Raw genomic sequence first — 54,481 nt, forward strand, 5'->3', positions numbered from 1 at the left:
GAAGTGGCTGTACGACAACAACGTGCGCGGTCTCGGCGTGCTGCTCACGCTGGGCATCCTGCTGGGCGTGGGCGCCACTGCGAGCAATTTCGTGGGCAAGCGCCTGCTCGGCTGGGGCGACGCGGTGGTGCGGCGCATTCCGGTCGTCCGTTCGATCTATTCGAGCGTCAAGCAGGTGTCCGACACGCTCTTTTCCGAGAATGGCAATGCCTTCCGGACGGCCGTGCTGGTGCAGTGGCCGCGCGAGGGGGTTTGGACCATCGCCTTTGTTACCGGCACGCCCGGCGGTGACGTGGTCGAGCACCTGGGCGGCGGCGACTACCTCAGCGTCTACGTACCGACCACGCCCAATCCCACGGGCGGATATTTCGTGATGCTCAAGCGCAGCGACTGCATCGAACTCAAGATGAGCGTGGACGAAGCGCTCAAGTACATCGTCTCGATGGGGGTGGTCGTTCCCGGCGGCCCTTCTTCCCTCGCGAACAAGTAGAAAACGCGCCTTCGCGGCGCTGGAATCCAAGATATGGCCATGCGTACTCACTATTGCGGTCTTGTGACCGAAGCCCTGATGGGCCAAACCGTCACCCTGTGCGGCTGGGTCAACCGCCGCCGCGACCATGGCGGCGTGATCTTCGTCGACGTGCGCGACCGCGAAGGCTACGTGCAGGTGGTGTGCGACCCCGATCGCGCCTCCACCTTCGCCGTGGCCGAGAACCTGCGAAATGAGTTCTGCGTGCAGATCACGGGCCTGGTGCGTTCGCGCCCCGAAGGCACGACCAACGACCAGCTCAAGAGCGGCAAGATCGAAGTGCTGTGCCACGAGCTCAAGGTGCTTAACCCGTCGGTCACGCCGCCGTTCCTGCTGGACGACGACAACCTGTCGGAAACCACCCGCCTCACGCACCGCGTGCTCGACCTGCGCCGCCCCGCCATGCAGCGCAACATGATGCTGCGCTACAAGGTGACGATGGAGACGCGCAAGTTCCTCGATGCCAACGGCTTCATCGACATCGAGACCCCGATGCTCGGCAAGTCCACGCCCGAAGGCGCGCGCGACTACCTCGTGCCCAGCCGCGTGCACGACGGCAGCTTCTTTGCGCTGCCGCAGTCGCCCCAGCTCTTCAAGCAGCTCCTGATGGTGGCCGGCTACGACCGCTACTACCAGATCGTGAAGTGCTTCCGCGACGAAGACCTGCGCGCCGACCGCCAGCCCGAGTTCACGCAGATCGACATCGAGACCTCGTTCCTCGCCGAAGAAGAAATCCGCGAGATGTTCGAGGGCATGATCCGCACCGTGTTCCGCAATGCCGCGAGCATCGACCTGCCTGTGTTCCCGACCATGAGCTATGCCGACGCCATGTTCAAGTACGGCTCCGACAAGCCCGACCTGCGCGTGAAGCTCGAATTCACCGAGCTCACCGAGCTCATGAAGCGCGTCGAGTTCAAGGTGTTCTCGAATGCCGCCACCATGAAGGGCGGCCGCGTGGTCGCGCTGCGCGTGCCAGGCGGCGGCGCCGAGGGCGGCCTCTCGCGCGGCGAGATCGACGCGTATCAAGAGTTCGTCAAGATCTACGGCGCCAAGGGCCTGGCCTACATCAAGGTCAATGACGCGCAAGCCGGCCGCGAAGGCCTGCAGAGCCCGATCGTCAAGAACCTCGACGACGCGGCGCTGGCCGAGATCATCGCCCGCACGGGTGCCCGCAACGGCGACATCCTGTTCTTCGGCGCCGACAAGGAAAAGGTCGTCAACGACGCCATCGGCGCACTGCGCGTGAAGATCGGCCACAGCGCCTTCGGCAAGAAGAGCGGCCTGTTCGACGACCGCTGGGCGCCTCTCTGGGTCGTCGACTTCCCGATGTTCGAGTTCGACGAGGAAGGCCAGCGCTGGTCGGCCGTGCACCATCCGTTCACCGCACCCAAGGACGGCCATGAAGACCTCATGGACACCGCGCCCGAGAAGTGCATTGCCAAGGCCTATGACATGGTGCTGAACGGCATCGAGATGGGCGGCGGCTCGGTGCGTATCCACCGCGAGGAAGTGCAGAGCAAGGTCTTCCGCGCGCTCAAGATCAACGCAGAGGACGCGCAGCTCAAGTTCGGCTTCCTGCTCGACGCGCTGCAGTACGGCGCACCGCCGCACGGCGGCATCGCCATCGGCCTCGATCGCCTGGTCATGCTCATGACCGGTGCCGAGTCAATCCGCGACGTGATTGCCTTCCCCAAGACCCAGCGCGCGCAAGACCTGCTCACGCAGGCGCCGAGCCCGGTCGACGAAAAGCAGCTGCGCGAGCTGCACATCCGGCTGCGCAACGTCCACCAGCCTGCCTGATGCGCCCATGACGACCATCGCCCGGCCCTGGAAGATTCCGGAGTCGGTGCTGGTCGTCATTCACACGCCGGCGCTCGAGGTGCTGCTGATCCGGCGCGCCGATGCCCATGAGTTCTGGCAGTCGGTTACGGGCAGCAAGGACGTGCTCGACGAGCCGCTGGCGCTCACCGCGGCGCGCGAGGTGGCGGAAGAAACCGGTATCCAGTGCGGGGAGGGCAGCCCGCTGGCAGCCCGGCTGGTCGACTGGCAGCTGCGCAACGTCTACGAAATCTATCCCGGCTGGCGTACGCGCTACGAGCCCGGCATCACGCACAACACCGAGCATCTCTTCGGGCTCTGCGTGCCCGAGCGCATGGTGCCCACGCTTCACCCCCGCGAGCACACGGCCTGGAAATGGTTGCCCTATCGCGAGGCCGCCGATGCGTGTTTTTCTCCATCGAATGCCGAAGCCATTCTGTTGCTGCCAAAATTTGCTCGATGAACCTGCCGGCACACACGCTTCGGGTCGCGACCTACAACATCCACAAGGGTGTGCAAGGCATCGGCCCTGCCCGGCGCCTGGAAATCCATAACCTGGGGCACGCCATCGAGCAACTCGATGCCGACATCATCTGCCTACAAGAGGTGCGCAAGATGAACCGGCAGGCGCAGGCGCGTTTTGCGCGCTGGCCCGAGATGCCGCAGGCCGATTTTCTGGCGCCCGAGGGCTACACCGCAGTCTACGAAACCAATGCCGTCACGCGCCACGGGGAGCATGGCAACGCGCTGCTCACCCGGTGGCCGGTGATCCGTACCGGGCACCAGGATATTTCAGACCATCGATTCGAGCAGCGCGGGCTGCTGCACGTCGTCATCGAATTCGAGGAACGACCGGTGCATGCCATCGTGGTGCACCTGGGACTCATCAAGGGCAGCCGCGTGCGGCAGGTGGCCCGGCTGCGCGAGTTCATCGAACGCGAAGTGCCGGCGGGCGAAGCGGTGGTGGTGGCGGGCGACTTCAACGACTGGGGCGCACGCATGCGCCACGCCATGAATGCCATGGGCCTGCGCGACACCAGCGACCTGCGCGGCCCGCCAACGCTCACCTATCCCTCGCGCCTGCCCGTGGCACAGCTTGACTTCATCTACGCGAGGCAGCTCGAGCCGGCCGCCTGCTCGGTGCCGCGGGGCCCGATCTGGGCCCGGATGTCCGACCACCTGCCGCTGGTGGCCGATTTCACGCTGGCCTAAGGCCGATCCGGCGGTCTTTGCGGCCCGCGCACCGCTTCTCCCGCCTCGGCAGCCCAAATGCGTTCGCTGATACCATGCGCGGATGCTGAGGAAAACCGACGTGGAACCGCGCCCTGATGGCAACAATGACGACGAGGGCACACCCGTCTCGGTGAAGATCCGCGAGCGCCTGACGGCCGCGCGCAAGCGCTTCAACGCCAACGACAACATCGCCGAGTTCATCGCGCCGGGCGAGCTCGAGTCTTTGCTCGACGAGGTCGAGGTCAAGATGAAGGGCGTGCTCGAAAGCCTGGTGATCGATCTCGAGAACGATCACAACACCGGCAACACCGCGCGCCGCGTGGCCAAGATGTACCTCAACGAAGTGTTCAGGGGCCGCTACGTGGCGCCGCCTTCGCTCACCGAGTTTCCGAACGCCGAGCACCTGAACGAGCTGATGATCGTCGGCCCGATCACCGTGCGCAGCGCCTGCTCGCACCACTTCTGCCCGATCATCGGCAAGCTGTGGATCGGCATCATGCCGAACGAGCACACCAACGTCATCGGCCTGTCCAAGTACGCCCGCCTTGCCGAATGGGTCATGGGGCGTCCGCAGATCCAGGAAGAAGCCGTGGTGCAATTGGCCGACCTGATCCAGGAAAAGACCCAGCCAGACGGCCTGGCGCTGGTGATGGAAGCCGAGCACTTCTGCATGGCCTGGCGCGGCGTGAAGGAAATGGACAGCAAGATGATCAACTCCGTGATGCGCGGCGTGTTCCTGAAAGACCCGAGCCTGCGCCGCGAATTTCTTTCCCTCTTGCCGAGAAGGAGCTGAACATGCTCGTGAGACTTCTCTATGCCAGCCGCGCCGTGGACAACAGCCCCGAGGCGGTCGAAGCCATCCTTGCGCAATCGCGCGCGCACAACACGTCCTGCGGCATCACCGGCATTCTTTGTTATGGCGCAGGCACCTTCCTGCAGGCCATCGAAGGCGGGCGCACGGCCATCAGCGAGCTGTACGGCCACATCCAGCGCGATGCGCGCCACAAGGACGTGGTGCTGCTGCACTACGAAGAAATTTCCGAGCGCCGCTTCGGCGGCTGGACCATGGGGCAGGTCAACCTCTCCAAGCTCAATGCCTCGACCCTGCTCAAGTACTCGGAAAAGCCCGAGCTCAATCCGTACGCGGTGTCGGGCAAGGTCTCGCTGGCGCTGCTCGAAGAATTGATGGCCACCGCCGCCATCGTCGGCCGCCACTAGAACACGTGCCCCCACGCTCGGCACTTCGTGTCCTCGCTGCCCCCCGAGGGGGCCGCTCGCGCCTTGGGGCGGCCCGGCGGCGCTCGATCGCGCGTAGCTTGTAGTCAGGGGTGCCCCTCTCCGCCTTCGCACTGATCCTGCTCGCCGGGATCATCCACGCCAGCTGGAACATCGCCGCCAAAAAGGCGAATGGCGATGCACGCTTTGCCTTCCAGAGCGGTGTGTTCATGGCCATCGTGTGGGCGCCGGTAGGCATCGCACTGGGCTGGCGCGTGGTGCCAGGCTGGGGCCTGAAGGAGTGGGGCTTCATCGCGCTGAGCGGCGTGCTTCACGTCTTCTATTACGTGATCCTGCTGCGCGGCTACCGCAAGTCCGACCTCACTGTGGTCTATCCGCTGGCGCGTGGTTCGGGGCCGCTGCTGTCGTCGCTGGTCGCAATCCTTTTCCTTGGCGAGCGCATCAGCCTGATCGGCGTTGCCGGCATCGCGGGCGTGGTGCTCGGCGTGTTCCTGGTGGCCGGCGGGCCGGGCCTGTGGCGCAAGAAGCATGACGTCATCCAGCGCGCCCGCGTGAAAAAGGGCATCCGCTACGGCGTGCTGACCGGCGCCTTTATCGCGGCCTACACGGTGGCCGACAGCTATGCGGTCAAATTCTTGGCGATGTCGCCGATCCTGCTCGACTACTTCAGCAACTTCGTGCGCGTGGGACTCTTGCTGCCCGCGGCGCTGCACGACCGCGCCACCACGGCGCGCATGTGGCGCGCGCAGTGGAAGTACGCGCTGCTCGTGGCGGCGATCAGTCCGGTCTCCTACGTGCTCGTGCTTTATGCGGTGCAGCAGGCGCCCATTTCGCACGTGGCGCCCGCGCGCGAAGTCTCGATGCTCTTTGCGGCGCTCATCGGCGGCCATCTGCTGCGCGAGGGCGATCGCCTGTTGCGCCTGCTGGGCGCCGCCTTCATTGCCGCTGGTGTGGTGGCGCTCGCGCTGGGGTGAAGGAGCGCGCGATGCTGCTCTTCGGATGCGATTTTTCATGCGCGCCCACCTCGCGCAAACCGATCGTCGTGGCCAGCGGCAGTGAAAGCAGGGCAGGCGCCCTGGTGCTGGAAGGCCTGCAGCGCTTCACGACGCTCGATGCCTGGGCCGATTGGCTGCGCGCCCAGCCTGAGTGGATCGGCGGCTTCGATTTTCCGTTCGGCCTTCCGCGCGAATTGGTCGAGCACCTGCGCTGGCCCACGGAATGGAACGCGCTCATCGCCCACTACGCCAGCCTCAGCCGTGCCGAGATCCGCATCACCTTTGCCGCTTTCTGCGCCGCGCGGCCGGTCGGCGGCAAGTTCGCGCACCGGGCCACCGACGCGCCCGCCGGTTCGAGCCCGTCGATGAAATGGGTCAACCCGCCCGTGGCCTTCATGCTCCATGCGGGCGTGCCGCCGCTGCTGGCCGCGGGCGCGAAATTGCCGGGCCTGCACGCCGGCGGCAACCGGAACCGCGTGGCGCTCGAGGCTTATCCGGGGCTGCTGGCGCGCGAACTGATCGGGCGTCGCAGCTACAAGAGCGACGACCTGGCCAAGCAGACGCCTGAGCGGCTTGCGGCGCGACGCGATCTGCTCGCAGCGCTCGAAGCCGGTGCCTCCCGGCTGGGCCTGCAACTGGTGCTCAGCGATGCGCAGCGCGCCGAGTTGCTCGGCGATGCCCGCGGCGACCATGTCGATGCGGTGCTCTGCCTGGTGCAGGCGGCCTGGAGCGCACAGCGCGCTTCGACACCCGGACCGGGCTACGGCCTGCCGGAGCAGTTCGATCCGCTCGAAGGCTGGATCGTGACAGCCTGATTCCTGTCCTACAGGATTTCGGGCCACTCGCCATACCTTGGCTACCCAGCCCTAAAGCTAGAGTGAGGACGGCTGCTTCCGCGGCCATGCCTTTTTCCCAGCTCCGTGAGAGCGCCTGGAGGACTCAAATGAACAAGATTCGTCAAACTACCTTGCCGTACCCGCGAACGTGGCTCGCCCTGCTGCTGGCCGGCGCCGCACTGACGCTCGCCGCATGCGATGGGCCAGACAACCGCACGGCGGGCCAGAAGCTCGACAGCGCCATTGAGAAGACCGAGAAGGCGGCCGATACCGCTGCAGCCAAGACGGGAGAGGCCGTCCGCGATGCCAAGGCCAAGATCGATGCCTCCGGCGCCACCGCCGAGGTGAAGGAGGGACTCGCCAACCTGAAGGATGCCGCCAAGAGCGCCGGCAACGCCGTGAGTGCGACGGCGGACGATGGCGCGATCACCTCGTCGGTTTCCGCCGGCCTCGCCAAGGACCCGGAACTGAGTGCAATCAAGATCGACGTCGACACCAAAGGCGGCGTCGTCAGCCTCAAGGGGCCCGCGCCCAACGCCGCTGCCAAGACGCGTGCCGAGGAAATCGCCAAGGGCGTGCAGGGCGTGACCTCGGTGAACAACCAGCTCGAGGTGAAGGGCTGATCGCTTCGCTTCTTCCGTCCAAATGAAAAGCCCGATCTTCCGGGCTTTCTTCTGCGTGAAGGGGATTGACCCCGCTCAGTGGCCGAGCCAGTCCTTCAACTCGTCGGCATGCTCTTCCTCGTCGGAAAGAATGTCTTCCAGCATGCGCCGGGTGGTCGGGTCCTTGTCGCCGATCAGGTTGATCATCTGGCGGTAGGTTTCCACTGCAATGCGTTCGGCCACGAGGTTCGCGCGCACCATGGCTTGCAGGTCGGTGGATTCATCGTAGCTGGCATGGCTGCGATCGAGCAGGTGATTGGGTGCAAAGTCGGGCTCACCGCCCAGCTGCACGATGCGCTCCGCAATGCGGTCGGCATGGGCCGATTCTGCGTTGGCATGCACCAGGAATTCTTCGGCAATCTTCGGCGACGAGACGCCGTTGGCAGTGAAGTAGTGGCGCTTGTAGCGCAGCACACAGACCAGTTCGGTTGCGAGCGCGTCGTTCAACAGCTTCACGACGTCGTCCCGCCAGGGGCCGTAGCTCGGCGTGACGGCGCCTTCGTCGAGGCTCTTGGCGGCCTCGCCGATGGCTTTCTCGTCGAGCACCAGACGCTGGTGCCCTGCCGGGTTCGCGGCCGTGGAAACTTGGGCATTCATGAAGGGTCCTTTCGTGGGCTTGTGTTTTTCTGCATCAGCGTGTTGACGACGTCAGCCACGTCGGATGTCTTGAGCACAGCCGCCAGCACCGCCGTGAAGGAAAGCAGGCGCCACGGCTTGAGTAGCACGAGCGCGGCCCCCGTGGCCGCAGCAATCGCCATGAGCTTGGCGGGCTCCTTGCGCGCATAGTGTTCGAGCACCGGCCGCGCAAGCTGGCCCATGGCATGGGCCGGATGGCGGCGCCACCAGCGCTCGGTCATGCTGCGCGCCATCTGTACCCATCGTCGGGTCCCGCCGAACGAATGGCCTTGCGCCTCGGTGTCGGCGAAGTCTTGCGTTCCTGCCGGCTCCTGCGGCGCCGCAGCGCGCCTGAAGCGAGGGCGGTCGTCCCGCTCGTCGTCGCCGTTCAGCTCTCTGACGAGCGCCCGGCGCGAAATGGCAAGCCGCTCTTTCGGCGTGAGGGAATTGCGCTCAACGTCGTTCATGGCGGGCTCCTGCTTCGTGCAATGCCGTCAGGTCGGCATGGACCTGCTCGCGCAGGTCGTCGAACCCGTAGGCTGGAAACGGACGCGCGGCCAGCCAGGCGCAAATGCCGGCAATCACCAGCGCCGCGCCAGGCACGGCCACCAGCACCCAGTGGAAGCTGCCATGCAGCACGCCCATCAGCACCGCAACGCCGATGAGCCCCAGCGCCAGCATGGCGCTGGCCGCCGCCAGCACGCCGGCCACTATGCGCGTGACGATCCCGCGCCCCGCCTCGGAGGCCTCCTGCCTCACCAAGGCTGCATAGTTCGCGGCGTGTTCGGCAATGAGTTCCGGATGCCCGAGCACCGTGGAAAAGATCGGATGAAGCATGGTGCGGGGGATCGGTGGAACGGCGTATCAGCGGCAGTGGATCAGTAGTCGTCCCGGCGGTTACGGCTGGCCAGCACGATCAGCGCGGTGATCGCGGCGCCGGCTGCGGCGGCGATCAGCACCGAGCGCACGGGCTGGTCGGAGATATAGCGGCCAGTGACGTCCGCCGCCTGTTCGAGGCGGCGCTGGGCGCGGGCACTCGTGGTCGATGCTGCATCGAGCCCGCGCTGCACGGCCTGCTGCACGCGTGCAGCCAGTTGCTCGACCGCGGGTTCCGCATCGCGGCGCAGTTCTCGGACCTTCTCGCCGGCCGCATTCACCGCGTTCTGCGCATAGGCGCGGGTCGTCTCGACGGCGTCATTGGCGGTCTGGCGAGCCTCGTCGGCAAGTTGCGAGGGAGTCTTGGTCGTCGTGTTCATGAGAGTTTCCTTTCCGGGGAGATGAATTGCGGGAGCCTGTTGATCGTAACGACGCTACTTGCGCCTGAGCAAGCCGGCCAGGAAACTGGCGATGGCAAGCACGGCGAAGATCACGAAAAGGATCTTGGCGATCCCGACCGCGCTGGCTGCAATGCCGCCGAAACCGAACACGGCGGCAATCAGGGCGATGACCAGAAACACCACTGCGTAATACAACATGTGGACTCCTTCGAGGCTTCGCTCGTAGTTTTGAAGTGGCCCGTTCAAAGAAGAAGAGGAGATGAACGGCTTGGCTCCAACCTTAAGTGGCCCCCCCGCGAGGCCCTGTCAGCGACCGGGCGCGGGGTGCGTAGGAGATGGCCGAGTTCCTCCGGGGCAGCCCACTCAGCGGGGCGCGGCAGCGTGCCGCCGCGGTGGCCAGGCTGCTTGCCTCAGAGCACCTTGACCGTAGGCAGCATGGCGCTCAGGCGGGTGCCCCGGCCCGGCGTCGACGAGATGGTGAGCCTGCCGCGGGCGGCCTCGACCCGGTGGCGCATGCCGGCAAGGCCGTGGGTCGATGGGTGCACGCGACGGGGTTCGAAGCCCTTGCCGTTATCGGCCACTTCCACGATCACGTGGTTGTCGTAGTTCTTCAGCACGATGGTGGCCTCGGTGGCTTCGGCGTATTTGCCGATGTTGGTGAGGCTCTCCTGCACCATGCGGTAGATCGTGAGCTGGCGCGATTCGTCCATGATCACGGGTTCGAGCGCCATCTGCACCTGGATGCCCGAGCGCTCGGCGAATTCACGCCCCAGGATTTCGAGCGACGCGACCAGCCCGAGGTTCGAAAGCGACGAGGGCCGCAGGTCTTCGATGATGCGGCGCTTGAGCGCGATGCCACTGTTGAGAAGCTCCGTAAGGTGTTGCAGCCGCTGAGTAGCGTCAGGCGCATCCAGCAGCCTCGACTTGAGCCGGGCGACGTCCAGCTTGGCGGCGGTGAGCAGGGATCCGAGCTCATCGTGCAGCTCGCGGGCCAGGTAGCCGCGCTCCGTTTCGCGCACGTCCTGCAGGTGGGTGGCCAGTTCGGCCAGCGACGCGGTGCGGTCCCGCACCTCGTCTTCCAGCGCGTTGCGCTCACGCTGCAGCGTTTCCTGCTGGCGCTCCCCGATGGAGCGCAGTGCATGCGTCTGCCGCAGGTACAGGAAAAACGCAAAAAAGGCCGCGAGCGCCACGATCGCCGTGCCGATACGCGCGAGCTGCAGCGACTTCATCACCTGCACCTGGCTGTCCTGCAAGGTCTTGTTGCTGATGGCCACCAGGTCGAGGGCGCTCCTGCGGATGGCGTCCATTTCCTCGCGCCCGACGTCGGTCGTGATGACGAACTTCCACGCGTCATCCTTGCCGTCCTGACGCAGCCGCACGCTCATGTCCATTTCGGCGATCTTGCGCAGCACGTGCTTGGAGAGCTCCGCCAACTGGGTACGCTCGGTCGGCTGTTCGGCGTAAAGTTGGCGTAGCGTGGCCAGATGTCCGTCGACCTGCTTCACGGCCGCGTCGTAGGGTTGGCGGTAGCTGGCTTCGCCGGTCAGGAGGTAGCCTCGTTGGCCGGTTTCGGCATCGAGCATGTTCTGCAGGATGAGGTTCAGCGTGGCGCGCACCTTTTGCGCCTCGCTGATGTCCGCCAGAGCACGGCTCGACTGGCGATAACCGGCCTCGTTGATGCCAACGAGTGCCAGTGCAGCCAGCGCCGCGAGCAGGAGGCTCACGGCCATTTTTGGAGGGGCTAACCAGTGCATGAAACTTTCGACGGTGCTTTCAACACAAGTTCGTGAATAATCGATAACTAGCAGGGGACCGGCATGTTGCAGCTTCCACAGATGCGACACAACGAAGAAAGTAACAGATGATCAAAATTGGAATTGTGGACGACCACGCCATCGTGAGGTCTGGCCTCAGGCAGTTCTTCTCCGAACACGTCGACTTGCGCGTGGCCGGTGAAGCCGCCAGCGGCCGCGAAGCCATCGAGCTGGTACGCACCACCGAACTCGACGTGCTGGTGATGGACCTTTCCATGCCCGGGCAGAGCGGCATCGACGCCCTTGCGATGATCCGCGCCAAGGCGCCGGACGTGGGCATCCTGATCCTGAGCGGCTACCCCGAAGAGCACTACGCGATGAACCTCATCCGTCAGGGCGCGAGCGGGTACCTCAACAAGGAGTGCGACCCGATCGAGATCGTCAATGCAATTCGCACTATTTCGCTCGGCCGCCGCTACATCACGCCGGCCGTGGCGGAGTTGCTCGCGCGCCAGCTCGACCGCAAGGACGATGCTGCACCGCACGAACAACTGTCGGAACGGGAGTTCCAGGTGTTCTTGAAGCTTGCCAAGGGCGAAACCGCTGGCGACATCGCCAAGACGCTGTCGCTGTCGGTCAAGACGGTGAGCACCTACCGGACGCGCCTGATGGAGAAGATGAACCTGTCTTCCAACAGCGACCTCACGTACTACGCGCTGAAGAACAAGCTGATCGACTGAGAAGAACGGCAGAGCGCCGAACAAGAAGAAGCGGCCCATTGCGGCCGCTTTTTTGTTTGCTTCAGTCAGTGCTCGCAGCGGGGCGGTGAGCCACGGCCTCGAGGATGCAGAAGTCGACCAGCGCGTCGATCTCGTTCGACTTGTCGAACACCGCGTCGACGCCGAATTCGGCGCAGCGCCGCCGGATGTCGGGCGTCGCATAGTTGCTGAGCACCACCACCTTCTGGTTGGTCCGACGCGTGGTGCAGGCCTGGAGCACGCCCAGCCCGCTGCCCTGCTTGAGGAAAAGATCGACCACCGCCAAGTCCCACTCCTCGCTGTGGTCGTGCAGCCACTGCCTGGCATGCGCTTCGGTTTCGGCAAAGCCCACGACCGTCGTGCAGGTGAGTTCTTCCAGAGTGCCAATGAGGTTTTCACGGATCGTGGGGTTGTCTTCGACGATATAGGTCTGCAATCTGTTATCCATGCCGAACCGCGCTTCCTCTGACGTTGGCAGGTGCCTGTCTCCGAACTCCTGCTGGCGAATGCCTGCTCATCGAACATTGATGCGCCGCCGGAAAGCATCATGCAGGGTTCGGGGGGAGCGTGTTGTAGGCGGGTTCTGACGAAGCAGCTTTATCTCGTCGTTCCGTAGGCAATGCCTCACGGTTTTTGCGGTTCGCTGCCGACCCATGGAGCGCCGAGGGAGGTTTATCCAGTTGGCATGGCAACGAACGTCCTCCGCAACCGGCTTCGCGACGGACCACTCTGGGTCAAGGTGCTCGCGGTCGTCGTGCTGCTGCTCGCCATGCTGGCGGTGGTGCTGGCGCTCTTTCCGTGGGACACATTGCGTGGGCCGCTGAACCGATACGTCAGCGAGAAGACCGGCCGCAAGTTCGAGATTACCCGCCGGCTCGACGTCGGCATCGGCCTGCGCGGCGCCACGGTCAAGGCCGACGGTATCGAGTTTGCCAATCCGCAGTGGGCGCGCGACCCCTACCTGGTCAAGGCTGAGCGCGCCGAGTTCGACATCCGGCTCTGGCCCCTCCTCAGGCAGAAGGTCGTGATTCCGCGGCTGGCGCTCGTCTCACCCACGCTGGGCCTCCAGATGGAGGCCGACGGACGCCGCACTTGGGCGCTCGGCAAGGACACCTCCGACCCCGGCACCGTTCCCGTCATTGGCCTGATGGAGGTCGACAACGGTTCGGTCGATTTCCTGGCCAAGCACCTGGGAGTCGACCTGCACGCCGACGTGAATTACGACACCAGTCTCGGCACGCTCCCGCTCAGCTACCGCATCAAGGGCCGCTACAAGGGCCAGCCGCTCACGGCCGAAGGTCGCACGGGCAACGTGCTGCAGCTCAAGGCGGCCGGTGGGCAGCCGTTTCCGCTGGAGATCGACGGCGCAGCAGGCCACACGCGGCTCAAGGCATCGGGCACGGTGACCGACTTTGCCGACCTCGACGGCATCGACGCGAAGTTCGATCTCAAGGGCCAGACGCTCGGCGCGCTGTTCCCTCTGTTGGGCATCGCGCTGCCGGAAACCTCCCCCTATGCGCTGAGCGGCGACCTGCGCAAGCGCGGCAAGCAATGGGAGGTGGCCGGACTCAAGGGCAAGCTCGGCCTGTCCGACATCGCCGGCGACATGCGCTTCGACCAGACGGGCAAGGTGCCGCACCTCGCGGGCGAACTGCGCTCTCGGGTGATGGACATGGACGACCTGGGCCCGCTCATTGGCCTGCCGCCCACCGAGAGGTCGGCCAAGGCGGTCGAGGGCGTCGCGCCGCCTCCCACCATCAAGCAGACCAAGCGCGGCAAGGACGCCAAGGTGCTGCCGAGCGCCAGCCTCGACTTCGACCGGCTGCGCGCGATGAACGCCGACGTGAAATACGCGGCCGACCGGATCAAGAACGTGCGCGACGTACCGCTCGACCGCGGCAGCGTGCAGGTGAAGCTGAACAACAGCGTGCTTGTGCTGGAGCCGCTGGACCTCGGCGTGGGCGGCGGCAAGCTGGCCGGCGCCATCCGCATCGACGCCACCCAGAACCCGGCGGACATCCGCGCCTCGCTCGACCTGCGCAACGTGCAGCTCAACCGCCTGATCCCCAAGATCGAGACGATGCGAAGCAGCTTCAGCAGGCTCGATGGACGCATCAACCTGTCGGGGCGGGGCACGTCGGTGGCAACCTGGCTCGGCGGTGCCTCGGGCGACGTGGCGGCGATGACCGGGCGAGGGCGGTTCAGCAACCTGCTGCTGGAGTTCATGGGGCTGGACGGCGCCGAGATCATCAAGTTCCTGCTGCGTGGCGACCAGAACGTCGAACTGCGCTGCGCCGCCATGGCCTTCGACGTCAACAAGGGCGTCATGTCCAGCCGCAGCATGGTGCTGGACACCGAAGACACCGTTTTCTATGCCAGCGGCCAGGCCAACCTCGCGACCGAAAAGCTCGACTTCGTGGTGCGCCCCGAGCCCAAGGACCGGAGCTTCCTGTCGCTGCGTTCGCCGCTGGTCGTCGGCGGTACCTTCGGGGCGCCGACCGGCGGGGTGCAGGCGGCGCCTCTGGCGGAGCGCGGCATCGCCGCTCTGGTGCTGGGCGCGCTCAATCCGCTGCTGGCCCTGGCTGCCACGGTCGAGACCGGGCCGGGCGAGGACGCCGATTGCAAGGGTGTTCTGTCGCAAGCCAACAAGCCCTCGACCGGTGCGGCGGCCGCGGGCGCGGCCAAGGCGAAGGGTGCAAAGCAGCAGCCGCCGCCGCGCTGATGCCTGCGTGCCTGTTGCGCCGCCACTTGGCGCCGCGCTTCCCCTCAGTTGTCTGCCGCCGCGCGTTGCGCGCACACGCTGCAATGCGGATCGCGCGCAACCTTCAGCGTGTCGAACGCCGTACGGCGCCCGTCGAACATCAGGAGCTTGCCCGCCAGCGACGGGCCGATGCCTGCGAGCAGCTTGAGTGCTTCGCTCGCCTGCAGCGTGCCGATGGTCCCCACCACAGGGCCGAACACGCCGAGCACCGCGCACAGCGTTTCCTCGAAAGCCGCGTCGGGCGGAAAGATGCACGCGTAGCAGGGAGAGGCGGGGTCGCGCGTGTCGTACACGCTCAGCTGGCCATCAAAGCGGATGGCCGCACCAGCCACCAGCGGCTTGCCGTGCGCCACGCAGGCGCGGTTGACGGCGTGCCGGGTGGCAAAGTTGTCGCAGCAGTCGAGCACCACGTCTGCCGCCGCAACCAGGCGCGACAGCAGCTCCTCATCGGCCCGCAGGGCGTGCGTCTCGATGGCGATGTCGGGGTTGATGTCGCGCATGGCCTCGGCGGCCGATTCGACCTTCAGCTGGCCCACGCGTGCGTTGGTATGGGCGACTTGGCGCTGGAGGTTGGTGAGGTCGACTTCGTCGTCGTCCACCAGCGCGATGTGCCCGACGCCGGCGGCCGCGAGGTACAGCGCCACAGGCGAACCCAGGCCGCCCGCGCCGATGACCAGCGCGCGCCCGGCACTGACGCGCGCCTGGCCGTCGATGCCGAATTCCTCGAGCAGGATATGGCGCGAATAGCGAAGCAGGTCGTTGTCGTTCATGGCTCGTCCCGGGTCTTAGCCAAACGCAAAATACCGCGGCCCGGCAGCGCCGGTTCCGCGGTATTTCGGGATCTGAGGGCGCCGGGCTCCAGATCAGTTCTCTTTTTTCTCTTCCTTGTTGTCGACGATGACCTGCGTCTTGCTCACGAGCACCGGCTGGCCCTTGAGGCGGTTGAGCGCCTGCACCAGCGGGAAGTCCTTGTCGGTGCCGAACTCGGGCACCTTGCGGTCCTGCGGCGGCTTCTTGGCTTCTTCCTCGAGGCGCTTGCGGGCTTCGTCGCGCGCCTTTTCGCGTTCCGGGTCCTTGGTCTCCGGGCCTTGGCCGCTGGCCAGGTGCTTTTCAAGGTCGGCCTCGCGCATGCGAAGGGCTGCAAAGGGGCTGCCCTCGGCGCTTTCGTCGACCAGCACGTTGGGCACGATGCCCTTGGCCTGGATCGAGGTACCGCTTGGCGTGTAGTAGCGGGCCGTCGTGATCTTGAGGCCGGTGTCCGGGCCGAGCGGGCGCACCGTCTGCACCGAGCCCTTGCCGAAGGTCTGGCTGCCCATGACGGTGGCGCGCTTGTGGTCCTGCAGCGCACCGGCCACGATTTCGCTCGCGGAGGCCGAGCCTTCGTTCACCAGCACCACCAGTGGCACGGTCTTGAGGGCTGCGGGCAGGTTGCGCAGCGGATCGCTGCCCGACCGGCGCTGATAGAACTCCGGCGCCGCCTTGTAGACCGACTTGCTCTCGGCCAGCTGGCCGTCCGTCGAAACCACGGTGACGTTCTCGGGCAGGAAGGCGGCCGAAATGGCCACGGCCGCGTCGAGCAGACCGCCCGGGTCATTGCGCAGGTCCAGCACCAAGCCCTTGAGATTGGGCTCTTCCTTGTAGATGTCTTCGACCTTCTTCACGAAGTCGTCGACCGTGCGCTCTTGGAACTGCGACAGGCGAATCCAGCCGTAGCCCGGTTCCATGACCTTGCCGCGCACCGATTGGGTCCGGATTTCTTCCCGCGTGATCGTGACCGGGAAGGTGCGGCTCTCGTCCTTGCGGAAGATGGTCAGCAGCACCTTGGTATTGGCCTCGCCGCGCATGCGCTTGACGGCTTCGTTGAGCGACAGGCCACGCACCGCGGTGTCGTCGATCTTGGTGATCAGATCATTCGGCTTCAGGCCCGCGCGGAAGGCCGGGGAGCCTTCGATCGGAGAAACCACCTTGATGAGGCCGTCTTCCTGCGAAATCTCGATGCCCACGCCGACGAAGCGGCCGGTCGTGCCTTCCCTGAATTCCTTGAAGGACTTCTTGTCGAAGTACTGGGAATGCGGGTCGAGCCCGGCCACCATGCCGGAAATGGCGTCGGAAATGAGCTTTTTCTCGTCGACCGGCTCGACATAGTCACTCTTGACCATGCCGAAAACGGCAGCGAGCTGCTGCAATTCTTCGAGCGGGAGCGGCGCAAGCGAGCCGCGCGCGACCGTCTGTAACGAGACGGTGGTCAGGACGCCGGCAACGGCGCCAGCGGCGACCCAGCCGGTAATCTTCAATTTCTGGCCCATCATGAGTGATTGTCCTTGTCGGCTGTCGAGCCAATATACACAGCTTGGAAGCAGAATGCCTGCCGGGGTTCCACGGGGGAGCGCCGCCAAGGGTTTTCTTTTTTCAGCCTTTGCCCTGCGACGCCACCGCCGCGGCGGCCTTTTCGGCGGCTGCGGCATCGCCGAGGTAGTAGTGCCGCAGCGGCTTGAGCTCGTCGTCGAGCTCGTAGACCAGCGGAATGCCGTTCGGAATGTTCAGGCCGACGATGGCGTCGTCCGAAATGCCGTCCAGGTACTTGACCAGCGCCCGGATCGAATTGCCGTGTGCCGCCACCACCAGGCGGCGCCCGGCGCGAATGGCCGGCGCCATCGACTCGTTCCAGAACGGCAGGACGCGCGCCACCGTGTCCTTCAGGCACTCGGTCAGCGGGATTTGCTCGGGCGACAGCTTGGCGTAGCGCACGTCGCTGCGTTCGCTGCGCGGGTCGTCCGATTCCAGCGGCGGCGGCGGGGTGCTGTAGCTGCGGCGCCAGACCAGCACCTGCTCGTCACCGTATTTCTTGGCGGTTTCGGCCTTGTTCAGCCCCTGCAGGCCGCCGTAGTGGCGCTCGTTCAGGCGCCAGGAATGGACCACCGGGAGCCAGGTGCGGTCGAGCTCGTCCAGTGTGTGCCACAGCGTACGGGTGGCGCGCTTGAGCACGCTGGTGTAGGCCACGTCGAAGTCGTAGCCCTCGGCCTTGAGCAGCCGGCCGGCCTGCTTGGCCTGCTCGATGCCGGTTTCGGTCAGGTCGACGTCCGTCCATCCGGTGAAGCGGTTTTCGAGATTCCAGGTCGATTCGCCATGGCGGATCAGTACCAGTTTGTGCATGTGGGAAGCCTTTGGCAGCGCTTGGGAAAACCAGCATTCTAAAATCCCGGGTTTGCCATCCAAGGAATCCCCGTGAAATTGATCGAATTCGTCACCGCCAACTGGATGCTGATCCTGATCGCACTCAGCTCGGGTGGCATGCTGGCCTGGCCGCTGGTCCGCGGCGCCGGCGGCGGCACTCTCACGGCCCAGGGAGCGGTGCAGCTCATCAACCGCGAACGCGCGGTGCTGGTCGACGTGCGCGAACCTGAAGAGTTTGCCACCGGCCACATGATCGGCGCCAAGAACGTGCCGCTGAACCAGCTGGAGGAAAAGCTGACCGGCGCGGTCAAGAACAAGAACGTGCCGCTTCTTCTGGTGTGCGCCACCGGTGCCCGCGCCCAGCGCGCCGTGGCCATGGCCAAGAAACTCGGCTACGAGCAGGCCCAAGCCGTGGCCGGCGGCCTCAAGGCCTGGAAAGACGCTAACCTGCCGGTTGAAAAAGCATAAGGTCTTCCCCAGCTAAAGCGTATGCAAGCCGTCAAGATGTACACCACCGCTGTCTGCCCGTACTGCATTCGTGCCAAGCAGATCCTCAAATCCAAGGGTGTCGAAGAGATCGAAGAAATTCGCATCGACAGCGACCCGGCCGCCCGCAACACCATGATGGAGATCACCCGGCGCCGCACCGTGCCGCAGATTTTCATCGGCGACACCCACGTGGGCGGCTGCGACGACCTGATGGCGCTCGACAGCCGCGGCGGACTGGTTCCGCTGCTGCAGGGCGCCTGATGCACCAAGCAGCCGGGCGCCACCGAAGCGGTTCGGGCGCCGGGCGATAATCGCCTGCTCATTCATCTGCAGCCCGCTGCGGGAAACTCTCCCCGGCGGGCATTGTTTTGATTCTCGAAAGTTCAGCCATGGCCGACCAGCAAGCCCAAGATCCCGTTTTCCAGATCCAGCGCGTCTACCTCAAGGACCTGTCGCTCGAACAGCCCAATTCGCCCGGCATCCTGCTCGAGCAAGAGCAGCCCACGGTCGACATCCAGCTTGGCGTGGACGCCCAGCCGGTCGCTGATGGCATCTTCGAGATCACCGTGTCAGCCACCGTGCAGACCAAGATCCAGGACAAGACCGTGTTTCTGGTCGAGGCCAAGCAAGCCGGCATCTTCGAGATCCGCAACCTGCCCGAAGACCAGATGGGCCCGATCCTGGGCATTGCCTGCCCGCAGATCGTCTACCCGTACCTCCGCGGCAACGTGGCCGACGTGATCCAGCGCGGCGGCTTCCCGCCCGTGCACCTGGCCGAAATCAACTTCCAGGCCATGTACGAGCAGCAGCAGGCGCAGGCCGCCGGCCAGCCCTCGCCGACCCTCGCGCAGTAAACCGGCTCAAGGCCGCCAACGCCGATGAAGATCTGCGTTCATGGCGCCGGTGCCTGGGGCACGGCGCTGGCCGTCAACGCGGCGGGCCGCCACGAGGTCACGCTCTGGGCGCGCGATGCCGCCCAGGCCGATGCGATCTCGAAGGCGGGCGAAAACATCCGCTACCTGCCCGGCCTCGCCTTGCCGCCCGCGCTCACGGTGCGGGCCGGCAATCTTCGCCAGGCCCGAGCCGGCGCCGAACTGGTCATCGTGGCCACGCCCATGGCCGCTCTGCGCCAGCAACTCACCGACCTGCGCGGCACGACCGCGCCGGTGGCCTGGCTTTGCAAGGGCGTGGAGCCCGCGCGCGGCAAATCCCCCAACTCCTTCGGCTTGCTGGCCCACGAGATATGGGCGCAAGTTGCTCCTGAATTGATAGCGGGCGTGCTCAGCGGGCCGAGCTTTGCACAAGAGGTCGCTGAAGGCCGGCCCACGGCCCTGGTGGCCGCGAGCCCGCATGCCGAGGTGCGCGACGCCCTGGTCGATGCCTTCCACGGACCGGCTTTGCGCGTCTATGCCAACGACGACATCGTGGGTGTCGAGGTCGGCGGCGCCGTCAAGAACGTGCTGGCCATTGCCACCGGCCTGTGCGACGGCCTGGCGCTCGGACTCAATGCGCGCGCGGCGCTCATCACACGCGGCCTGGCCGAGATGACACGCTTCGGCCTGGCGCTCGGCGCACGCGCCGAGACTTTCATGGGCCTGTCGGGACTCGGCGACCTGGTGCTGACCTCGACCGGCGACCTGTCGCGCAACCGCAAGGTCGGCCTGCTGCTGGCGCAGGGACGCACCCTGGCCGAGGCCGTGGCGTCGCTGGGCCACGTGGCCGAAGGCGTCTATTGCGCACGCACCGTGGTGCAGCGCGCGCGGGGCCTGGGTGTCGAAATGCCGATCGCCGAAGGCGTGGTCGCGCTGCTCGACGGCAAGCTGAGCCCACGGGAGGCGGTTGCCTCGCTCACCGGCCGAGATCCGGTGCCTGAATCGGTGCTCGCTCCTGCGCATGCGCGCGGTTCACCCCAACAAGACTGAAGAGACAAGAGAGCCATGAGCCTTCGCTTTGATTTTTCGGCGCCGGCCGTGGCCGAGCTGGCCCGCGCCGACGCCGCTCGCGCCCTGCAAGAAGACGTGGCCGACGGCGACCTGACCGCTTCGCTGGTCGATCCAGGCCGCCGGGCCCTTGCCCGCGTGCTGGCGCGTGAGCCGGCCGTGGTCTGCGGTGCCCCATGGGTCGAAGCCACCGTGCGGCAGCTCGATCCAGAGGCCCGCATCCGCTGGCTGTGCGGCGAAGGCGAGCGCTGCGCGGCCGACCAGGTCGTGCTCGAGATCGAGGGCTCGGCCCGCGCGCTGCTGACGGCCGAGCGCACCGCGCTCAATTTTCTCCAGCTGCTGAGCGCGGTGTCCACCAAGACCGCCCTGTACGCCGACGCGGTCCGCGGCACGCGCGCCCGCATCGTCGACACCCGCAAGACGCTGCCGGGCCTGCGCCTGGCGCAGAAATATGCGGTTCGCACCGGCGGCGGCCTCAACCACCGCATCGGCCTTTACGACGCGGTGCTCATCAAGGAAAACCACATTGCCGCAGCCGGCGGCGTGGCTGCCGCATTGCGTGCGGTGGCGCCGATGGCGCAGCGCGCGGCCTTTGTCGAGATCGAGGTCGAGACGCTGGCCCAATTGCGCGAAGCGCTGGAAGCCGGCGCGCGCATGGTGCTGCTCGACAACATGGACCTGCCGACCTTGCGCGAAGCCGTACGTATCAACGATGAGGCCGGCGCTGACCGCAAGGCCGTGCTCGAAATCTCCGGCGGCGTGACGCTCGAGGGTCTGCGCACCCTGGCCGAAACCGGTGTCGACCGCATCTCGGTCGGTGCGTTGACCAAGGACGTCAAAGCCATCGACTATTCGATGCGCTTCCAACCCGAGCACGACTGAACCGCCATGGCGACCGCTTCCGTCATCGACGTCGACTACGAACAGCCCGCAGCGCAAGGCAGCGTCTGCGACACCCGCCACGCCTGGGCGCGCGTGCCGCCCGAGCCCTCGCCCGTCGAGCGCATCGCCCTCAAGGAGCGCATTCGCCGCCTGCTGCGCGAGCGCAATGCCGTCATGGTGTCGCACTTCTACGTGCACCCCGACCTGCAGGACCTGGCCGAGGAAACCGGTGGCATCGTGAGCGATTCGCTCGAGATGGCGCGCTTCGGCCGTGACCACGCCGCCACCACCCTGGTGGTATCGGGCGTGCGCTTCATGGGCGAGACCGCCAAGATCCTTTCGCCCGAGAAGCGGGTGCTGATGCCCGACCTGGACGCCAACTGCTCGCTCGACCTCGGCTGCCCGGTCGACGAATTCAGTGCGTTCTGCGACCAGCATCCCGACCGCACCGTGGTCGTGTACGCCAACACCAGCGCGGCCGTGAAGGCGCGCGCCGACTGGCTCGTCACGTCGAGCTGCGCGCTCGACGTGGTGAGCGCGCTGCATGCACAGGGCCGAAAGATCCTCTGGGGCCCCGACCGCCACCTGGGCGACTACATCCAGCGCCAGACGGGCGCCGACATGGTGAGCTGGAACGGCGCCTGCATCGTGCACGACGAATTCAAGGCGCTCGAGCTCGACCTGCTCATGAAAGAGCATCCCTCAGCCAAGGTGCTGGTGCACCCTGAATCGCCAGCCGACGTGATCGCACTGGCCGATGCGGTCGGCTCGACCTCCGCGATCCTGAATGCGGCACGGGGCATGGACGCAAAGGAATTCATCGTCGCCACCGACACCGGCATGCTGCACAAGCTGCGCACGCTGAATCCCGGCAAGACCTTCATCGAAGCGCCGACCGCAGGCAATGGTGGCACCTGCAAGAGCTGCGCGCATTGCCCGTGGATGGCGATGAACGGGCTGGTGGAACTGGCGAATGCGTTGGAAACAGGTGCGGGCGAGATCCATGTCGATCCGGCGCTAGGGCTGCGCGCGCGGGTGCCGATCGATCGGATGCTGGCGTTCACCGCGGGGCTCAAGAATGGGCAGCCGGCAGGCAGTCTGATCGCAGGAATAGGCGCTGCCTGAATTGCTCCTTCCCCCTCTGGGGGAAGGCTGGGATGGGGGCTTGCGGCGCTGGATGAGGCCGGCCGTGAAGTGAAGGCCGCATGCCCCCACCCCAGCCCTCCCCCGGAAGGGGAGGGAGTAAAACCTAGAAATCCAGCGTGCAGCTGTCCCCCAGCGCCTCGCGCCACACCCGCACGCGCGCGAGCGTCGCATGAAATTCCGGCAGCGCATCGGCAATAAAAAGGCACAGGTTTTCCAGCGTTGGCGGATGCAGCCCTTCCACGTCGTCGAGCAGGTGATGGTCCAGCCGCTCGCGCACCTCGTCGAGCCGGCGGCGCAGCAGCCCGAGGTCGATCACCATGCCCGTCACGGGATCGCGCTGGCCCGAAAGCCAGACTTCTGCGTGGTAGGTATGGCCGTGGATACGGCGGCTGCCTTCGACCTCGATGTCGCGCTTCAGGGTGTGCGCGGCGTCGAAGAAAAAGCGTTGGCTGACGGTGAATCGCATCGGGAAAGTCTCTCCGCACTCAGCGGATGCCGGTGATCTTGTGAGTCTGGACGCTGAGCCGCCAGATGGGGTCGCGCATGCATTCGGCAATGCACAGTTCGGTGTTGGCCACGCGGTCGGGGCCGTCCATCGGCTGCAGAAAGCGGTGGGTGAACTCGCCGGTGCGGGCCATGGTGTGGAGGTCGAATTCGGTTTGCGGCCAGACCAGCTTCAGTTCTTGCCCGCGCTGCTGCACCCACGGCGCGCCGGCCTTGGGGCTGATGCAGAGCCAGTCAATGCCTTCGGGCGCCGCGACGGTGCCGTTGCTTTCGACGGCAATGCGAAAGCGGCGCGCATGCAACGCGTCGACCAGCTCCGCATCCACCTGCAGCAGCGGTTCGCCGCCGGTGAGAACCACCAAACGATGCTCGGCGTCGCCAGCCGGCCACTGCGCGGCGACGGTGTCGGCGAGCTGGCCGGCATCCTTGAACTTGCCGCCGAGCGTGCCGTCGGTGCCGACGAAGTCGGTGTCGCAGAAACGGCAGACGGCCGCGGCGCGGTCTTCCTCGCGGCCGCTCCATAGGTTGCAGCCGGCGAAGCGGCAGAACACGGCCGGCATGCCTGCCTGGCCGCCTTCGCCCTGCAGGGTATAGAAGATTTCCTTGACGCTGTAGGTCATGAAGCCAGTGCCTCGATCTCGAGGTTGTCGATCAGCCGCGTGCCACCCAGCCGTGCCGCGGCCAGCGCCACGAGTGAGTCGCCTGGCACCGGCGCCTGCAGATCGGCACGCCGCCGCAACACAAGATAGTCCGGTTGCCAGCCGCGCTCTGTGAGCGTCTGCATTGCCCGCGCTTCGATCGCGGCCAAATCCCGTTCGCCGGCTTGCACTGCTTCGGCCATAACCTTGAGCGCTTTCGACAGCTGCACGGCCTCGGCACGCTCCGTCTTGCTCAGGTAGCCGTTGCGCGACGACAGCGCCAGCCCATCGTCGGCGCGAAAGGTCTCGCTGCCAATGATCTCGATCGGCATCGCGAACTGCCGCACCATGTGGCGGATCATCATGAGCTGCTGGTAGTCCTTCTTGCCGAACACGGCCACGCGCGGCTGCACGCACTGGAAGAGCTTCATCACGACCGTGCACACGCCGATGAAGAAGCCAGGGCGGAAGTGGCCTTCGAGGATGTCGGCCAGCGCCGGGTCCGGATGCACCTTGCAGGTTTGCGGCTCGGGGTAGAGCGCCTTTTCATCGGGCGCGAACAGCACGTCGCAGCCGGCCGCGCGCAGCTTCTCGCAATCGCTGTCCCAGGTGCGCGGGTAGGTGTCGAAGTCCTCGTGCGGCAGGAACTGCAGGCGATTGACGAAGATGCTCGCCACCGTCACGTCGCCCAGCGGCTTGGCTTGCCTGATCAGCGCCAGGTGGCCGTCGTGCAGGTTGCCCATGGTGGGAACGAAGGCGGGACGCTTAAACGCGGCGAGATGCGCGCGCAGTTCGGCAACGGTGTGTGCGATGTACATGGTCTCGGTTCCTTACCAGGCGTGGAGTTGGTCGTCGGGGAAGCTGCCGTCCTTGACGGCCTGCACGTAGGCCTTGAGGGCGGGCAGCACGCCCGGCGCGTCGGCCATGAAGTTGCGCACGAACTTCGGCATCTTGCCGAGATTGATGCCCAGCATGTCATGCAACACCAGCACCTGGCCGGCGGTGGCCTTGCCCGCGCCGATGCCGATGGTGGCGCAGTGCTTCAGCTCGGCGGTGAGTTCGGCGGCCAGCGCGGCCGGCACCATCTCGAGCACCAGCATCGCGGCGCCCGCGTCCTGCAGCGCATGAGCCTGTTGCTTCAGCAGCGCGCCGGCGGCATCGCCCTTGCCCTGCACGCGATAGCCGCCGAGCGCATGCACGGTCTGCGGCGTCAGGCCCAGATGCGCGCACACCGGAATGCCGCGCTCGACCAGGAAGCGCACCGTCTCGGTGGTCCAGCCGCCGCCTTCGAGCTTGACCATGTGCGCGCCGGCCTGCATCAGCACCGTGGCGCTGGCGAGGGCCTGCTCACGCGACTCCTGGTAGCTGCCGAAGGGCAGGTCGGCAATCAGCCAGGCCGTGCCTTGCACGCGGCGCAGGCCGCGCGAAACGCTGTCGGTGTGGTAGCGCATGGTGTCCAGGCTTACGCCCACCGTGCTGTTCAGGCCCTGGCAGACCATGCCGAGCGAATCGCCGACCAGGAGGCAGTCGACGCCCGCCGCGTCGGCCATGGCCGCGAAGGTGGCGTCGTAGGCCGTGAGCATTGCGATCTTCTCGCCGCGCGCGTGCATGTCGGCCAGACGCGGCAGGCTCACGGGCTTGCGCGAGGCAAGCGGGGAAGCCGGCGGCAGCGTGCCGTAGGGCGAGGCCGGAGGCGTTTCAGCGAAGGGTGTGGTGTTCGACATGGTTGGGTTTCTCCCTGCGGGCGTCGGTGGCCGGGCATCCTTGAATGAAGAAAACGAAGCGGGTGGGTCGATCAGTCGGCCGGCACCAGCACCGTGGGTGCGGTGGGTTCGGCGAGCGAAGGATAGTCGCGGCTGAAATGCAGGCCACGGCTCTCGTGGCGGGCCTGCGCGGAGCGCACGATCAGCTCGGCCACCTGTACCAGGTTGCGCAGTTCGAGCAGGTCGCGCGTGACGTGGAAGTTCGCATAGAACTCCTGGATCTCTGCCTGCAGCAACGCGATGCGATGGCTCGCGCGCTCCAGGCGCTTGTTGGTGCGCACGATGCCTACGTAGTCCCACATGAAGCGGCGCAGCTCGTCCCAGTTGTGCGAGATGACCACCGCCTCGTCGGCATCGGTCACCTGGCTGTCGTCCCAGGCCGGCAGATCGGCGCTGCCGCGCGACGGCGCCGCGGCGATGGCGCCGGCCGCGGCGCGCGCGAACACCATGCACTCGACCAGCGAGTTGCTCGCAAGGCGGTTGGCGCCGTGCAGGCCGGTGCAGGCGGTTTCGCCGATGGCGTAGAGGCCGGGCACGTCGGTGCGCCCGGCGAGGTCGCTCAGCACGCCGCCGCAGGTGTAGTGCGCGGCCGGCACCACCGGAATGGGCTCGCGCGTGATGTCGATGCCCAGCTCCGCGCAGCGCGCGAGGATGTTGGGGAAGTGCTCTTTCAGGAACGCGGCCGGTTGATGCGAGATGTCGAGATGCACGCAGTCCAGGCCGTGCTTCTTCATCTCGAAGTCGATGGCGCGGGCCACCACGTCGCGCGGTGCGAGTTCGGCGCGCTCGTCGTGTTTCGGCATGAAGCGCGTGCCTCCCGCCGATTCAGGCAACTTCAGCAGCCCGCCTTCGCCGCGCACCGCCTCGCTGATCAGGAATGACTTGGCGTGCGGGTGGTAAAGGCACGTGGGGTGGAACTGGATGAATTCCATGTTCGACACCCGGCAGCCGGCGCGCCACGCGGCGGCAATGCCGTCGCCGGTGGCGGTGTCGGGGTTGGTCGTGTACAGGTACACCTTGCCCGCGCCGCCGGTGGCCAGGATGGTGTGCGGGGCGCGGAAGGCGAGCACTTCGTCGGTCTCATCGTCCAGCGCGTAGAGACCCTGGCAGGCAGGGTCATGAAGGCCCAGCTTGGTGCCGGTAATGAGGTCGACCAGCGTGTGGTGCTCGAACAGCGTGATGTTCGGCGTGCGGCGCACCCGCTCGATCAAAGTCTGCTGGACGGCCGCGCCCGTAGCGTCGGTCACGTGCACGATGCGGCGCTGGCTATGGCCGCCTTCGCGCGTGAGGTGCAGGCCGCCGCCGTTTTCCTTGGCTTCTTCCGAGAACGGCACGCCCAGTTCGCGCAGCCAGCCGATGGCCTCGGGCGCATGCTCCACGACGAAGCGCGTGGCCTCGGGGTCGCACAGCCCGGCGCCGGCCACCAGCGTGTCTTCCACGTGCGCATCGAAGCTGTCGCCCGCGGCCAGCACGGCCGCAATGCCGCCCTGCGCCCAGGCGCTGGAGCCATCGTTCAGTGCGCGCTTGGTGAGCACGGCCACGCGATGCGTGGGTGCTAGGTGCAGCGCGGCCGAGAGGCCTGCGAGGCCGCTGCCGACGATGAGGACGTCGAAATCGCGCACGCAGGGCTCCGCTGTCAGGCCGGGGAGTACGCCAGGCGCACGTAAATGGGGGCGAAGGCTTCTGCCTGCGTGATGTCGATCAGCGTTTCCTTCGCGAGCTCGAGCATCGCGATGAAGGTGACGATCAGCACCGGCGCGCCACGCGACGGGTCGAACAGTTTTTCGAACTCGACGAAGCGCTGCCCCTGCAGATGCCGCAGCACGATGCTCATGTGCTCGCGCACGTTGAGTTCCTCGCGCGAGATCTTGTGGTGCTGCACGAGCTTGGCGCGCTTCATGATGTCGGCCCACGCGTCGCGCAACTCGACCACGTTCACGTCGGGGAAACGGGGCTTGAGCGATTGCTCGATGTAAACCTGCCCCTTCCAAAAGTCGCGCCCGTAGGTCGGCATGGCGCTGATGGCGGCGGCCTGAAGCTTGGTCTGCTCGTATTCGAGCAGACGGCGCACTAGCTCTGCGCGCGGGTCTTCGGCCTCTTCGCCGTCGGCCACCTTCTTGGGCGGCAGCAGCATGCGCGACTTGATCTCGATCAGCATCGCGGCCATCAGCAGGTACTCGGCCGCGAGTTCGAGATTCGTCTGGCGGATCTCGTCGACGTAGCTCAGGTACTGCCGCGTGAGCCCCGCCATCGGGATGTCGAGGATGTTGAAGTTCTGCTTCCTGATGAGGTAGAGCAGCAGGTCCAGCGGACCTTCGAAGGCTTCGAGAAAGACCTGCAGCGCCTCCGGCGGGATGTACAGGTCCTTCGGCATCGCGAACAACGGCTCGCCATAGAGCCTGGCGAGCGCGACCTGGTCGACCACCTCGGGCATGCTGGCCACGAGCGTGTCGTTGTCCTCGTTGCCCTTCATCGGGTGCTTGCTATCATTTCAATAGCTGCAGACGATAAGGACGAACGATGGATGCCGGCTGGGCACCATTACTTGACTTGGGTCTGGTAGACGTACGGCTGCTGCGGTACGTTGGCCTCGCTGTATTCCTTGAGCAGGCTGCGGTCGAGGTGTTTGTCCCACAGCAGGGCGCGGCCGGCGCGCTGTTCGGCTTCCAGCGTCGGCTTCTTTTCCTTCATCTCCTCGATGAAGCTGGTGATCTCGGAGGTGTAGTGGGGGCGACGGAAGATGGACATAGACTGGACCTTTGAAGCGCGAATTTTACCGGGGATGGCATGAAGCGACGGAAACAGTGGCGGATAGGCTGCGTAACAGCGTTATTGGCGGCGGTGATCGGGCTCTCGGGATGCGATCGGCAGCGCATCGCCGAGCTGGAAGAAGGAGTCTCGACCGAGGCTGACGTGCGCGCCAAGTTCGGCGAGCCCGAGAACATCTGGGACGCGCCGAACGGCCGGGTGCTCGAGTACAACCGCCAGCCGCAGGGCCAGAAGAACTACATGATCACCATCGGCGCCGACGGCAAGATGAGCGCGCTGCGCCAGGTGCTGACGCCCGAGAACTTTGCCAAGGTGCAGCCGGGCATGATGATGGAAGACCTGCGCAAGCTGCTCGGCAAGCCCGCCAAGGTCACGCCCTATGCGCTCAAGCGCGAAACCGAATGGGAGTGGCGCTGGGTCCAGCCGCCGAATTCTCCGATGGTGTTCACCGCCACATTGAACGACGACCAGCGTGTGGTGCGAAGCGGGTCTTCGCCCGACCGCGCCACCGAAGCGAACTAGTCTTCGGCCGCGCGCGGCTGGCCGCTCGTCAGCTCGTCGGCAAAGCCCGAGCGCACGATCACCTCGAGCGGCTGCGGCTGTAGCGACTCCAGGCGCAGCAGCCCGTCGCGCGCCAGCACTGCGCGGTGCAACTGGCGCAGCGCATCGACGCCGGTCGCGTCCAGGTAGATGAGGTGCGTGGCATCGAGCACCACCGTCATGCCGCGCGGTGCGCTCTCGGCCGCGTTCACCGCCTCGTCCAGCTTGGCCGCGGCGCCGAAGAACATCGCGCCATAGAGCCGATAGGTGAGCACCGGCGGCTGCATCGTGACCAGCTCGACGCTGAAAAGCTCGCTCATGCGCCGAACGAAAAGGGCACACGCGAGCACGATGCCCACCTGCACCGCCACGGTCAGGTCGAACACGACCGTGAGAAAGAAGGTGCCGAGCATCAGCAGCCGGTAGTGGCGGCTGAAGTGCCGCAGCTGCCCCGGCGTGAACTCGCGCCACTCGCCCATGTTGAGGCCTACGAACACCAGAATGCCCGCCAGCACCGCGAGCGGCACGTGGCGCGCGAGCGGGGCGGCCAGCAGCACCACCACCATCAACGTGACCGCGTGCACGATGCCGGCGATCGGCGAACTGCCGCCCGAGCGGATGTTGGTCACCGTGCGCGCGATGGTGCCGGTGGCCGGCATGCCGCCAAAAAAAGGCGTCACCAGGTTGGCAATGCCCTGCGCCATCAGTTCCTGGTTGGGGTCGTGGCGCGGCTGGCCGCTGAGCTGGTCGGCCACGCGGGCGCACAGCAGCGACTCGATGGCGCCCAGCAGCGCGATGGTCAGCGTGGGCGTGAACAGCTGCTTGACCGTTTCCCAGGAGAAGTCGGGCAGCGCGAAGGTGGGGGCGCCTTCGGGAATGCCGCCGAAGCGAGTGCCGATGGTTTCCACCGGCAGCTCGAAGCCCCACGACACCAGCGTGAGCGTGACCAGCGCCACGATCGGCCCCGGCAGACGCGCGCCCACCTGCACCGCGCGCGAGCGCGCCATGCGTGCCGCCAGGCGCTGCACCGCGTGGCCCGCCGTCGACTCATTGCGCAGCAGCATTGGCCAAACCGCCAGGCCGAGCACGCAGGCCAGCCCCAGCGCGAAGGCATACGGGTTGAAGGTGCCGATCTGCAGCGCCATCTCATGCAGCTGCGAGAACACGTCGGCCGGCATCTTGGCCACCGTGAGCCCGAGCATGTCCTTGAGCTGCGACAGCAGGATCAGCACCGCGATGCCGTTGGTGAAGCCGACCACGATCGACAGCGGCACGAAGCGCACCAGCCGCCCGAGCCCGAACAGTCCCGCCGCGAACAGCAGCACCCCGGCGCAGGCGGTCGATATCAGCAGGTTCGCCACGCCGTAGCGCTCGACGATGCCGTAGACGATCACGATGAAAGCGCCCGCCGGTCCGCCGATCTGCACCGCAGACCCACCCAGCAGCGAGATCAGGAAGCCCGCGATGATTGCGGTCCAGATGCCGGCTTCGGGCTTGAGCCCCGAGGCGATGGCAAATGCCATGGCCAGCGGCAGCGCGACGATGCCGACCGTCGCGCCCGCGCCCAGGTCCTTGAAGAAGCGTGTCCGGTCGTAGCCCTCCAGCGCGTCCAGCAGGCGTGGGCGAAAGCGGGTGATGTTCAGCGGTGACTGCATGGGGCACCCATTGTGTACCCCGCGAGAGGCCTGTCCGGCCCCCGCCCGTTCAGTCGCTGTCGGGAATCACCGCGTCGGCCGCCGCGCCCACCGCCTTGCCGGTGATGCGCGCGGTGCCAATGGCCGCATCCGCTGCCAGGCCCACGGCACTGGCGCCAACGCTCACGGCCGTACCCGCCACGGTCACCACCGCGCAGCCGCTCAGCATGGCGATGAAGGTCAACAGGAGCAGGGTGCGTATCGCCATGGGAGGGTCCTCTCGGGAATCAGCGGACCCGCATGCCGGGCGTGGCGCCGGGCCAGGGTTCGAGCACATGGATACCGGGGGCGGCTTTTTCGTCGGCGTGGCTCGCAGCCAGCACCATGCCTTCGCTGATGCCGAACTTCATCTTGCGCGGCGCCAGGTTGGCGACCAGCACCGTGAGCTTGCCCACGAGCTGTTCGGGCTCATAGGCCGAGGCGATGCCGCTGAACACATTGCGGGTCTTGCCCTCGCCGGCGTCCAGGGTCAGCCGCAGCAGCTTGGTCGAGCCTTCAACTTTTTCGCATTCCACGATCTTCGCAATGCGCAGGTCGATCTTCGCGAAATCGTCGATGGTGATGGTGGGCGCGATGGCTTCGCCGCCGGGCAGCGCGCTAGCGGTGGCCGCTTCGGCCGCCGGCACCGGTTCGGGTGCGTCGAACAGTTTGTCGACCACCTTGGCGTCGGCTCGCTGCATCAGGTGCTTGTAGTCGCCGATGGCATGGCCCACGGGCAGCGCCTGCGCGGCATCGGCCCACGCGAGCGGTGCGATCTTGAGGAAGGACTCGACGTTCACGGCAAGCGCCGGCAACACCGGCTTCAGGTAGAGCGTCAGCAGGCGGAAGGCCTCGATGCACACCGTGCACACGTCGTGCAGACGCGCCTCCTGGCCTTCCTTCTTGGCCAGCTCCCAGGGCTTGTTCTGGTCGACGTATTCGTTCACCTTGTCGGCCAGCGCCATCACCTCGCGCAGCGCGCGGGCGTAGTCGCGGCCGTCGTACAGCGAATGCAGCTGCGGCGCCGCGTCGCGCAGCGCGAACAGAAGTGCGTCGCCGTCGGCCGACACCTCGCCCAGCTTGCCGCCGAAGCGCTTGCCGATGAAGCCCGCCGCGCGGCTCGCAATGTTGATGTACTTGCCCACGAGGTCGCTGTTGACGCGCGCCACGAAGTCCTCGGGGTTGAAGTCGATGTCCTCGTTGCGGCCGTTGAGCTTGGCCGCGATGTAGTAGCGCAGCCACTCCGGGTCCAGGCCGAGCGAAAGGTACTTGAGAGGGTCGATGCCGGTGCCGCGGCTCTTGCTCATCTTCTCGCCGCTGACCGTGAGGTGGCCGTGCACGTACACCGCATCGGGCGCCTTGCGGCCGCTGAAATGCAGCATCGCGGGCCAGAAGAGGGTATGGAAGGTGATGATGTCCTTGCCGATGAAGTGCACCTGCTCCAGGTCGGGATCGGCCATGTACTCGGTGTACGAGATGCCGTCGCCGCCCAGCTCGATGCAGCGCTTGTCGAGCAGGTTTTTCAGCGAGGCCAGGTAGCCCACGGGCGCGTCAAGCCACACGTAGAAGTACTTGCCCGGTGCGTCGGGAATCTCGATGCCGAAATACGGCGCATCGCGGCTGATGTCCCAGTCGCCGAGGCCGCCCTTGCCTTCGTCGTCCTTGTAGAGCCATTCGCGGATCTTGTTCTGCACCTCGGACTGCACGTGGCCCGGCGCGGTGGTCCATTCCTTCAGGTAGGCCTCGCAGCGCGGGTCCGAGAGCTTGAAGAAAAAGTGCTCCGAACTGCGCAGCTCCGGCTTGGCGCCCGACAGGGCCGAGTAGGGGTTGATCAGCTCGGTGGGCGCATACACGGCACCGCACACCTCGCAGTTGTCGCCGTACTGGTCCTTGGCGTGGCAGTTGGGGCATTCGCCTTTGATGAAGCGGTCGGCCAGGAACATGCCCTTGGCCGGGTCGTAGAACTGCTCGACGCTCTTGGTGCTGATGAAACCGTTGGTGCGCAGGTCGCGGTAGATGTCCTGCGCGAGCTGGTGGTTCTCGGGCGCGTCGGTCGAGTGCCAGTTGTCGAACGAGATGTAGTAGCCGTCGAGGTAGGGCTTTCGGCCCGCGGCAATCTCGGCCACGAAGGCCTGCGGCGTCACGCCGGCTTTGTCGGCTGCGATGGTGATGGCCGCGCCGTGCGCGTCGTCGGCGCAGACAAAGTTGACCTCGGCGCCATTCATTCGCTGGTTCCGCACCCAGATGTCGGCCTGGATGTATTCCATCATGTGGCCGATATGGAACTTGCCGTTGGCATACGGCAGGGCGGTGGTAACGAAGAGCTTGCGCGGGGCGGACATCGGGAAGGGCGCTTTCGGGAGTGGCGGACTTGCTGGCAACGAAGGCGACCTGGGGCCGCATTCGGGAACCGGGCATTTTAGGTGGCGCCGCCGCGCCCTGCCGAACACCCCCATCCCGGAGCTCGGCCACGGGGTGCCGAACTCGCAGTGACCCGAAAGCCGCCGGGGTGTCTCCGGCGCGACGTATGCTCCACCCCGCGCGTTTCGCCACGCTCCCTCCCCATATGGCGAAGAGATATACAAGATAGATATACAGAAAGCGAGTTTCCGATGACCACCCCCATTTCCGCAACCCTGATTCCTGGCGATGGCATCGGCCCCGAAATCGTCGACGCCACCCTTGCCGCGCTCGACGCGCTGAAGGCGCCCTTCGAGTGGGACCGCCAGATTGCCGGCCTCGGCGGCGTCCAGACTTCGGGCGATCCGCTGCCGCAAGCCACGCTGGACAGCATCCGCCGCACCCGCCTTGCCCTCAAGGGCCCGCTGGAAACGCCTTCGGGCGGCGGCTACCGCTCGTCGAACGTGCGGCTGCGCGAAGAGTTCCAGCTGTACGCCAACCTGCGCCCCGCGCGCACCATCATTCCGGGCGGCCGCTTCGACAAGATCGACCTGATGGTCGTGCGCGAGAACCTCGAGGGCCTGTACATCGGCCATGAGCACTATGTGCGCATCGACGGTGACCCGCATGCCGTGGGCATGGCCACCGGCATCAACACGCGACAGGGGTGCCTGCGCCTGCTCGAATACGCTTTCGAGACCGCCGTGGCCACCGGCCGCAAGAAGGTCACGCTGGTCCACAAGGCCAACATCATGAAGGTGCTGACCGGCCTGTTCCTGGAAACCGGCCTCCGCCTCTATGAGGAAAAGTACAAGGGCAAGTTCGAGCTCGACACCATCATCGTCGACGCTTGCGCCATGAAGCTGGTGCTCAATCCCTGGCAGTTCGACATGCTGGTGACGACCAACCTCTTCGGCGACATCCTGTCCGACCTGGTGGCGGGCCTGGTCGGCGGCCTGGGCATGGCGCCGGGCGCCAACATCGGCGCCGATGCGGCCATCTTCGAGGCCGTGCACGGCTCGGCACCCGACATTGCCGGCAAGGGCATTGCCAACCCGACCGCACTGCTCTTGGCCGCCGCGCTGATGCTCGAGCACGTCAGGCTGCCTGACCTTGCCACGCGCCTGCGCAAGGCCATCGACGACACGCTCAACATCGACAAGGTGCGCACCGGCGACCTGGGCGGCACCGCGGGCACGGCGGCGTTCACCAAGGCGCTGGTCGCCCGCATCCAGAACGGCTGAAGCGAGAGGCGGCTTTTCGTGGCTTCATGAGAAAGCTGCTGCTCCTGCTGGCCTTGTGCGTGGCCGGCGCTGCCACCCTGGCCGCCGCGGCGGCCAACGCCGAGCCGCGCTACACCGTCGTGAAGATCGACCTGCGCAAGGAACGGCTCGAGCTCTTCCTGCGCGACGATGCCGGCGTCGAGTTCAAGCGCCTGGACCGACTCGAGGCCTGGCTCGCCAGGCACAACCGGCAGCTCGTGTTCGCGATGAATGCCGGCATGTACCACGCCGACTTTGCACCCGTCGGCCTGCTGGTGCAGGAAGGGCGCGAAGTCTCGCCACTCAACCTGTCGGCGGGCGAGGGCAACTTTTTCTTGAAGCCGAACGGCGTGTTCCTGGTGTCCGGCACGCGGCCGCGCGTGGTCGAGTCGTCGGAGTATCCGGCGCTCTCAAAAGGCGTTCGGCTGGCCACGCAGTCGGGCCCGCTGCTGCTGCGCCGCGGCAGGGTGCATCCCGCTTTGATTCCAAACTCGGATTCGCGAAAGATCCGCAACGGCGTCGGCGTGTCGGGCCACACGGCCATCTTCGTGATCAGCGAAGACCCTGTGAATTTCTACGAGTTCGCGCTTTACTTCCGCGACGTGCTGCATTGCCGCGATGCGCTCTATCTCGACGGTACCGTGTCTGCTCTGCATTCGCTCGCGCTGCGGCGCACCGACTTCGTCAGGGAGCTGGGCCCGATACTCGGCGTGGCGGTGCCATGACCCGGTCTCTGGTCACCGTCGTTTCCATTACGATTTTTGAGCCATGACCCAAGCCCTTCCCATTCTTTCGCTCGTTGAAACCCGCGTGCTCGGCGTGCTCGCCGAGAAGCAGCGCACCGTGCCCGACAGCTATCCGTTGACGCTCAACTCGCTGGTGTCGGGCTGCAACCAGAAGACCAGCCGCAACCCGGTGCTCGAACTGAGCGAGGCGCAAGTGCAGGGTGCCATCGACAGCCTGAAGGGCTACAGCCTGGTGGCGGAAACCAGCGGCGGCCGAGCCTTTCGATACGAGCACAACATCGACCGCGTGCTGCGCATTCCATCGCAGTCGGTCATTTTGCTCACGGTGCTGATGCTGCGCGGTCCGCAAACGGCCGGCGAACTGCGCATTGCCTGCGACCGCATGCACAACTTCGCGGATATCTCGTCGGTCGAGGGCTTCCTCGATGAACTCGCCGTGCGCCAAGCCGGCGCGCTGGTAGTAAAGCTCGCGCGCCTGCCCGGCGCGCGAGAAAGCCGCTGGGCCCATCTGCTGAGCGGCGCGCCGACGGAAGAGGTTGCCGGCCCGGGTGGCGGTTCGGCCGAGGGAGCGTATGCGTCGCACGATGCATCGCTCGGCGAGGTTGCGGCGCTCAAGGCCAACGTGGCGCGGCTCGAGGCCGAGCTCGCATCGCTGAAGGCGCTGGTGGGGCGGGTGTGTTCGGAGCTTGGGATTTCCGAGGCGGGCTGATTCGATCTGCTGCTGGCGGGCTTGTGCGCGGACGGCGGCGGTACGCGCTGATCGCGCTGGCTCAGGCCACCGGATCCCACCCGAAGAACCGCAGCACCTCGCCCTGCTGCCGCATCGCATCGGCCCGCCCGAGCGCCATCAGCTCGCGCGTGTAGGCCGATTCGAACAGCAGGTAGCTCGCCAGCGCGCCGCCCTTCACATCGGCTGCGGCCTTGGGGCCGCCCAGCAGGTGGCGCACCGCGCCGGGCAGGGCATCGACATGCCGTGCCGCAATCACGTCAAGCCGTTCCGACGGAGAAATCACCAGCAGGTCGAGCGGACGCAGCGAGCTCGACATGCGGGCTTCCTCGGGAATGAGGCCGAGCGTGTGGTTGATGCGCCGAAGCCGCTCGATGTCCACCGCCAGCGCGTCGAGAAAGATGCTCGACAGCGCATGGCCCGCGATCTGCGCCATGGTGGGATAGCCGCTGTAGGTGTTGGGCGCGTCGGCGTCGCGCGGCTCGTGCATGCGGCCGGCGCCGATCACCAGGATGCGCTTGGCGCCGAGGTGAATGGCCGCGGCAATCGGTGCCGACTGGCGCATCGAGCCGTCGCCGAAGTATTCGGTATGCCCCTGCATCGAAAGCGCCGTGGCCGGGAACACGAAGGGAATGGCCGACGAGGCCAGCAGGTGCGCGTGGCTGATGCGGTCGCGCACCGCAAGCCGCTGCGAACGCACCCAGGGCTCCATCGGCACGGCGGCTTCGAAAAAGGTGACGTGCTCACCGGAGCTATAGCTCGATGCGGTGACGGCCAGTGCCTGCACGTGGCCTTGCTGCATCAACCCGGGCAGCCGGTCGAGCGGCACCATGCGGCCCAGCAGCTGGGCCAGCGGCGTGTTGTCGAGCAGCGAGCGGGGCTTGATGCGCATCCAGTTGGCCGCGAAGCGCCCGAGCCCGAGCAGCATGCGCCAGCGCGTACCGCTGCCGATGACCGACAGCGAATCGGCGCGATAGACCTGCCCGGCGTGGAAGTCGCGCCAGACCTCTGCGATGCGCGCAACGGCTCGGTCGAAGTCGTCGGCGCCGCAGGCCAGCGCGGCCGCGTTGATGGCGCCCGCTGAAGTGCCGGTGATCACGGGAAAGGGATTGGCACCGCCGGCGAAACCTGCGGCACGCCGGATGCCGGCAATGGCCTCGAGCACGCCGACCTGATAGGCGGCCCGAGCGCCACCGCCGGTGAGCAACAGACCGGTGGCGGGGGGTGTCTCAGGCATTGTTCTTGTTGCCGTGGCTGTTGAAAAAAGGTTTCGCAAGCCGCTTCAGCGGGTGTTGCCCCCGGCAGCGGGAAGGCGAAGCGGCCCGAAGCGCGCGGGGCCCGCTGGCAAGCCACTAGACTACCCGCCATTCAGGAGTTAGATCAATGGCACTCACCCCAGAAGGGCTCATGGACGCGCTCAAAGCCGTCCAGGACCCGAACACCGGCAAGAATTTCGTGGCGACGCGTTCGCTCAAGAACCTGCAGATTACCGAAGGCGACGTTTCGTTCGACCTCGAGCTCGGCTACCCGGCCAAGAGCCAGCACCCGGCTCTGCGCAAGGCGCTGGTGGCGGCCGCCAAGACGGTGCCGGGCGTGAGCAACGTCTCCGTCAACATCGTCACCAAGGTCATCAGCCACGCGGTGCAGCGCGGCGTGCAGCTGATGCCCAACGTCAAGAACATCATTGCGGTGGCGTCCGGCAAAGGCGGCGTGGGCAAGAGCACCACGGCGGCCAACCTGGCGCTGGCGCTGGCGGCCGAAGGGGCCGCCGTCGGGCTGCTGGATGCCGACATCTACGGCCCGAGCCAACCCATGATGCTGGGCATCGAGGGCCGGCCCGAGAGCGAGGACGGCAAGACCATGGAGCCGCTGGAGAACCACGGCGTGCAGGTCATGTCGATCGGTTTCCTGGTCGACCAGGACGAGGCCATGATCTGGCGCGGCCCCATGGCCACCCAGGCGCTGGAGCAGCTGCTGCGCCAGACCAACTGGAAAGACCTCGATTATCTGATCGTCGACATGCCGCCCGGCACCGGCGATATCCAGCTCACCCTGTCGCAGCGCGTGCCGATGACCGGCGCGGTGATCGTCACCACGCCGCAGGACATCGCGCTGCTCGACGCCAAGAAGGGCATCAAGATGTTCGAGAAGGTCGGCGTGCCGATCCTGGGCATCGTGGAGAACATGGCGGTGCACATCTGCTCCAACTGCGGCCACGTGGAGCACATCTTCGGCTCCGAAGGCGGCAAGAAGATGGCCGAGCAATACCAGATGGAATACCTCGGCGCGCTGCCGCTGGACATCAATATCCGCCTGCAGGCCGACAGCGGCAAGCCCACGGTGGTGGCCGATCCCGACGGCGAAGTGGCCGGCATCTACAAGGCCGTGGCGCGGCAAGTGGCCGTGGGCATTGCGGAAAAGGCCAAGGACTTCTCCGCCAAGTTCCCGACCATTTCGATCAGCAAGAACACCTGATCGGCGGCGCGCCTCGTGAATCTTCTCGCGTCGATGCGCTACCTGGTCGCACTGAGCGAGCACAAGCATTTCGGACGCGCGGCGCAGGCCTGCCACATCACGCAGCCGGCGCTCTCGAATGCGCTGCGCTCGCTCGAAAGCGAGTTCGGCGTGGTCATCGTGAAGCGGGCGCGCGTGTACGTGGGCCTCACGCACGAGGGCGAGCGCGTGCTGGCCACGGCGCAGCGCATGCTGCGCGACAACGAGGTGCTGCAGCAGGAGCTGCGCAGCGAAGAAGGCCACCCACGCGGGCGGCTGCGCATGGCGGCGGTGCCCACCGCCATTCCGATGCTGTCGCGCTTTGCGGCGATGCTGCACGAGCTGCACCCGGGCATCGTGCCGGCCGTGCTGTCGATGAGCTCGCAAGACCTGGAGATGGGGCTCGAGAGCCTTTCCGTTGACCTGGCGCTGGGCTACACCGAACGCATGCACCTGCCGGGCATCAAGCTCACGGCCTGGCCCCAGAGCGTTGAGCACTACTTTCTGCTGCGCCGCGCAGCCAAGCCCTCGTCCGACCGGCTGCGCATCGGCCGGCCGATGTCTTGGGCCGATGCCGGCAAGCTGCCGCTGTGCCTGCTCACGCCCGACATGCACAACCGCTCCATCATCGACCAGGCGTTGCGCGAAGCCGACACCGTGGTGGAGCCGGCCATCGAGACGAACTCGGTACTTACCCTTGCCTTGGCCGTGCTCGCGGGCAGCGTCAGCAGCGTGCTACCGGGGTCAATGGTCGCGGCGGTGCGCAGCTACCGCGAACTGGAGGCGCTGCCGCTGGTGGGGCCCGAGGTCAAGACCCCGCTGGGCTTCATGACCCAGACCGGCGTGCGCCCCTCGCGCGCGCTCGATGCCGCCCTCGTGTTCCTGCAGACGCCGGCATGGCGCGAGCAGGTGCGGCTGCACAGCGGCGCGCTCGGCGAATAGCTGGCGCCCGGCGCTGTCCTGGCGCACCATTTAGTTATTGAATCGATCGATGCGCCGATCGAATTTGACGCACCCAGGACGGCCCCACACACTCGGTCAGCCTCCCAGCATCCGCTCGGGGCAGAGCCAGACAGACATCCGAAAAAAGGCCTAGGCAGTGAACAACCACCCAGCCACGACCCGCGAGACAACGACAAAGGCGGCCCCGACGCACACCATCGTGCCGCTCGCGACCGCCGATGAGATGCGCGAGCGCATCCGCCGCAAAAGCAAGCTCAAGGGCCGCCAGCCTGAGGAAGCGGCATTGCTCGAAGTGCGCACGCTCATCGGCGCGCCCACGGCCGAGGGCCACCGGCGCGACCTGCTCATCGAGCATCTTCACAAGCTCAACGACGCTTTCCGCTGCCTGCACGACCGCCACCTGGTGGCGCTGGCGCGGGAAATGAACATCCCGATGGCCGAGGTCTACGAAGTCGCGACTTTCTATCACCACTTCGAGGTGGTGCGCGGCGACGATGCGGCGCCGGGCCTCACCGTGCGCGTGTGCGACGGCCTGGCCTGCGAGTTGGCCGGCGCCAAGGATCTGCTCGCGCGGCTACCCGAACTGCTCGGCGTCGAAGGCGGCGACGTGTGCGTCATTGCAGCGCCCTGCGTCGGCCGCTGCGAGCAGGCACCCGTGGCGGTCGTCGACCAGCAGGCCGTGCCGCTCGCGACCACCGGCAAGGTGTTGCAGGCGCTGAAGTCCGATCCCGACGAAGCCACGGTCGCGTACTTCGACGCCGCCGCGTTCGCCGAGAAAAGCGTCTCGCCGCTGCCGGGCGCCATCGAGCGCATGCCGGCCTTCACCGACTATGCCACCTACCGTGCGCATGGCGGCTACACGCTTGCGGCCGCGCTCGTCAACGGCGAGGAAGACGCCGAGGCCATCATCAAGACCATGGAAGACTCGGGCCTGCGCGGCCTGGGCGGCGCGGGCTTTCCGGCCGGGCGCAAGTGGCGCATCGTGCGCGACCAGCCCGCGCCCCGGCTCATGGCCGTGAACATCGACGAAGGCGAGCCCGGCACCTTCAAGGACCGCACGTACCTCGAGCGCGATCCGCACCGCTTTCTCGAAGGCCTGGTGGTGGCGGCGCAGATCGTCGGCATCGAGCAGTGCTACATCTACCTGCGCGACGAATACCACGACTGCCGCGCGCTGCTGGAAAGAGAACTCGCGCGGCTCCAGGCCGATCCGCCGTGCGCGCTGCCGCGCATCGAGCTGCGGCGTGGCGCAGGTGCCTACATCTGCGGTGAAGAGTCGGCCATGATCGAAAGCATTGAAGGCAAGCGCGGCGAACCGCGCATGCGCCCGCCGTACATCGCGCAGGTGGGCCTGTTCGGCCGCCCAACGCTGGAGCACAACTTCGAAACCCTTTATTGGGTGCGCGACATCGTCGAAAAAGGCGCCGCCTGGTTCAGCGGCTTTGGCCGCAACGGCCGCAAGGGCCTGCGCAGCTTCAGCGTGAGCGGCCGGGTGAAGTACCCGGGCGTCAAGCTCGCGCCCGCGGGCATCACGGTGCAGGAACTCATCGACGAATACTGCGGCGGCATGCTCGACGGCCACTCGCTCTATGCCTATCTGCCTGGTGGGGCGTCGGGCGGCATCCTTCCGGCGCGAATGAACGACATTCCGCTCGACTTCGATACGCTGCAGCCCCATGGCTGCTTCATCGGATCGGCCGCGGTGATGGTGCTGAGCCAGCACGACCGCGCCCGCGACGCTGCGCTGAACGTGATGCGATTCTTCGAGCACGAAAGCTGCGGCCAATGCACGCCGTGCCGGGTCGGTACCGCCAAGGCCGCGGCGCTGATGCAGGCGCCCACGTGGGACAGCGCCACGCTCGAAGACCTGGCGCAAGTGATGGGCGACGCTTCCATCTGCGGCCTCGGACAGGCGGCCCCCAATCCGATTCGGTGCATCCAGCAATATTTTCCGGAGGAGGTGGCATGAACGCCCCGTCCAAGCTCGCGGAGCTCATGCCGCAAACCATCGAATTCACGCTCGACGGCCAGGCCATCCAGGCCTTCGACGGCGAGACCATCTACAAGGCGGCCGAGCGCCATGGCGTGGAGATCCCGCACCTTTGCTACAAGGACGGCTACCGCGCCGACGGCAACTGCCGCGCCTGTGTGGTCGAGGTGAAGGGTGAGCGCACGCTCGCACCCAGCTGCTGCCGCAGCGTCACGGCCGGCATGGAAGTGAAGGCCACCAGCGAACGCGCGCTCAAGAGCCAGAAGATGGTCGTCGAGATGCTGCTGTCCGACATGCCTGACCAGGGCTACAAATGGATTGGCGACGACGCCACTCAGCAGCATGGCGAACTCAGCGCCTGGGCCAAGAAGCTCGACATCGCGGTGCGGCCCGAGCTCAAGGCGCTGCGCCGCGAGCAGCCGAAAACCGACATCTCGCACCCCGCGATGGCCGTCAACCTGGACGCCTGCATCCAGTGCAACCGCTGTGTGCGCGCCTGCCGCGAAGAGCAGGTCAACGACGTCATCGGCTATGCCCTGCGCGGCGGCGACAGCAAGATCGTGTTCGACCTGGACGACCCGATGGGCGACAGCACCTGCGTGGCCTGCGGCGAATGCGTGCAGGCCTGCCCGACCGGCGCACTGATGCCCAAGAGCCACATCGGCTCGCAGGAAGTCGATCGCAAGGTCGATTCGGTGTGCCCGTTCTGCGGCGTGGGCTGCCTCGTCACCTACAACGTGAAGGACGAGAAGATCGTCAGCGTCGACGGCCGCGACGGACCGGCCAACCACAACCGCCTGTGCGTGAAGGGCCGCTTCGGCTTCGACTACGCGCACCACCCGCAGCGCCTGACCAAGCCGCTGATCCGCAAGGCCGGCGTGCCGAAAGATTTTGGCGATACGCCGCGTCCGGACGACTGGAGCGAGTATTTCCGCGAGGCCACCTGGGAAGAGGCGCTGGCGCTCACCACCGGCAAGCTCTCGGGGCTGCGCGACACCTACGGTGCCAAGTCGCTCGCGGGCTTCGGCTCGGCCAAGGGCAGCAACGAAGAGGCCTACCTCTTTCAGAAGCTCGTGCGCACCGGCTTCGGTAGCAACAACATCGACCACTGCACGCGCCTGTGCCACGCATCGAGCGTGGCCGCGCTGCTCGAAGGCGTGGGCTCGGGGGCAGTGAGCAACCAGGTCAACGACGTGGAGCATGCGGGGCTGATCTTCGTCATCGGCTCCAACCCCACGGCCAACCACCCGGTCGCCGCCACCTGGATGAAGAATGCCGCCCAGCGCGGCGCGAAGATCGTGCTGGCCGACCCGCGCCGCACCGACATCAGCCGCCACGCCTGGCGCACGCTGCAGTTCAAGGCCGACACCGACGTGGCCATGCTCAACGCGCTGATCCACGCCGTGATCGACGAAGGGCTGGTCGACCAGGAGTTTGTGCGCACGCGCGCCAGCAACTACGAGGCGCTGCGCGAGAACGTGAAGGGCTACAGCCCCGAGGCGATGGCACCCATCTGCGGCGTGCCGGCCGAAACTCTGCGCGAAGTGGCGCGAGCCTTTGCCACCGCCAAGGGCTCGATGATTCTCTGGGGCATGGGCGTGAGCCAGCACGTGCACGGCACCGACAACGCGCGTTGCCTCATTGCACTGGCCACCGTCACCGGGCAAATCGGCAAACCAGGCTCGGGCCTGCATCCGCTGCGCGGCCAGAACAACGTGCAGGGCGCGAGCGACGCGGGCCTGATCCCGATGATGTTCCCCAACTACCAGCGCGTCGACAACCCGGCCGTGCATGCGTGGTTCGAGAACTTCTGGGGCACGCCGCTGGACGCGACGCCGGGCTACACCGTGGTCGAGATCATGCACAAGGCGCTGGCGCCCGACACCGATCCGCACAAGGTGCGCGGCATGTACATCATGGGCGAGAACCCGGCCATGAGCGACCCCGACCTGAACCATGCGCGCCATGCGCTCGCGAGCCTGGAGCACCTGGTGGTGCAGGACATCTTCATGACCGAGACCGCGTGGCTCGCCGACGTTGTGCTGCCTGCAAGTGCCTGGCCCGAGAAGACCGGCACGGTGAGCAACACCGACCGCATGGTGCAACTGGGCAAGCGCGCGCTCAACCCGCCGGGCGACGCGCAGCCCGATCTCTGGATCATTCAGCAGATCGCCAAGGGCATGGGCCTCGCGTGGAACTACGAGGGCGAAGAGTCCGGCGTGGCCGCGGTCTACGAGGAAATGCGCCAGGCCATGCATGCGGTGATCAGCGGCATCAGCTGGGAGCGGCTGCAGCGCGATTCGAGCGTGACCTATCCTTGCCTGAGCGAGGACGACCCGGGCCAGCCGACTGTGTTCATCGACGACTTCCCGACCGCCGACGGCCGCGTGAAGCTGGTGCCCGCCGACATCATTCCGGCGGACGAGCGGCCCGACGCCCAGTATCCGTTCGTGCTCATCACGGGCCGCCAGCTGGAGCACTGGCACACCGGCAGCATGACGCGCCGCGCCACCGTGCTCGATGCGCTGGAGCCCATGGCGACCGCCTCGATGAACCAGGCCGACCTGCTGAAGCTGGGGCTCCAGGCCGGCGACGTGATCACCGTGCAGTCGCGGCGCGGCGAGGTGGCCATTCACGTTCGGCGCGACGACGGCACGCCGAACGGCGCGGTGTTCGTGCCCTTCGCCTACTACGAGGCGGCGGCCAACCTGATGACCAATGCCGCGCTCGATCCGATGGGCAAGATCCCGGAGTTCAAGTACTGCGCGGTGCGCATTGCGCGCGGCGGCCAGCCGATGGCGGCGGCCGGCTACGGCACCGGTTCTGGCGTGCTGGCGACGGTGGACTGACACGGGCGGTGGCGCAAGCAGCGCTGGCGTTGAGGTGCGCATGGTTTAACCTTTGCGCCCCGACGCTCCCGCACCGCTCACCACCACCGGCATGAAAACCAGAGTCCAGTTCCGCCTGCGCATCTACAGGGACGACAGCATCGCGATCGGCCCCGGCAAGATCGCCGTGCTGGAGGCCGTGGCGGAGACCGGCTCGATCTCGGCCGCGGCGCGCAAGCTCGGCATGTCGTACCGGCGTGCCTGGATGCTCATCGACGAGATGAACCACGCCCTGAGCTCCCCGGCCGTCAACACCGCCGCTGGCGGCTCGCGCGGCGGCGGCACCGCGCTCACGCCAGTGGGCGAGGAAATCGTCAAGCACTACCGCGCCATCGAGAACGCCGCGCGACTGGCCACGGCGGCCGACGTGCGTGCGCTGACGCGCCTGCTGGCCTCCTGATTCCGTTTTTGCGCTGTATCCGGAAGGATATCGGCGCCACCGCTCTTCAGCCTCCACGGACCTCCTGCTGAGGGGGAAGGTTCGTTCGTGCACAATTGCGTTGTATCTTCATGAATACGACGAACTCCCTTATCGCCTCGGCCGACTGGTTTCCGCTGGCGCTGTCGCTCAAGGTGGCCGCGGTCGCGACCCTGCTGGCGCTGGTTGCCGGCGTGGCGCTGGGCTGGGTGTTCGCACGCAAGCGTTTTCCGGGCGACACGGTGCTGGAGGCGGTGTTCATGCTGCCGCTGGTATTGCCGCCCACCGTCATCGGCTACGCCATCCTGGTGGCTGCCGGGCGCCATAGCCCGCTCGGCAGCTGGCTGCGCGAGCACCTCGACTACAGCATCATCTTCAGCTGGCATGGCGCCGTCGTGGCGTCCGCCGTGGTGGCGCTGCCGCTGGTGCTGAAGTCGGCCAGCGCCGCCTTCGCGGGTGTGGACCGCTCGCTGGAGGCCGCCGCCAGCACGCTGCGGCAGTCGCCGTTCTCGGTTTTTCTGCGCGTCACGCTGCCGCTGGCCTGGCCCGGCATCCTGGCTGGCACGCTGCTCGCATTCGCGCGCGCCATGGGCGAGTTCGGCGCTTCACTGATGGTGGCGGGTTCGATCCCGCAGCAGACGCAGACGCTGTCGATGGCGATCTACGACGCCGTGCAGGCCGGGCATGACGACCTGGCGTTGCTGCTGGTGGTGGTGACTTCGCTGCTGTCGGTCACGGTGCTGGTGCTGTCGAACCGGTTTTTCTCCCTGCGCTGATGGCCCGCGCATCCCACCCGTAAAAACCTGAATGCATCCCCTCCGCCTCTTGCCTCTCGTGCTGGCCTTGGCGCTGCCGCTGGGCGCGGTGGCTCAGCAGATCACCGTGTCAGCGGCGGCCAGCCTGACCGACGCGTTCAAGGCGCTGGGGCCGAAGTTCGAGGCCGTGAAACCAGGCGCCACGGTCCGCTTCAATTTCGCCGCTTCGGGCGTGTTGCTGCAGCAGATTGCACAGGGCGCACCGGTCGATGTGTTCGCCAGCGCCGACCAGGAGACGATGGGCCGCGCCGCCGAGCAGAAGCTCATCGATGCGGCCACGCGCCGGAACTTTGCGAGCAACGCCCTGGTGCTAATCGAGCCGCTGAGAGACGCGGCAGGCGTGCGGTCGCTGCAAGACCTTGCCGGCGCGGGCGTGCGAAGAATCGCAGTTGGCAAGACCGCCACCGTGCCGGTCGGCCGCTACACGCGGCAGGTGCTGGAAGGGGCGGGGCTCTGGAGCGTGCTCGAGCCCAAGTTCGTGCAGGCCGACAGCGTGCGCCAGGTGCTCGACTACGTGGCGCGCGGCGAAGTGGAGGCCGGTTTCGTCTACCGCACCGATGCGGCCGTGATGGGCGACAAGGTCCGGGTCGCCTTCGCGCCTGCAACCTCCGTGCCGGTGACCTACCCGGTCGCGGTGGTCGCCGACAGCCGGCAGAAAGCGCTGGCCGGCGATTTCGTGGCCTTTCTATCGAGCGACGCGGCACGCGAAGTCCTCGCGCGCTATGGGTTCGGCACGCCATGATCGACGTCGACCTGAAGCTCACGGTCACCGACGGCACGCGCCGCTTCGACCTGGCGGCGCGCTTCGCGACCGACGTGCCGTTCGCGGCGCTCTACGGACCTTCGGGCGCCGGCAAGACGCTCACGCTGCAAGCCATCGCGGGTCTGCTGCATCCCTCCGCCGGCCATGTGCGGCTGGACGGCCGCACGCTCTACGACTCCGCGCGCGGCATCGACGTGCCGGCGCCGGCGCGGCGCATCGGGTACCTGTTCCAGAACTACGCGCTGTTCCCGCACCTATCGGTGCGCGAAAACGTGGCCTTCGGCCTGACCGCGTGGCACCGGCGCAAGCTGCCGCCGCGCGAGGCCGAGATGGTGCAGTCGCTGCTCGAAGGTTTCGGCTTGGCCGCGCTGGCCGACAGCCGGCCGCAGAAGCTGTCGGGCGGCCAGCAGCAGCGCGTGGCGCTCGCCCGCGCGCTGGCCTGCCAGCCTCAGGTGCTGCTGCTCGACGAGCCCTTTGCCGCGCTCAACCCAATGCTGCGCAGCGAGCTGCGCAACGAGCTCGCGCAGGTGCGCCGCCAGTGGGGCATTCCGGTGCTGATGATCACGCACGACATCGACGACGTGCTGGCGCTGGCCGACGTGGCCTTCGTCTACGACAGCGGGCAGGTGGTGCGGGAGATCGACCTGCACAACGGCGCGAGCCGCAACCTTGCGCTGCGCGAGGCGGGCGGCGTGCCGCCTGCCGAGGCCACGCCGCTACACCGGAAGCTGCGCGGCCTGCTGCTGCATGACGCGCCCGGCGCCTGAGGCTTTGGCGCGTATGACCCTCAGCGCAAAAGCGACTTGCGGCGGCGCTACGATCGACGCATGAATCCTTCCATCGATGTTGCCGTCGTGATGCGCCGAGAGCGTGTCGAGAGCCGTTGGCAATCGTGGCGCTGGATCCTCGAAAGCGTCGGCCCCGACCAGCCCGGCTTCGGCACCGAACCACGCTTGCTCGAAGCGAGCGATGGCGCGCAGCGTTGGCTGTACCCCGGTTTCAAGACCGAGCTGTTCCGCGACGAAGCGGAGGGCTACCACCTGAACGCCACCACGCCCGCGCCCTGCTGGTTCGTGCTGTGGCGCATGGAGGAAAACCCCAGCATCGCCGACGAGCCGCTGGCGCGCCCGGTGGTGGTGAGCCTCAGCTACAACGAAGCCGGCCGCTGGCTCGATGCGCAGGAAACGGTGGAGCAGGTGCCCGCGCCCGAAGAGGTGATCGAGTGGATGCGCGGCTTCGTGCAGGAGCATTACGTGATCGAGCCCAAGCGCCGCAAGCGGCCCGAGAGTTTCCGCCCGCTGGTCGACCGCTTCGGCAACGCGGCCAGCGTGTCGACCGAGAAAAAGCGCGGGCACGGAGCGGGTGATGCCTGAGAACTTTTTCGACCGCTGGTCGCGGCGCAAGAACGAAGTGCGCGAAGAACTCGCGCCGCCTCCCGTCGTGCCGGAGACGCAGCTTCCTGCAGACCCGGTTCCAGTTGCCGAGGGCGTTGCCGCCGAAGGGCAGGGGGAGCCACCCCCGCCCACGCTCGCCGAGGCCGAGGCGCTCACGCCCGAGTCCGACTTTCGGCCTTTCATGGCCAGGAACGTAGCGCCCGAGGTCAAGAACACTGCGTTCCGAAAGCTCTTTGCCGATCCGCAGTTCAACGTGATGGACGGCCTGGACACCTACGTCGACGACTATTCCCAGTCGATGCCCATCCCCGACTGCGTGCTGCGCCAGATGGCCAGCGCCAAGTTCCTCAAGCTGTTCGAGCACGAGGAAGAAACCGAGGGAACAGAACCCCTCGGACCACCCCCGGAAACCCCCCACGCCGCCGCGCCGCCGGACGTGGCACAGTCCGAGCCTCCGGGAGATATCCCCAGCCAGCAGGTTGCCGATGCGCAACCCGCAAGCCACACAACCGATGACCACCACGCTGATCTGCGACTGCAACCAGACGATGCCGCTCGAGCCGAAGACGCTCGGCGCCGCGCTGGCTGAGCCGCTGCCCCTTCATTCCACCTTGTGCCGCCGTGAGGCGCCGGCTTTCCAGCGCGCCATCCGCTCGGGCGACGAGGTGGTGGTGGCCTGCACGCAGGAGCGCAAGCTGTTCACCGAGCTGGCCGAACAGACCGAAGGCGCGACCTCGCCGATCCGCTTCGTCAACATCCGCGAAACCGGCGGCTGGAGCCGCGACGCGAAAAACGCCAGCCCGAAGATCGCCGCCTTGCTGGCGGTGGCCCACCTGCCGGAGCCCGATCCAGTCTCGACCGTGAGCTATGCGAGCCAGGGCCGGCTCCTGATCGTCGGCCCGCTCGACGAGGCCGAGAAGGCCGCCGCGCTGGTGACCGACACGCTGCAGGTGTCGATCTTTTCCACCGGTCCTGGCGCCACAGGCGGCGGGCAGGAACGCCGCTGGCCCGTCATGGCCGGACGCATCACATCGCTCCAAGGCTGGCTCGGCGCCTTCTCGCTCAAGTGGATGCGGGACAACCCTATCGACCTCGACCTGTGCACGCGCTGCAATGCCTGCCTGAGTGTCTGCCCCGAGCAGGCGATCGGTCTCGACTACCAGATCGACCTGGCCAAGTGCACTTCGCACCGCGACTGCGAAAAGGCCTGCAGCGTGGCCGGCGCCATCAACTTCAGCCGGGCACCCGAAGCGCTCGATGCCGCGTTCGACCTGGTGCTCGACCTTGGGGCCACTGCGCTGATCGACTGGCATGCGCCGCCGCAAGGTTATTTCCACCTGGCGGGCGGACTCGCGCATGCCGAAGGCTTGTCGACCCTGCTGCGCCTGCGCGAACTGGTGGGCGAGTTCGAGAAGCCGAAGTTCTTCGACTACAAACAGAAGCTCTGCGCCCACAGCCGCAACGAAGTGGTGGGCTGCAACGCCTGCGTCGAGGTGTGCTCGGCGCACGCCATCTCCAGCGACAAGGCGCGCCAGCGCATCGTCGTGAACCCGCAGTTGTGCGTCGGCTGCGGCGCCTGCACCACGGTGTGCCCGACCGGGGCGCTGGGCTACACCTATCCGCGCACGCCCGACCAGGGACGCAAGCTGCGCACGCTGCTGTCCACCTATCTGGGCGCCGGGGGCCGCGATGCCACGGTGCTGCTGCACAACGAAGAGGGCGGGCAGGCGCTGGTCGAACGACTCGGCCGCGCGGCGCAACTGGAGCGCGGCAAGCGCGACGGCCTTGGCGGCGTGCCGGCGCACGTGCTGCCGGTGGCACTGATGCATGTGGCGAGCACCGGCATCGACATCTGGCTCAGCGCCATTGCCTTCGGCGCGTCGCAGGTGGCGGTGCTGTCGACGGGCGAAGAGGCGCCCCAGTACCTCGACGCACTCAAGAAGCAAATGGCCGTCGCGCAAGCGCTGCTCACGGGCCTGGGCTACACCGGCACGCATTTCCACCTGATCGAGGCCGCCACGCCCGCCACGCTGGATGCGGCACTGGCCGGCCTGCGCGCCACGCGGCAGCGCGTGCCGGGCAGCGCTGCGCGCTTTGCCGTCGGCGGCGAGAAGCGCGGCACGCTCGAAATGACGCTGGACCACCTGATGGCCCAGGCGCCCGCGCTTGTGGCGCCGGCGAACGAAGCCGCCGCGCCGCTGGCGATCCCCCTGCCCGAGGGTTCTCCCTTGGGCGCGGTCACCGTCAACAAGGACAGCTGCACGCTGTGCCTGGCCTGTGTGAGCGCCTGCCCCGCGAGCGCGCTCCAAGACAACCAGAATGCGCCGCAGCTGCGCTTCATCGAAAAGAACTGCGTGCAGTGCGGCCTTTGCGCCACCACCTGCCCCGAAAACGCGATTGCGCTCGTGCCGCGGCTTTCGACCGCCCCCGAGCGCAAGCAGCCCGTGGTGCTCAACGAGGCCAAGCCATGGGCCTGCATTCGCTGCGCCAAGCCGTTCGGAACGCAGAAAGCCATCGAGGCGATGCTCGGCAAGCTCGCGGGCCACGCCATGTTCCAGGGCGAGGCGCTCGAGCGGCTCAAGATGTGTAGTGACTGCCGGGTGATCGACCTGTACAGCGCGCAGAACGAGATGAAGATCACGCAGCTATGAGTCAATTTCCTCCAATGACCTCCGCGCTCGACGAGGAGATTGCGCGCGCCGAGATCTATGGCCTGCTCGCGCGCCTCTGGTATGCCGCGCCCGACGCCGAGTTGCTCGATGCCTTCAGCGTGGCGCCGACCGAGGCGCCCGCGGCAGGCGCCTTTCTCGAAGAGCCCTGGCGGCAACTGGTGGGTGCGGCGCGCGGCACCGACGCGGCTGCAGTGCATGCCGAGTACGACGCGCTCTTCGGCGGCATGGGTAAACCCGAGATATACCTGTTCGGTTCGCACTACCTGAGCGGCTTTCTCAACGACAAGCCGCTGGCGCAACTGCGCACCGACCTGGCCCGGCTCGGGCTCGCGCGCGGCGAGGCCGTGTCCGAAAGCGAAGACCATGTCGCCTGCCTGTTCGAGGTAATGCGCTACCTTATTGCCGGTGACGACGCAGCGGTAGCCAACCTTGCGCAGCAACAGGCTTTTTTCGCCACCCATCTGCAGTCGTGGCTGCCGACGCTCTGCGACGCAGTGGCGCAACATCCGAAGGCGAATTTCTATGCCTCTCTGGCCGGCTTCACCCGCGCCTTTGCCGAGGTCGAAGTCCAAGGCTTTGACATGCTCGGATGATCGACATAGGGAAGTGTCGGATTGTGGGAAATAAGGGTCTAGACTAGTATCCAGATGTATGTAGATCAGTTCATATCTGGTCTGCCCCCAGCCACTCCTGGAGATCACATGCAGGACAGCCAAGCGGCCGGAATCAAGCCGGCCTCGCGTCGAGGTTTCTTTTTAGGTGCCGCCAGTGCCGGCGCCGCGGTTGCCGCGGTGTCGGTGCTCCCCAAGGTCGTCGACACCCCCGCGGCGGTCGAAGTCGCCGCGCCCGCGGCGAAGCCCGCGCCTGAAAAAGGCGGCGGCTATTCGCTGAGCGAACACGTCAAGCACTACTACAAGACCGCTTCGACCTGAAGCGGACCCCACGATGTTGTTGACCAAGAAAACAGCCCCCGCGAACAGTGCTTCGCGGCAAGGGGAACGCGAGTCTTCCGCGTTCATTCACAGCCTGCGGCGCGGCCTTTCGGGAGCGCTGCCCACCATGGACCGGCGCGCCTTTCTGCGGCGCTCGGGGCTTGGCGTGGGCGTAGGCCTGGCCGCGGGCCAGCTCACATTGATGCGCAAGGCCGAGGCGGCTGGCGATGCGCGGCCTGCCGCGATTGGCGCCGGCAAGGTCGAGATCAAGCGCACCGTGTGCTCGCACTGCTCGGTCGGCTGCGCCTCCGATGCGGTGGTCGAGAACGGTGTGTGGGTGCGCCAGGAGCCGGTGTTCGATTCGCCGATCAACCTCGGCGCTCATTGCGCCAAGGGCGCCGCGCTGCGCGAGCACGGCCATGGCGAGTACCGCCTGCGCTATCCGATGAAGCTGGTCAACGGCAAGTACGAGCGCATCAGCTGGGACACCGCGCTCGACGAGATCACGGCCAAGCTGAAGGATCTGCGGCAGGCCAGCGGGCCCGATTCGGTCTACTGGATCGGCTCGTCCAAGCACAGCAACGAGCAGTCGTACCTGATGCGCAAGTTCGTGAGCTTCTGGGGCAGCAACAACTGCGACCACCAGGCACGCATCTGCCACTCCACCACGGTGGCCGGCGTCGCGAACACATGGGGCTACGGCGCCATGACCAATTCGTACAACGACATGCGCAACGCCAAGGTGGCGATGTACATCGGCTCCAACGCGGCCGAGGCGCACCCGGTCAGCATGCTGCACATGCTCCATGCCAAGGAGCATGGCTGCAAGATGATCGTGGTCGACCCGCGCTTCACGCGAACCGCGGCCAAGGCCGACGAGTACGTGCGCATCCGCTCGGGCTCCGACATCGCTTTTCTGTTCGGCATCCTGCATCACATCTTCAAGAACGGCTGGGAAGACAAGCAATACATCAACGACCGCGTCTTCGGCATGGACAAGGTCCGCGAAGAGGTGCTGGCCAAGTGGACGCCGGACAAGGTCGAGGAGGCCTGCGGCGTGAAAGAGGCGCAGGTGCTCAAGGTGGCCACGTGGCTCAACGAGAACCGCCCCGGCACCGTGGTGTGGTGCATGGGCCAGACCCAGCACACCATCGGCAATGCCATCGTGCGGGCCTCGTGCATCCTGCAGCTGGCGCTCGGCAACGTGGGCAAGACGGGCGGCGGCACCAACATCTTCCGCGGCCACGACAACGTGCAGGGCGCTACCGACGTGGGCCCCAACCCCGACTCGCTGCCAGGCTACTACGGCATCGTCGAAGGTTCGTGGAGGCACTTTGCCGCCACCTGGGGCGTCGACTACGAATGGATCAAGGGTCGCTTCGCCTCGCCCGCGATGATGACCAAGCCGGGCATCACCGTGTCGCGCTGGATCGACGGCGTGCTCGAGAAAAACGAACTGATCGACCAGGACTCGAACCTGCGAGGCGTGTTCTATTGGGGCCACGCGCCCAACTCCCAGACGCGCGGCCTCGAGATGAAGCGCGCCATGGACAAGCTCGACCTGCTGGTGGTGGTCGACCCGTATCCTTCGGCCACGGCCGCCATGGCCGCGATGCCGGGCAACCCGGATGACCTCAACAAGAACCGCGCCGTCTACCTGCTGCCCGCGTGCACGCAGTTCGAGACCAGCGGCTCCGTGACGGCGTCGAACCGGTCGCTGCAATGGCGCGAGAAGGTGATCGACCCGCTGTGGGAAAGCCGCAGCGACCACATGATCATGCAGCAGTTCGCCGACCGCCTGGGCTTCGGCAAGGAGCTCAGCAAGAACTTCAAGATGCAGAAGGTCAAGGGCATGGACGAGCCCCTGCCCGACGACATCCTGCGCGAGATCAACAAGACCTGCTGGGCTGTGGGCTACACCGGCCAGAGCCCCGAGCGGCTGCAAGCGCACATGCGCAACATGGGCGCTTTCGACGTGCGCACGCTCAAGGTGAAGGCCGGCGTGAAGGACAAGGTCAACGGCTACGACCTCACCGGCGACTACTTCGGCCTGCCGTGGCCCTGCTACGGCACGCCGGAACTCAAGCACCCGGGTTCGCCCAACCTCTACGACACGTCCAAGCACGTGATGGAAGGCGGCGGCAACTTCCGCGCGAACTTTGGCGTGGAGCGCGACGGCAAGAACCTGCTGGCCGAGGACGGCTCGCATTCGGCCGGCGCCGACATCACCACCGGCTACCCCGAACTCGACCACGTGCTGCTCAAGAAGCTGGGCTGGTGGGACGAGCTCACCGAGGCCGAGAAGCCGAAGGCCGAAGGCAAGAACTGGAAGACCGACAGCTCGGGCGGCATGATCCGCGTGTTCATGAAGAACCACGGCTGCCATCCGTTCGGCAATGCCAAGGCGCGTGCGGTGGTCTGGAACTTCCCGGACGCGATTCCGCAGCACCGCGAACCGCTGTACGGCAACCGGCCCGACCTGATGGCCAAGTACCCGACGCACGACGACAAGATGGCGTTCTGGCGCCTGCCCACGCTCTACAAGAGCGTGCAGCAGAAGAACATCGCCGACAAGGTGCACGAGAAATTCCCGTACATCATGACCTCCGGCCGCCTGGTCGAATACGAGGGCGGCGGCGAGGAAACGCGCTCGAACCCCTGGCTCGCCGAGCTGCAGCAGGAGATGTTCATCGAGATCAACCCCAAGGTCGCGGCCGAGAAGGGCATCCGCAACGGCGAGCGCGCCTGGGTGCACACGCCCACCGGCGCCAAGCTCAACGTGCAGGCGCTGGTCACCGAGCGCGTGGGACCCGACACCGTGTTCATGCCGTTCCACTTCTCGGGCCACTGGCAGGGCGTCGACATGCTCGGCTACTACCCGGCGGGCGCGGCGCCCGTGGTGCGCGGCGAGGCCATCAACACCGGTACCACCTACGGGTACGACAGCGTGACCATGATGCAAGAGACCAAGACCACGATCTGCAACGTGGAAAAAGCATAAGGAGGGCACCATGGCTCGAATGAAATTTGTCTGTGACGCAGAGCGTTGCATTGAATGCAACAGCTGCGTCACCGCCTGCAAGAACGAGAACGAGGTGCCCTGGGGCGTGAACCGCCGCCGCGTGGTCACTCTGAACGACGGGGTGCCGGGCGAGAAGTCGATCTCGGTGGCCTGCATGCATTGCTCCGACGCGCCCTGCATGGCGGTGTGCCCGGTGCAGTGCTTCTACCGCACCGATGAAGGCGTTGTGCTGCACGACAAGGACGTGTGCATCGGCTGCGGCTACTGCTCGTATGCCTGCCCCTTTGGCGCGCCGCAATTTCCGTCGCAAGGCACCTTCGGCGTGCGCGGCAAGATGGACAAGTGCACCTTCTGCGCCGGCGGCCCCGAGACCAACGGCTCCGAAGCCGAGTTCGAGAAGTACGGCCGCAACCGGCTGGCCGAAGGCAAGCTGCCGGCCTGCGCCGAGATGTGCTCGACCAAGGCGCTTCTGGCCGGCGACGGCGACGTGGTGGCCGACATCTTCCGCACCCGCGTGGTCCAGCGCGGCAAGGGCGCCGAAGTCTGGGGCTGGGGCACCGCCTACGGCTCGCAGCAAGCGGGCAAGCCGCCGGTAAACGGAGTGCAGAAATGAAGCGGCCGGGCCTTATCGCCCTGGGTGTTGCGCTGACCGCAACCTGCCTCGTGGCCTGCGGCGAGAAGCCGCAGACCAACGCGCAAGGCGTGAAGCGCGATGCCGTGCCGTGGAGCGGAACGAGCAGCCAGCAGAACGCTGGCACGGTGTTCACCGCGCCCGGTTGGAAGGTGGGCGACAAGACCGCCTGGCAGCAGCAGCTCAAGACCCGCACGCAGAACGGGCAGAACGAATACAACAAAGAGAACTGAACGGAGAGCTTATGAAGCAAGCGCTGACCGCTCTGGTTCTTTGTTGCGCCGCGCTGGGTTCGGCCTTCGGGCAGGCGCAGCCGCCGGCCGCACCCGGAACCACGTCCGCTCCCTCGGCGCCCGGGGTGAGCGCCACGCCG

General features: G+C 66.5%; 59 protein-coding genes (2 of these 59 cut by a window edge). 38 read left to right on the forward strand and 21 right to left on the reverse strand.

The genetic code is table 11. From position 1 onward, the window contains the following. From J2X92_RS09535 to J2X92_RS09575, 9 genes are all read left to right on the forward strand, one after another. On the forward strand, positions 1-490 hold the 3' portion of the coding sequence (locus tag J2X92_RS09535) for a DUF502 domain-containing protein (RefSeq protein ID WP_093023792.1). It extends 131 nt beyond the left edge of the window; the window shows 490 of its 621 coding nt (coding positions 132-621); its start codon lies beyond the left edge, outside the window; the stop codon is at positions 488-490. A gap of 33 nt (positions 491-523) precedes the next feature. Next, positions 524-2,329: an aspartate--tRNA ligase gene (aspS, locus tag J2X92_RS09540; RefSeq protein ID WP_307575193.1), complete on the forward strand. Its 1,806-nt coding sequence runs from the start codon at positions 524-526 to the stop codon at positions 2,327-2,329. A gap of 7 nt (positions 2,330-2,336) precedes the next feature. After that, positions 2,337-2,810, forward strand: a complete 474-nt coding sequence (gene nudB, locus J2X92_RS09545; protein ID WP_307575195.1) for a dihydroneopterin triphosphate diphosphatase — start codon at positions 2,337-2,339, stop codon at positions 2,808-2,810. After that, positions 2,807-3,559: an endonuclease/exonuclease/phosphatase family protein gene (locus J2X92_RS09550; RefSeq protein WP_307575196.1), complete on the forward strand. Its 753-nt coding sequence runs from the start codon at positions 2,807-2,809 to the stop codon at positions 3,557-3,559. The genes nudB and J2X92_RS09550 overlap by 4 nt, the downstream gene beginning before the upstream one ends. Positions 3,560-3,641: 82 nt before the next feature. Then, complete coding sequence (gene folE, locus J2X92_RS09555; RefSeq protein WP_307575197.1) at positions 3,642-4,373, forward strand: GTP cyclohydrolase I; 732 nt, start codon at positions 3,642-3,644, stop codon at positions 4,371-4,373. Between the two features lie 2 nt (positions 4,374-4,375). Next, positions 4,376-4,798: a BLUF domain-containing protein gene (locus tag J2X92_RS09560; protein ID WP_093023802.1), complete on the forward strand. Its 423-nt coding sequence runs from the start codon at positions 4,376-4,378 to the stop codon at positions 4,796-4,798. 110 nt (positions 4,799-4,908) lie between these two features. Then, positions 4,909-5,790 carry a DMT family transporter gene (locus J2X92_RS09565; RefSeq protein WP_307575198.1) on the forward strand — a complete coding sequence of 294 codons (882 nt, stop codon included), beginning with the start codon at positions 4,909-4,911 and terminating at the stop codon, positions 5,788-5,790. An 11-nt stretch (positions 5,791-5,801) separates the two neighbouring features. After that, positions 5,802-6,626: a DUF429 domain-containing protein gene (locus J2X92_RS09570; RefSeq protein ID WP_307575199.1), complete on the forward strand. Its 825-nt coding sequence runs from the start codon at positions 5,802-5,804 to the stop codon at positions 6,624-6,626. Between the two features lie 128 nt (positions 6,627-6,754). Further along, complete coding sequence (locus J2X92_RS09575) at positions 6,755-7,270, forward strand: BON domain-containing protein (protein ID WP_307575200.1); 516 nt, start codon at positions 6,755-6,757, stop codon at positions 7,268-7,270. 75 nt (positions 7,271-7,345) lie between these two features. Here J2X92_RS09575 and J2X92_RS09580 read toward each other — a convergent pair whose 3' ends face one another. The 6 genes from J2X92_RS09580 to J2X92_RS09605 all read right to left on the reverse strand — a co-directional run bounded on the left by J2X92_RS09580 (position 7,346) and on the right by J2X92_RS09605 (position 10,931). After that, positions 7,346-7,906, reverse strand: a complete 561-nt coding sequence (locus tag J2X92_RS09580; protein WP_307575201.1) for a ferritin-like domain-containing protein — start codon at positions 7,904-7,906, stop codon at positions 7,346-7,348. Beyond that, entirely contained in the window at positions 7,903-8,391 is a 489-nt protein-coding gene (locus J2X92_RS09585; RefSeq protein ID WP_307575203.1) for a hypothetical protein, read from the reverse strand. The genes J2X92_RS09580 and J2X92_RS09585 overlap by 4 nt, the downstream gene beginning before the upstream one ends. Beyond that, the gene (locus J2X92_RS09590; RefSeq protein ID WP_307575204.1) at positions 8,378-8,761 is read right to left on the reverse strand and encodes a hypothetical protein; all 384 of its coding nucleotides are present in this window, start codon (positions 8,759-8,761) and stop codon (positions 8,378-8,380) included. The genes J2X92_RS09585 and J2X92_RS09590 overlap by 14 nt, the downstream gene beginning before the upstream one ends. Positions 8,762-8,802: 41 nt before the next feature. Continuing rightward, a complete protein-coding gene (locus J2X92_RS09595) occupies positions 8,803-9,180 on the reverse strand; it encodes a hypothetical protein (protein ID WP_307575205.1) in 378 nt (125 codons plus the stop codon). A 54-nt stretch (positions 9,181-9,234) separates the two neighbouring features. Then, positions 9,235-9,399, reverse strand: coding sequence for a DUF1328 domain-containing protein (locus J2X92_RS09600; RefSeq protein ID WP_015866884.1), 165 nt, complete (start codon positions 9,397-9,399; stop codon positions 9,235-9,237). 212 nt (positions 9,400-9,611) lie between these two features. Next, positions 9,612-10,931 carry a CHASE3 domain-containing protein gene (locus tag J2X92_RS09605; protein WP_307575207.1) on the reverse strand — a complete coding sequence of 440 codons (1,320 nt, stop codon included), beginning with the start codon at positions 10,929-10,931 and terminating at the stop codon, positions 9,612-9,614. 131 nt (positions 10,932-11,062) lie between these two features. On the opposite strand from J2X92_RS09605, the gene J2X92_RS09610 reads away from it, so the two are divergent. Beyond that, a complete protein-coding gene (locus J2X92_RS09610) occupies positions 11,063-11,695 on the forward strand; it encodes a response regulator (RefSeq protein ID WP_007837167.1) in 633 nt (210 codons plus the stop codon). Between the two features lie 61 nt (positions 11,696-11,756). Here J2X92_RS09610 and J2X92_RS09615 read toward each other — a convergent pair whose 3' ends face one another. Then, positions 11,757-12,161 carry a response regulator gene (locus J2X92_RS09615; RefSeq protein ID WP_307575208.1) on the reverse strand — a complete coding sequence of 135 codons (405 nt, stop codon included), beginning with the start codon at positions 12,159-12,161 and terminating at the stop codon, positions 11,757-11,759. Positions 12,162-12,398: 237 nt separating this feature from the next. Here J2X92_RS09615 and J2X92_RS09620 point away from each other — a divergent pair, with 237 nt between their 5' ends. Further along, complete coding sequence (locus J2X92_RS09620) at positions 12,399-14,435, forward strand: AsmA family protein (RefSeq protein WP_307575210.1); 2,037 nt, start codon at positions 12,399-12,401, stop codon at positions 14,433-14,435. 44 nt (positions 14,436-14,479) lie between these two features. Here J2X92_RS09620 and J2X92_RS09625 read toward each other — a convergent pair whose 3' ends face one another. The 3 genes from J2X92_RS09625 to gpmA all read right to left on the reverse strand — a co-directional run bounded on the left by J2X92_RS09625 (position 14,480) and on the right by gpmA (position 17,627). Continuing rightward, on the reverse strand, positions 14,480-15,244 hold the full coding sequence (locus tag J2X92_RS09625) for a HesA/MoeB/ThiF family protein (protein WP_307575212.1): 765 nt from the start codon (positions 15,242-15,244) through the stop codon (positions 14,480-14,482). 93 nt (positions 15,245-15,337) lie between these two features. After that, positions 15,338-16,780 carry a S41 family peptidase gene (locus tag J2X92_RS09630; RefSeq protein WP_028258792.1) on the reverse strand — a complete coding sequence of 481 codons (1,443 nt, stop codon included), beginning with the start codon at positions 16,778-16,780 and terminating at the stop codon, positions 15,338-15,340. Between the two features lie 103 nt (positions 16,781-16,883). Then, positions 16,884-17,627, reverse strand: coding sequence for a 2,3-diphosphoglycerate-dependent phosphoglycerate mutase (gpmA, locus tag J2X92_RS09635; protein WP_307575214.1), 744 nt, complete (start codon positions 17,625-17,627; stop codon positions 16,884-16,886). A gap of 105 nt (positions 17,628-17,732) precedes the next feature. On the opposite strand from gpmA, the gene J2X92_RS09640 reads away from it, so the two are divergent. The 6 genes from J2X92_RS09640 to nadA all read left to right on the forward strand — a co-directional run bounded on the left by J2X92_RS09640 (position 17,733) and on the right by nadA (position 22,084). Next, positions 17,733-18,116, forward strand: a complete 384-nt coding sequence (locus tag J2X92_RS09640) for a rhodanese-like domain-containing protein (protein ID WP_370878369.1) — start codon at positions 17,733-17,735, stop codon at positions 18,114-18,116. Positions 18,117-18,137: 21 nt separating this feature from the next. After that, positions 18,138-18,398: a glutaredoxin 3 gene (gene grxC / locus J2X92_RS09645; protein WP_307575216.1), complete on the forward strand. Its 261-nt coding sequence runs from the start codon at positions 18,138-18,140 to the stop codon at positions 18,396-18,398. 128 nt (positions 18,399-18,526) lie between these two features. After that, positions 18,527-18,991, forward strand: coding sequence for a protein-export chaperone SecB (gene secB / locus J2X92_RS09650; protein ID WP_055802912.1), 465 nt, complete (start codon positions 18,527-18,529; stop codon positions 18,989-18,991). A 24-nt stretch (positions 18,992-19,015) separates the two neighbouring features. Continuing rightward, entirely contained in the window at positions 19,016-20,059 is a 1,044-nt protein-coding gene (locus tag J2X92_RS09655) for an NAD(P)H-dependent glycerol-3-phosphate dehydrogenase (protein ID WP_307575218.1), read from the forward strand. Positions 20,060-20,074: 15 nt separating this feature from the next. Next, entirely contained in the window at positions 20,075-20,959 is an 885-nt protein-coding gene (gene nadC, locus J2X92_RS09660; protein ID WP_307575220.1) for a carboxylating nicotinate-nucleotide diphosphorylase, read from the forward strand. A 6-nt stretch (positions 20,960-20,965) separates the two neighbouring features. Continuing rightward, positions 20,966-22,084, forward strand: a complete 1,119-nt coding sequence (gene nadA / locus J2X92_RS09665; RefSeq protein ID WP_307575222.1) for a quinolinate synthase NadA — start codon at positions 20,966-20,968, stop codon at positions 22,082-22,084. Between the two features lie 124 nt (positions 22,085-22,208). Here the strand turns inward: nadA and J2X92_RS09670 are convergent, their stop codons facing one another. From J2X92_RS09670 to J2X92_RS09700, 7 genes are all read right to left on the reverse strand, one after another. Beyond that, entirely contained in the window at positions 22,209-22,571 is a 363-nt protein-coding gene (locus J2X92_RS09670) for a 6-carboxytetrahydropterin synthase (protein WP_307575224.1), read from the reverse strand. 19 nt (positions 22,572-22,590) lie between these two features. Next, positions 22,591-23,229: a 7-carboxy-7-deazaguanine synthase gene (queE, locus tag J2X92_RS09675; RefSeq protein WP_307575226.1), complete on the reverse strand. Its 639-nt coding sequence runs from the start codon at positions 23,227-23,229 to the stop codon at positions 22,591-22,593. After that, entirely contained in the window at positions 23,226-24,065 is an 840-nt protein-coding gene (gene panC / locus J2X92_RS09680; RefSeq protein ID WP_307575228.1) for a pantoate--beta-alanine ligase, read from the reverse strand. Before panC ends, queE begins: the two co-directional genes overlap by 4 nt. A gap of 12 nt (positions 24,066-24,077) precedes the next feature. Further along, the gene (gene panB, locus J2X92_RS09685) at positions 24,078-24,971 is read right to left on the reverse strand and encodes a 3-methyl-2-oxobutanoate hydroxymethyltransferase (protein ID WP_307575229.1); all 894 of its coding nucleotides are present in this window, start codon (positions 24,969-24,971) and stop codon (positions 24,078-24,080) included. A 71-nt stretch (positions 24,972-25,042) separates the two neighbouring features. Next, positions 25,043-26,632 carry an L-aspartate oxidase gene (gene nadB / locus J2X92_RS09690; RefSeq protein ID WP_307575230.1) on the reverse strand — a complete coding sequence of 530 codons (1,590 nt, stop codon included), beginning with the start codon at positions 26,630-26,632 and terminating at the stop codon, positions 25,043-25,045. 14 nt (positions 26,633-26,646) lie between these two features. Beyond that, positions 26,647-27,483: a segregation and condensation protein A gene (locus tag J2X92_RS09695; RefSeq protein WP_307575231.1), complete on the reverse strand. Its 837-nt coding sequence runs from the start codon at positions 27,481-27,483 to the stop codon at positions 26,647-26,649. A 68-nt stretch (positions 27,484-27,551) separates the two neighbouring features. After that, a complete protein-coding gene (locus J2X92_RS09700; RefSeq protein ID WP_307575233.1) occupies positions 27,552-27,758 on the reverse strand; it encodes a DUF3460 family protein in 207 nt (68 codons plus the stop codon). A gap of 39 nt (positions 27,759-27,797) precedes the next feature. Between J2X92_RS09700 and J2X92_RS09705 the strand changes: the two genes are divergently transcribed. Then, a complete protein-coding gene (locus J2X92_RS09705; protein ID WP_307575234.1) occupies positions 27,798-28,301 on the forward strand; it encodes an outer membrane protein assembly factor BamE in 504 nt (167 codons plus the stop codon). Here the strand turns inward: J2X92_RS09705 and J2X92_RS09710 are convergent. The 3 genes from J2X92_RS09710 to metG are packed head-to-tail and all read right to left on the reverse strand — an operon-like array spanning position 28,298 to position 32,334. Continuing rightward, complete coding sequence (locus J2X92_RS09710; RefSeq protein WP_307575236.1) at positions 28,298-29,974, reverse strand: SulP family inorganic anion transporter; 1,677 nt, start codon at positions 29,972-29,974, stop codon at positions 28,298-28,300. The genes J2X92_RS09705 and J2X92_RS09710 overlap by 4 nt on opposite strands. Before the next feature lie 49 nt (positions 29,975-30,023). Then, the gene (locus J2X92_RS09715) at positions 30,024-30,221 is read right to left on the reverse strand and encodes a hypothetical protein (RefSeq protein ID WP_307575238.1); all 198 of its coding nucleotides are present in this window, start codon (positions 30,219-30,221) and stop codon (positions 30,024-30,026) included. Between the two features lie 19 nt (positions 30,222-30,240). Beyond that, positions 30,241-32,334, reverse strand: a complete 2,094-nt coding sequence (gene metG, locus J2X92_RS09720; RefSeq protein WP_307575240.1) for a methionine--tRNA ligase — start codon at positions 32,332-32,334, stop codon at positions 30,241-30,243. 270 nt (positions 32,335-32,604) lie between these two features. Between metG and J2X92_RS09725 the strand changes: the two genes are divergently transcribed. From J2X92_RS09725 to J2X92_RS09735, 3 genes are read left to right on the forward strand one after another with little or no spacing between them, the layout of a single operon-like run. Beyond that, the gene (locus tag J2X92_RS09725; protein ID WP_055802943.1) at positions 32,605-33,636 is read left to right on the forward strand and encodes an isocitrate/isopropylmalate dehydrogenase family protein; all 1,032 of its coding nucleotides are present in this window, start codon (positions 32,605-32,607) and stop codon (positions 33,634-33,636) included. A 26-nt stretch (positions 33,637-33,662) separates the two neighbouring features. Further along, positions 33,663-34,379, forward strand: a complete 717-nt coding sequence (locus tag J2X92_RS09730) for a phosphodiester glycosidase family protein (protein WP_307575243.1) — start codon at positions 33,663-33,665, stop codon at positions 34,377-34,379. Between the two features lie 43 nt (positions 34,380-34,422). Continuing rightward, positions 34,423-35,109 carry a YceH family protein gene (locus J2X92_RS09735; protein ID WP_307575245.1) on the forward strand — a complete coding sequence of 229 codons (687 nt, stop codon included), beginning with the start codon at positions 34,423-34,425 and terminating at the stop codon, positions 35,107-35,109. A 61-nt stretch (positions 35,110-35,170) separates the two neighbouring features. On the opposite strand, the gene J2X92_RS09740 is transcribed toward J2X92_RS09735, so the two are convergent. Further along, on the reverse strand, positions 35,171-36,364 hold the full coding sequence (locus J2X92_RS09740; protein ID WP_307575246.1) for a patatin-like phospholipase family protein: 1,194 nt from the start codon (positions 36,362-36,364) through the stop codon (positions 35,171-35,173). A gap of 146 nt (positions 36,365-36,510) precedes the next feature. Between J2X92_RS09740 and apbC the strand changes: the two genes are divergently transcribed. The 17 genes from apbC to J2X92_RS09825 form a co-directional block, all read left to right on the forward strand. Then, the gene (gene apbC / locus J2X92_RS09745; protein ID WP_307575248.1) at positions 36,511-37,602 is read left to right on the forward strand and encodes an iron-sulfur cluster carrier protein ApbC; all 1,092 of its coding nucleotides are present in this window, start codon (positions 36,511-36,513) and stop codon (positions 37,600-37,602) included. Between the two features lie 15 nt (positions 37,603-37,617). Continuing rightward, on the forward strand, positions 37,618-38,562 hold the full coding sequence (locus J2X92_RS09750; protein WP_307575249.1) for a LysR substrate-binding domain-containing protein: 945 nt from the start codon (positions 37,618-37,620) through the stop codon (positions 38,560-38,562). A gap of 244 nt (positions 38,563-38,806) precedes the next feature. Then, on the forward strand, positions 38,807-40,552 hold the full coding sequence (locus J2X92_RS09755; RefSeq protein ID WP_307575299.1) for an NAD(P)H-dependent oxidoreductase subunit E: 1,746 nt from the start codon (positions 38,807-38,809) through the stop codon (positions 40,550-40,552). Further along, positions 40,549-43,422, forward strand: coding sequence for a formate dehydrogenase subunit alpha (gene fdhF / locus J2X92_RS09760; protein WP_307575250.1), 2,874 nt, complete (start codon positions 40,549-40,551; stop codon positions 43,420-43,422). Before J2X92_RS09755 ends, fdhF begins: the two co-directional genes overlap by 4 nt. A gap of 91 nt (positions 43,423-43,513) precedes the next feature. After that, a complete protein-coding gene (locus J2X92_RS09765) occupies positions 43,514-43,861 on the forward strand; it encodes a winged helix-turn-helix domain-containing protein (RefSeq protein ID WP_307575251.1) in 348 nt (115 codons plus the stop codon). Positions 43,862-43,971: 110 nt separating this feature from the next. Continuing rightward, complete coding sequence (modB, locus tag J2X92_RS09770) at positions 43,972-44,655, forward strand: molybdate ABC transporter permease subunit (protein WP_307575253.1); 684 nt, start codon at positions 43,972-43,974, stop codon at positions 44,653-44,655. Between the two features lie 31 nt (positions 44,656-44,686). After that, entirely contained in the window at positions 44,687-45,436 is a 750-nt protein-coding gene (gene modA, locus J2X92_RS09775; protein WP_307575255.1) for a molybdate ABC transporter substrate-binding protein, read from the forward strand. Further along, entirely contained in the window at positions 45,433-46,224 is a 792-nt protein-coding gene (locus tag J2X92_RS09780; protein ID WP_307575257.1) for an ABC transporter ATP-binding protein, read from the forward strand. The genes modA and J2X92_RS09780 overlap by 4 nt, the downstream gene beginning before the upstream one ends. A gap of 60 nt (positions 46,225-46,284) precedes the next feature. Next, a complete protein-coding gene (locus J2X92_RS09785) occupies positions 46,285-46,830 on the forward strand; it encodes a DUF3305 domain-containing protein (protein WP_307575259.1) in 546 nt (181 codons plus the stop codon). After that, complete coding sequence (locus tag J2X92_RS09790; protein ID WP_307575261.1) at positions 46,823-47,440, forward strand: DUF3306 domain-containing protein; 618 nt, start codon at positions 46,823-46,825, stop codon at positions 47,438-47,440. Before J2X92_RS09785 ends, J2X92_RS09790 begins: the two co-directional genes overlap by 8 nt. Then, positions 47,364-49,502, forward strand: coding sequence for a 4Fe-4S dicluster domain-containing protein (locus J2X92_RS09795; RefSeq protein ID WP_307575262.1), 2,139 nt, complete (start codon positions 47,364-47,366; stop codon positions 49,500-49,502). Before J2X92_RS09790 ends, J2X92_RS09795 begins: the two co-directional genes overlap by 77 nt. Next, positions 49,499-50,116 (forward strand): TorD/DmsD family molecular chaperone, encoded by a 618-nt coding sequence (locus J2X92_RS09800; RefSeq protein WP_307575264.1) that lies wholly within the window; start codon positions 49,499-49,501, stop codon positions 50,114-50,116. Before J2X92_RS09795 ends, J2X92_RS09800 begins: the two co-directional genes overlap by 4 nt. A 108-nt stretch (positions 50,117-50,224) precedes the next feature. Then, positions 50,225-50,455, forward strand: coding sequence for a formate dehydrogenase (locus tag J2X92_RS09805; protein WP_307575266.1), 231 nt, complete (start codon positions 50,225-50,227; stop codon positions 50,453-50,455). Between the two features lie 13 nt (positions 50,456-50,468). Further along, positions 50,469-53,456, forward strand: coding sequence for a formate dehydrogenase subunit alpha (locus J2X92_RS09810; protein ID WP_307575268.1), 2,988 nt, complete (start codon positions 50,469-50,471; stop codon positions 53,454-53,456). A gap of 10 nt (positions 53,457-53,466) precedes the next feature. Beyond that, entirely contained in the window at positions 53,467-54,090 is a 624-nt protein-coding gene (gene fdh3B / locus J2X92_RS09815; RefSeq protein ID WP_307575270.1) for a formate dehydrogenase FDH3 subunit beta, read from the forward strand. After that, entirely contained in the window at positions 54,087-54,341 is a 255-nt protein-coding gene (locus tag J2X92_RS09820) for a hypothetical protein (RefSeq protein WP_307575272.1), read from the forward strand. The genes fdh3B and J2X92_RS09820 overlap by 4 nt, the downstream gene beginning before the upstream one ends. An 11-nt stretch (positions 54,342-54,352) precedes the next feature. Then, positions 54,353-54,481, forward strand: partial view of a formate dehydrogenase subunit gamma gene (locus J2X92_RS09825; RefSeq protein ID WP_307575273.1) — the beginning only. It continues 1,095 nt past the right edge of the window; the window shows 129 of its 1,224 coding nt (coding positions 1-129); its start codon is at positions 54,353-54,355; its stop codon lies beyond the right edge, outside the window.

Origin of the sequence: Variovorax paradoxus, assembly GCF_030811855.1 — a bacterium.
In the GTDB taxonomy this organism is placed as follows: domain Bacteria; phylum Pseudomonadota; class Gammaproteobacteria; order Burkholderiales; family Burkholderiaceae_C; genus Variovorax; species Variovorax paradoxus_L.

Bases quoted from the DNA above. Each gene is read 5' to 3' on its own strand.
- J2X92_RS09615 (WP_307575208.1), bottom strand. From the start codon at position 12,161: ATGGATAACAGATTGCAGACCTATATCGTCGAAGACAACCCCACGATC.
- J2X92_RS09795 (WP_307575262.1), top strand. From the start codon at position 47,364: ATGACCACCACGCTGATCTGCGACTGCAACCAGACGATGCCGCTCGAG.
- folE (WP_307575197.1), top strand. From the start codon at position 3,642: ATGCTGAGGAAAACCGACGTGGAACCGCGCCCTGATGGCAACAATGAC.
- J2X92_RS09620 (WP_307575210.1), top strand. From the start codon at position 12,399: ATGGCAACGAACGTCCTCCGCAACCGGCTTCGCGACGGACCACTCTGG.
- queE (WP_307575226.1), bottom strand. From the start codon at position 23,229: ATGACCTACAGCGTCAAGGAAATCTTCTATACCCTGCAGGGCGAAGGC.
- J2X92_RS09630 (WP_028258792.1), bottom strand. From the start codon at position 16,780: ATGGGCCAGAAATTGAAGATTACCGGCTGGGTCGCCGCTGGCGCCGTT.
- J2X92_RS09695 (WP_307575231.1), bottom strand. From the start codon at position 27,483: ATGAAGGGCAACGAGGACAACGACACGCTCGTGGCCAGCATGCCCGAG.
- fdhF (WP_307575250.1), top strand. From the start codon at position 40,549: ATGAACGCCCCGTCCAAGCTCGCGGAGCTCATGCCGCAAACCATCGAA.
- J2X92_RS09560 (WP_093023802.1), top strand. From the start codon at position 4,376: ATGCTCGTGAGACTTCTCTATGCCAGCCGCGCCGTGGACAACAGCCCC.
- J2X92_RS09800 (WP_307575264.1), top strand. From the start codon at position 49,499: ATGAGTCAATTTCCTCCAATGACCTCCGCGCTCGACGAGGAGATTGCG.
- J2X92_RS09705 (WP_307575234.1), top strand. From the start codon at position 27,798: ATGAAGCGACGGAAACAGTGGCGGATAGGCTGCGTAACAGCGTTATTG.
- grxC (WP_307575216.1), top strand. From the start codon at position 18,138: ATGCAAGCCGTCAAGATGTACACCACCGCTGTCTGCCCGTACTGCATT.
- J2X92_RS09595 (WP_307575205.1), bottom strand. From the start codon at position 9,180: ATGAACACGACGACCAAGACTCCCTCGCAACTTGCCGACGAGGCTCGC.
- J2X92_RS09790 (WP_307575261.1), top strand. From the start codon at position 46,823: ATGCCTGAGAACTTTTTCGACCGCTGGTCGCGGCGCAAGAACGAAGTG.
- J2X92_RS09715 (WP_307575238.1), bottom strand. From the start codon at position 30,221: ATGGCGATACGCACCCTGCTCCTGTTGACCTTCATCGCCATGCTGAGC.
- J2X92_RS09610 (WP_007837167.1), top strand. From the start codon at position 11,063: ATGATCAAAATTGGAATTGTGGACGACCACGCCATCGTGAGGTCTGGC.
- J2X92_RS09625 (WP_307575212.1), bottom strand. From the start codon at position 15,244: ATGAACGACAACGACCTGCTTCGCTATTCGCGCCATATCCTGCTCGAG.
- J2X92_RS09810 (WP_307575268.1), top strand. From the start codon at position 50,469: ATGTTGTTGACCAAGAAAACAGCCCCCGCGAACAGTGCTTCGCGGCAA.
- J2X92_RS09700 (WP_307575233.1), bottom strand. From the start codon at position 27,758: ATGTCCATCTTCCGTCGCCCCCACTACACCTCCGAGATCACCAGCTTC.
- J2X92_RS09655 (WP_307575218.1), top strand. From the start codon at position 19,016: ATGAAGATCTGCGTTCATGGCGCCGGTGCCTGGGGCACGGCGCTGGCC.
- J2X92_RS09730 (WP_307575243.1), top strand. From the start codon at position 33,663: ATGAGAAAGCTGCTGCTCCTGCTGGCCTTGTGCGTGGCCGGCGCTGCC.
- panB (WP_307575229.1), bottom strand. From the start codon at position 24,971: ATGTCGAACACCACACCCTTCGCTGAAACGCCTCCGGCCTCGCCCTAC.
- apbC (WP_307575248.1), top strand. From the start codon at position 36,511: ATGGCACTCACCCCAGAAGGGCTCATGGACGCGCTCAAAGCCGTCCAG.
- J2X92_RS09670 (WP_307575224.1), bottom strand. From the start codon at position 22,571: ATGCGATTCACCGTCAGCCAACGCTTTTTCTTCGACGCCGCGCACACC.
- J2X92_RS09570 (WP_307575199.1), top strand. From the start codon at position 5,802: ATGCTGCTCTTCGGATGCGATTTTTCATGCGCGCCCACCTCGCGCAAA.
- nadC (WP_307575220.1), top strand. From the start codon at position 20,075: ATGAGCCTTCGCTTTGATTTTTCGGCGCCGGCCGTGGCCGAGCTGGCC.
- J2X92_RS09740 (WP_307575246.1), bottom strand. From the start codon at position 36,364: ATGCCTGAGACACCCCCCGCCACCGGTCTGTTGCTCACCGGCGGTGGC.
- aspS (WP_307575193.1), top strand. From the start codon at position 524: ATGGCCATGCGTACTCACTATTGCGGTCTTGTGACCGAAGCCCTGATG.
- J2X92_RS09785 (WP_307575259.1), top strand. From the start codon at position 46,285: ATGAATCCTTCCATCGATGTTGCCGTCGTGATGCGCCGAGAGCGTGTC.
- J2X92_RS09590 (WP_307575204.1), bottom strand. From the start codon at position 8,761: ATGCTTCATCCGATCTTTTCCACGGTGCTCGGGCATCCGGAACTCATT.
- J2X92_RS09585 (WP_307575203.1), bottom strand. From the start codon at position 8,391: ATGAACGACGTTGAGCGCAATTCCCTCACGCCGAAAGAGCGGCTTGCC.
- gpmA (WP_307575214.1), bottom strand. From the start codon at position 17,627: ATGCACAAACTGGTACTGATCCGCCATGGCGAATCGACCTGGAATCTC.
- metG (WP_307575240.1), bottom strand. From the start codon at position 32,334: ATGTCCGCCCCGCGCAAGCTCTTCGTTACCACCGCCCTGCCGTATGCC.
- fdh3B (WP_307575270.1), top strand. From the start codon at position 53,467: ATGGCTCGAATGAAATTTGTCTGTGACGCAGAGCGTTGCATTGAATGC.
- J2X92_RS09805 (WP_307575266.1), top strand. From the start codon at position 50,225: ATGCAGGACAGCCAAGCGGCCGGAATCAAGCCGGCCTCGCGTCGAGGT.
- panC (WP_307575228.1), bottom strand. From the start codon at position 24,065: ATGTACATCGCACACACCGTTGCCGAACTGCGCGCGCATCTCGCCGCG.
- nadA (WP_307575222.1), top strand. From the start codon at position 20,966: ATGGCGACCGCTTCCGTCATCGACGTCGACTACGAACAGCCCGCAGCG.
- J2X92_RS09780 (WP_307575257.1), top strand. From the start codon at position 45,433: ATGATCGACGTCGACCTGAAGCTCACGGTCACCGACGGCACGCGCCGC.
- modB (WP_307575253.1), top strand. From the start codon at position 43,972: ATGAATACGACGAACTCCCTTATCGCCTCGGCCGACTGGTTTCCGCTG.
- nudB (WP_307575195.1), top strand. From the start codon at position 2,337: ATGACGACCATCGCCCGGCCCTGGAAGATTCCGGAGTCGGTGCTGGTC.
- J2X92_RS09725 (WP_055802943.1), top strand. From the start codon at position 32,605: ATGACCACCCCCATTTCCGCAACCCTGATTCCTGGCGATGGCATCGGC.
- J2X92_RS09600 (WP_015866884.1), bottom strand. From the start codon at position 9,399: ATGTTGTATTACGCAGTGGTGTTTCTGGTCATCGCCCTGATTGCCGCC.
- J2X92_RS09580 (WP_307575201.1), bottom strand. From the start codon at position 7,906: ATGAATGCCCAAGTTTCCACGGCCGCGAACCCGGCAGGGCACCAGCGT.
- J2X92_RS09755 (WP_307575299.1), top strand. From the start codon at position 38,807: ATGCGCGAGCGCATCCGCCGCAAAAGCAAGCTCAAGGGCCGCCAGCCT.
- secB (WP_055802912.1), top strand. From the start codon at position 18,527: ATGGCCGACCAGCAAGCCCAAGATCCCGTTTTCCAGATCCAGCGCGTC.
- J2X92_RS09640 (WP_370878369.1), top strand. From the start codon at position 17,733: ATGCTGATCCTGATCGCACTCAGCTCGGGTGGCATGCTGGCCTGGCCG.
- J2X92_RS09765 (WP_307575251.1), top strand. From the start codon at position 43,514: ATGAAAACCAGAGTCCAGTTCCGCCTGCGCATCTACAGGGACGACAGC.
- J2X92_RS09710 (WP_307575236.1), bottom strand. From the start codon at position 29,974: ATGCAGTCACCGCTGAACATCACCCGCTTTCGCCCACGCCTGCTGGAC.
- J2X92_RS09575 (WP_307575200.1), top strand. From the start codon at position 6,755: ATGAACAAGATTCGTCAAACTACCTTGCCGTACCCGCGAACGTGGCTC.
- J2X92_RS09735 (WP_307575245.1), top strand. From the start codon at position 34,423: ATGACCCAAGCCCTTCCCATTCTTTCGCTCGTTGAAACCCGCGTGCTC.
- modA (WP_307575255.1), top strand. From the start codon at position 44,687: ATGCATCCCCTCCGCCTCTTGCCTCTCGTGCTGGCCTTGGCGCTGCCG.
- J2X92_RS09820 (WP_307575272.1), top strand. From the start codon at position 54,087: ATGAAGCGGCCGGGCCTTATCGCCCTGGGTGTTGCGCTGACCGCAACC.
- J2X92_RS09550 (WP_307575196.1), top strand. From the start codon at position 2,807: ATGAACCTGCCGGCACACACGCTTCGGGTCGCGACCTACAACATCCAC.
- J2X92_RS09605 (WP_307575207.1), bottom strand. From the start codon at position 10,931: ATGGCCGTGAGCCTCCTGCTCGCGGCGCTGGCTGCACTGGCACTCGTT.